18 protein-coding genes are annotated in these 57,102 nt (G+C 75.2%); 2 read left to right on the top strand and 16 right to left on the bottom strand.

The window, feature by feature from the left end; translation table 11 throughout:
- Positions 1 to 119 precede the first annotated feature (119 nt).
- The 6 genes from ACZ7IF_RS32890 to ACZ7IF_RS32865 form a co-directional block, all read right to left on the bottom strand.
- Positions 120 to 5,756 carry a type I polyketide synthase gene (locus ACZ7IF_RS32890; protein ID WP_470979119.1) on the bottom strand — a complete coding sequence of 1,879 codons (5,637 nt, stop codon included), beginning with the start codon at positions 5,754 to 5,756 and terminating at the stop codon, positions 120 to 122.
- Between the two features lie 106 nt (positions 5,757 to 5,862).
- Positions 5,863 to 6,915, bottom strand: a complete 1,053-nt coding sequence (zapE, locus tag ACZ7IF_RS32885; protein ID WP_470979088.1) for a cell division protein ZapE — start codon at positions 6,913 to 6,915, stop codon at positions 5,863 to 5,865.
- A gap of 203 nt (positions 6,916 to 7,118) precedes the next feature.
- Positions 7,119 to 7,880, bottom strand: a complete 762-nt coding sequence (locus tag ACZ7IF_RS32880; protein ID WP_470979085.1) for a thioesterase II family protein — start codon at positions 7,878 to 7,880, stop codon at positions 7,119 to 7,121.
- Positions 7,881 to 8,017: 137 nt separating this feature from the next.
- Positions 8,018 to 10,075, bottom strand: a complete 2,058-nt coding sequence (locus ACZ7IF_RS32875; protein WP_470979082.1) for an APC family permease — start codon at positions 10,073 to 10,075, stop codon at positions 8,018 to 8,020.
- 51 nt (positions 10,076 to 10,126) lie between these two features.
- The gene (locus ACZ7IF_RS32870; protein ID WP_470979079.1) at positions 10,127 to 12,895 is read right to left on the bottom strand and encodes a helix-turn-helix transcriptional regulator; all 2,769 of its coding nucleotides are present in this window, start codon (positions 12,893 to 12,895) and stop codon (positions 10,127 to 10,129) included.
- 175 nt (positions 12,896 to 13,070) lie between these two features.
- Positions 13,071 to 14,501: an NAD(P)/FAD-dependent oxidoreductase gene (locus ACZ7IF_RS32865; RefSeq protein ID WP_470979076.1), complete on the bottom strand. Its 1,431-nt coding sequence runs from the start codon at positions 14,499 to 14,501 to the stop codon at positions 13,071 to 13,073.
- A gap of 209 nt (positions 14,502 to 14,710) precedes the next feature.
- Here ACZ7IF_RS32865 and ACZ7IF_RS32860 point away from each other — a divergent pair, with 209 nt between their 5' ends.
- Positions 14,711 to 15,154, top strand: coding sequence for a nuclear transport factor 2 family protein (locus ACZ7IF_RS32860; RefSeq protein WP_470979073.1), 444 nt, complete (start codon positions 14,711 to 14,713; stop codon positions 15,152 to 15,154).
- A gap of 11 nt (positions 15,155 to 15,165) precedes the next feature.
- On the top strand, positions 15,166 to 15,615 hold the full coding sequence (locus ACZ7IF_RS32855; protein WP_467895441.1) for a nuclear transport factor 2 family protein: 450 nt from the start codon (positions 15,166 to 15,168) through the stop codon (positions 15,613 to 15,615).
- 87 nt (positions 15,616 to 15,702) lie between these two features.
- Here the strand turns inward: ACZ7IF_RS32855 and ACZ7IF_RS32850 are convergent, their stop codons facing one another.
- From ACZ7IF_RS32850 to ACZ7IF_RS32805, 10 genes are all read right to left on the bottom strand, one after another.
- A complete protein-coding gene (locus ACZ7IF_RS32850) occupies positions 15,703 to 17,331 on the bottom strand; it encodes an ABC transporter permease (protein ID WP_470979069.1) in 1,629 nt (542 codons plus the stop codon).
- The gene (locus ACZ7IF_RS32845) at positions 17,328 to 18,281 is read right to left on the bottom strand and encodes an ABC transporter ATP-binding protein (protein ID WP_470979066.1); all 954 of its coding nucleotides are present in this window, start codon (positions 18,279 to 18,281) and stop codon (positions 17,328 to 17,330) included. The genes ACZ7IF_RS32850 and ACZ7IF_RS32845 overlap by 4 nt, the downstream gene beginning before the upstream one ends.
- Positions 18,282 to 18,548: 267 nt before the next feature.
- Positions 18,549 to 19,370 carry a class I SAM-dependent methyltransferase gene (locus ACZ7IF_RS32840; protein WP_470979063.1) on the bottom strand — a complete coding sequence of 274 codons (822 nt, stop codon included), beginning with the start codon at positions 19,368 to 19,370 and terminating at the stop codon, positions 18,549 to 18,551.
- 60 nt (positions 19,371 to 19,430) lie between these two features.
- Positions 19,431 to 20,213, bottom strand: coding sequence for a thioesterase II family protein (locus ACZ7IF_RS32835; RefSeq protein WP_470979060.1), 783 nt, complete (start codon positions 20,211 to 20,213; stop codon positions 19,431 to 19,433).
- A gap of 69 nt (positions 20,214 to 20,282) precedes the next feature.
- Positions 20,283 to 20,669, bottom strand: a complete 387-nt coding sequence (locus tag ACZ7IF_RS32830; protein WP_042804885.1) for a nuclear transport factor 2 family protein — start codon at positions 20,667 to 20,669, stop codon at positions 20,283 to 20,285.
- A 163-nt stretch (positions 20,670 to 20,832) separates the two neighbouring features.
- Entirely contained in the window at positions 20,833 to 27,687 is a 6,855-nt protein-coding gene (locus ACZ7IF_RS32825) for a type I polyketide synthase (RefSeq protein WP_470979056.1), read from the bottom strand.
- Positions 27,688 to 27,718: 31 nt separating this feature from the next.
- Positions 27,719 to 38,983 carry a type I polyketide synthase gene (locus ACZ7IF_RS32820; protein WP_470979053.1) on the bottom strand — a complete coding sequence of 3,755 codons (11,265 nt, stop codon included), beginning with the start codon at positions 38,981 to 38,983 and terminating at the stop codon, positions 27,719 to 27,721.
- A gap of 58 nt (positions 38,984 to 39,041) precedes the next feature.
- A complete protein-coding gene (locus ACZ7IF_RS32815; RefSeq protein WP_470979116.1) occupies positions 39,042 to 44,018 on the bottom strand; it encodes a type I polyketide synthase in 4,977 nt (1,658 codons plus the stop codon).
- An 18-nt stretch (positions 44,019 to 44,036) separates the two neighbouring features.
- Positions 44,037 to 48,320 carry a type I polyketide synthase gene (locus ACZ7IF_RS32810; RefSeq protein ID WP_470979113.1) on the bottom strand — a complete coding sequence of 1,428 codons (4,284 nt, stop codon included), beginning with the start codon at positions 48,318 to 48,320 and terminating at the stop codon, positions 44,037 to 44,039.
- Positions 48,321 to 48,434: 114 nt separating this feature from the next.
- A partial coding sequence (locus ACZ7IF_RS32805; RefSeq protein ID WP_470979051.1) for a type I polyketide synthase occupies positions 48,435 to 57,102 on the bottom strand: 8,668 nt, incomplete at its 5' end.

Here is a 57,102-nt window from a genome sequence, read left to right as displayed (position 1 = left end):
GCGGGGTAACGCCCCTTCTCCTCTCCCGCCCCCACGGGGGGAAGACAACCACCACACCCCCCCCCCCCCCCCCCCCCCCCCCCCCCCCCCCCCCCCCCCCCTCCTGCGTTCCGCCCCCGCTATCTGCCGAATTCCGCCTGGATGAAGTCGAATATCTCATCGGCGGAGGCGGTGCCCAGCGCCGCGGCGGCGGTCCCCGTGCCGCCCCCGCCGGCGCTCCCGCCGGGCGGCGTCGTCCCGAAGAGCGCCAGCAGGTCCGCCAGGCGCGCGGACACCTCGGCCCGGACCTCCTCGGAGTCCTGGGAGGCGGTCGCCCGAAGGGTGCCCTCCAGCCGGTCCAGTTCGCCGAACACCGCCGGTCGCGGCTCCTCGGCCGCCAGCAGGCCGTGCAGGTACGCGGCGAGCGCGGCCGGCGTCGGATAGTCGAAGACGAGCGTGGTGGGCAGGCGCAGTCCGGTGGCGGTGCCGAGGCGGTTGCGGAGCTGGACCGCCGTCAGCGAGTCGAGCCCCAGCTCCAGGAAGCCGCGGTCGGCCTCGACCTCCTGCGGCCCCGCGTGACCGAGGACGGTGGCGGCGTGGCCGCGCACCAGGTCGGACAGGATCCGGGTGCGCTCGTTCTCCGGGAGGCCGGCGAGCCGGTGCGCCAGTGAGGCCACGGGCGCCGCCTCGGCGGCGGCCCGGCGCACCGGTGCCGGAACCAGGGCGCGCAGCAGCCGGGGCACGTTCTCGCCGGCCGCCGACTGGGCGCGTACCGCCGCGAGGTCCACCCGCATCGGGACGAGCACCGCCTCGGGCGAGACGAGCGCGGCGTCGAAGAGGCCGAGGCCGTCGGCGGTCGTCAGGGCCTGGGCTCCGGCGCGTTCGATGCGGGCGAGTCCGGCCCCGTCGAGGTGTCCGGTCATGCCGCTGCGTTCGGCCCACAGGCCCCAGGCGAGGGACTGCGCGGGCAGGCCGAGGGAGCGCCGGTACTGGGCGAGGGCATCGACGTAGGCGTTGGCCGCCGCGTAGTTGCCCTGGCCGGGGGCGCCGAACAGGCTGGCGGCGGAGGAGAACAGGACGAACGCCGACAGGCCGAGGCCGGCGGTGAGATCGTGGAGGTTCCAGGCGGCGTCGGCCTTGGGGCGCAGGACCGCGTCGAAGCGTTCCGGGGTGAGGGATTCGACCACGCCGTCGTCCAGGACGCCGGCCGTGTGGACGACCGCGGTCAGCGGGTGCCCGGCCGGGATCGCGGCCAGCAGCCCGGCCAGGGCGTCCCGGTCGGCGACGTCGCAGGCGGCGACGGTCGTGGCGGCGCCCAGCTCGTTCAGTTCCGCCACCAGGTCTTCGGCGCCGCCGGAGCGGCTGGCCAGGAGGAGGTGGCGGACGCCGTGTTCCGTCACCAGGTGGCGGGCCACCGCGCGGCCCAGGGTTCCGGTGCCGCCGGTGACCAGGACGGTGCCGCCGGGGGCGAAGAGCGGCCCGTCGGCCGCGTCCGTGGCCGCGGTCGTGGCCGCCCTGGCCAGGCGCAGGGCGTGCACGGTGCCGCCGCGGACCGCGCTCTGGGGCTCGCCGGACGCCACGGCCCGGGCCAGGTCCTCGTGGTCGGCGGCCCCGGCGGTGCCGGCGCCCCGCTGCTCCAGGTCGATGAGCAGGAACCGCTCCGGGTGCTCCGACTGCGCCGAGCGCACCAGGCCCCACACGGCCGCCTGGACCAGGTCCGGGGCCCCGTCGCCCTCCCCCGTCGCCACCGCGCCCCGGGTGACCACGGCCAGCCGGGAGTCCTCGAAGCGGGCGTCGGCCAGCCACGACCGGAGCAGTGCGAGGGTGGCGGCGGTGGCGGAGCGCACTTCGGCGGCGCCCGCGGCGGGCGAGGCCAGCACGAGCGCCGGGACGGTGGTGAGCTCGGCGAGGTCCCCGATGCGCCGCGCCCCGGAGGCCGGGCCGGGGGTGGCCCGGCCCAGTACCGCCCAGGACCCGTCGGGGGCCGCCGGGAGCGCGGGGACCGGGGTCCAGTCGAGGCGGAACAGGGCGTCGCCGTGCCCGGGGCGGGCCCCGGCGAGCTGCTCCCGGTTCAGGGGCCGCAGCACCAGCGATCCGACGCCGGCCACCGGAAGGCCGGTCTGGTCGGTGAGTTCCAGGGAGACGGCCTCGTTCCCGGCGGGTGCGAGGGCGACCCGCAGCGCCCGGGCGCCGGTGGCGTGCAGGGTCACGTCGTGCCAGGCGAAGGGCATCCGCCCCTGGCCGATCCGACCGTCCCCGCCGTCCGGCGCGCCGAGCGGGATCGCGTGCAGGGCGGAGTCCGACAGGGCCGGGTGCAGTCCGAAGCCGGCCGCGCCGCCCTGCTGTTCCTCGGGCAGGCGGACCTCGGCGAAGACCTCGTCGCCCCGGCGCCACGCGGCGCGCAGGCCCCGGAAGGCGGGCCCGTACCCGAAGCCCGCCGCCGCGAACTCGGCGTAGAGGCCGCTCACGTCGACCGGGGTCGCGCCCTCGGGCGGCCACACCCCGAAGGCGGGGGCCGCGGGGGCGGTGTCCGGGGCGAGGTGCCCGCCGGCGTGGCGGGTCCACGGCTGCCCGGTCCCGGCCGGGTCGGCGCCCGCGCCGTCGGTACGGGCGTACACGGCCACCGGCCGGCGGCCCGCCCCGTCGGCCGCGCCGACGGTGAGCTGGACCTGGACGCCGCCGTGCTCGGGCAGCGGCAGCGGTGCCTCCAGCACCAGTTCCTCCACGCGTGCGCAGCCGAGCTGCCGGCCGGCGTGCAGGGCCAGCTCCAGGAACGCGGTGCCCGGCAGCAGGGCGTGGTCCAGCAGCGCGTGGTCGGCGAGCCAGGGGTGGGAGGTCAGCGACAGGCGGGTGGTGAAGAGGAACCCGTCGGTGTCGGGCAGCGGGACGGCGGCGCCGAGCAGCGGGTGTCCGGCGGAGCCGAGGCCGAGCGCGGTCGCGTCGCCGGCGGGGGCGAACGCCTCCGGCCAGTACCGGCTGCGCTGGAAGGCGTACGTGGGCAGGGCGGCGGGGTGCGGCAGCTGCCCGGCGTACGCCGCGTCCCAGTCCGCCTGCACGCCGTGGACGTGGGCGGCGGCGAGGGAGGTGAGGAAGCGTCCGGTGCCGCCGGCGTCCCGGCGCAGCGTCTCGCCCAGGAAGGCGTCGGTGCCGGTCTGTTCGAGGGTCTCGGCCAGTCCGACGCCCAGCACCGGGTGGGGGCTGATCTCCAGGAAGTGGGCGTAGCCGTCGGCGGCGAGGGCGCGGACGGCCTGCTCCAGCTGGACCGTCTGGCGCATGTTGCGGTACCAGTAGCCGGCGTCGAGTTCCTCGGTGTCCAGGAGGGTGCCGGTCACGGTGGAGTAGTAGGGGACGGCGGATTCGTCCGGGGCGACGGTGGCGAGGGCGTCGAGCATCCGTTCGCGCACCTCCTCGATGCGCGCCGAGTGCCCCGGGGTGTCCACGCCGGGGACCCGCCGGGCCCAGACGCCGTCGGCCGTCAGCTTCTCCAGCAGTTCCTCCAGGGCCGTGCGGTCGCCCGCGACGACCACGGAGGTCGGTCCGTTGACGGCGGCGAGGGAGAGCCGGCCGTCCCAGGCGGGCAGCAGGGCGGCGACCCGCTCGGCCGGCAGGGCGACCGAGGCCATCGCGCTGGTCCCCGACAGCTCCAGCAGGGCCTGACTGCGCAGTGCGACGATCCGGGCCCCGTCGGCCAGGGACAGCGCGCCGGCGACGACGGCCGCGGCGACCTCGCCCTGGCTGTGGCCGACCACGGCGGCCGGTTCGACGCCGCAGGCCCGCCAGAGTTCGGCGAGGGAGAGCATCACCGCGAACAGGGCGGGCTGCAGGACGTCCACGCGTTCCAGGGAGGGCGCGCCGTCGGCCGCCCGCAGGACGTCGGTCAGCGACCAGTCCACGTACGGGGCGAACGCGGCCTCGCACGCTTCGATGCGTTCGGCGAAGGCCGGTGAGCCGTCGAGGAGTTCGAGGGCCATGCCGGTCCACTGCGAGCCCTGGCCGGGGAAGACGAAGACCGGCCGGACGCCGGACGCCCGGGCCACACCGGTGATCAGACCGTCGGGGCGCCGTCCGTCGTCCTCGCCGGTGTCCGGGCCGGCGGCCAGCGCGTCCAGCTGCCGGAGGAAGCCGGGCCGGTCCGCGGCGAGGAGGACCGCTCGGTGTTCGAAGGCCGAGCGGGTGTGCAGGAGGGCGGCGGCCACGGCGTGCGGGTCCGGGGCGGGGTCGGCCCCGATCCGGTCCCGCAGCCGCTCGGCCTGCGCGCGCAGGGCGGGTCCGGTGCGGCCGGAGAGCGGCCAGGGGACGGGCGGGGCGGTGGCGCTCGCGCCGCGGGAGAAGGCGGCGGGGCGGGCGGCGGGCGCGGGTGCGTCCTCGCCGGGGGCCTCGGTGGCGGGGGCCGGGGCGGCCGGGGCGCCCTGCGCCGGGAGCGGGTCGGGGGCCTGTTCCAGGATGGCGTGGGCGTTGGTGCCGCTGATGCCGAAGGAGGACACGGCGGCGCGCCGGGGCCGCCCGGTCGCGGGCCACGGCCGGGCTTCGGCGAGCAGCTCCACCGCGCCGGAGGCCCAGTCGACGTGCGGGGTCGGCTCTTCGGCGTGCAGGGACTTGGGGAGTACGCCGTGGCGCATGGCCATGACCATCTTGATGACCCCGCCGGCTCCGGCGGCGGCCTGGGTGTGGCCGATGTTGGACTTGAGCGAGCCCAGCCACAGGGGCTGGTCGGCCGGCCTGTCCTGGCCGTAGGCCGCCAGCAGCGACTGCGCCTCGATGGGGTCGCCGAGCGAGGTGCCCGTGCCGTGGGCCTCGACCGCGTCGATCTGGTCGGCGGTCAGCCGGGCGTTGGCGAGGGCCTGCCCGATGACCCGTTGCTGCGAGGGGCCGTTGGGGGCGGTGAGGCCGTTGCTGGCGCCGTCCTGGTTGACGGCCGTGCCCCGGATCACCGCGAGCACCTCGTGGCCGTTGCGCCGGGCGTCCGAGAGCCGCTCCAGGAGGAGCATGCCGACGCCTTCCGACCAGCCCGTGCCGTCCGCGTGCGCGGAGAAGGGCTTGCAGCGGCCGTCGGGTGCGAGGGAGCGCTGGCGGCTGAACTCCACGAAGGAGGCGGGCGTGGACATCACCGTCGCGCCGCCGGTCATCGCGAGGGAGCACTCGCCGCGGCGCAGCGACTCGGCGGCCAGGTGCAGGGTCACCAGCGAGGACGAGCAGGCCGTGTCCACGGTGAGGGCGGGGCCCTCGAAGCCGAAGGTGTAGGCGATGCGGCCCGAGGCGATGCTGCCGGCGCTGCCGTTGATGACGTAGCCGGCCAGGTTCTCCCGGCCCTCCAGGAGGTTGGCGTAGTCGTGGTACATCACCGAGAGGAAGACTCCGGTGCGGCTGCCGCGCAGCGAGGCGGCGTCGATCCCGGCGCGTTCGACGACCTCCCAGGCGGTCTCCATCAGGAGGCGCTGCTGGGGGTCCATGGCGAGGGCCTCGCGCTGGTTGATCCCGAAGAACCCGGCGTCGAACTCGGCGACGCGGTCGATGAACCCGCCCTCGCGGGTGTACGTCGTACCGGGCCGCTCGGGGTCCGGGTCGTACAGCGCTTCGAGGTCCCAGCCGCGGTCGGCGGGGAAGGGGGAGATCGCGTCGACTCCCCCGTCGAGCAGCCGCCACAGGTCCTCCGGCGACGTCACGCCGCCGGGGAAGCGGCAGCCCATTCCCACGATGGCGATGGGCTCGTGGCCCGCCTCCTCGGCATCGTGGAGCTGCTGCTTGACGGAGCGCAGTTCGACGGTGGCCCGCTTCAGGTAGTCGCGGAGTTCTTGTTCGGTCGCCATCGGCATAGCCCTTTGTTGTCTGATGTCGGAAACAGCTACGGAGGGAGCCGCGCGTTCCGCACCGTCCGGGCCCCGCTCAGTGCGCGTCGGAGTCGGCCGTGGCGGACAGCAGCGACAGGCGGCTCGCGGTGCGGTTGACGTCGAGCGGCAGGGTCTCGCCCCGCAGTACGTCGTCGAGCGGTGCCTGTCCGACGAGGACGAGGCGTACGTCCCGGTCGCAGAGCACGTCGATCAGGTTGGCGAACCGCTGGGCCGCGTCCCGGTTCTCTCCGGCCAGGCGGGGCAGGCCGGAGAGCACCCAGACGGGGAAGCGGTCCGCCACCGCCAGGTAGTCGCCGGTCGAGTTCGGCTGGTCGCACAGGTCGTGGAAGTCGAACCAGACCAGGTCGCCGCGGACCGCCAGCGCGGGCACCGTGCGGCCGCCGCCGACCTCGACCGGCTGCCGCTCGGCGGCCTCGGGCAGGCTCAGGCCCCGCTCGGCGAGCTGCTCGCCGGTGCCGGGCCAGACGTACGCCCCGCGCTCGAACTCGGAGCGGGCCGCGCCGGATCCGTACTCGGCCCGGTAGTCGCGTCCGCCGCCGAGCTCGACCACGTCCATGGTCTCTTCGAGCATCTTGATCGTGGGCTCGAACATCTCGTGGAAGACCGGGTTGGGGAGCAGTCCGGCCGGAGGGTAGTTCGAGGTGGTGAGCAGGGTGATCTTCTGGTCGAGGATCGACCTGAGCACCCGGCCGATCAGCATCGCGTCACCGGCGTCGTGGACGTGGAACTCGTCGAAGACGAGGAAGCGGCAGTCGCCGAGGAGTTCGGTGACGGCGAGGTCGGTGACCCGGCGGTCGCCCCGGTGGCGGTAGTAGGCGGCGTGGAACTCGCGGAAGAAGTCGTGGAAGTGCAGCCGGCGCTTGTTCCGCAGCGGCACGGCCTCGTAGAAGGTGGTGGTCAGCCAGCTCTTGCCGCGGCCGACCGACCCCCACAGGTACACCCCGCGCGGTGGTGTGGCGCCGCGGCTGAACAGTCCCCGTCGGCGCGTCATGTCCGCGCCGAGTTCACCGAGCCTGAGGGCGGCCTGCCGCTGGGCGCCGTCCAGGACGAATCCGGCCTGCTGGGCGGCGCGTTCGAACTCCCGCATCAACTGATGATCACCAGTTTCCCGTTGGTATCGAATCCTGATGCGCACGAGCGATCAAGAGATGATCATCTTTCCCGACGCGTACGGTCCCCTCCAAGACTGGATCACCGCGGCCCCTCCCATCACCCTTGATCCGGGCGCGGCCACCCCTGTGTCCGGCCCGGGCACCCCTACGCGGCGGGCCCGGCCGGGGTGGTGGCGGATCAGTGGGTGAGGCCGCGCACGGCGCTGCGCAGGGCGGCGGCGACGAAGGCCTGGACCCGGTCCAGGTGCTCCTGGAAGGCGAAGTGGCCGCCGGTCAGCACCAGGCGGTCGAAGGGCCCGGTGGTGATCTCGGCCCACTCGGCGAGCGCGTCGACCGGCACGTAGGGGTCGCTGTCGCCGCCGATCGCGGTGACGGGGCAGCCGAAGGGCGGTGCGGGCCGGTACCGGTAGGCGTCGCAGAGCTCGAAGTCGGCGCGCAGCAGCGGCGAGACGAGGTCCAGGAGTTCGGGGTTGCGGAACACCTCGGCGGGGGTCCCGCCGGTCTTGCGCAGCCACTCGCGGAACTCGTTCTCGGGCAGTTCGTGCAGCGGGCTGCCCTCGGTGCGGGGCCGGCGGCCCGGCATGCCGCTGCCGGACATGAACATGCGGATGGGTTCGGGCAGGCCGGCGCCGACCAGGCGGTGGGTGAGCTCCAGGCCGAGCATCGAGCCCATGCTGTGGCCGAAGACCGCGTACGGCCGGTCCACGAGCGGGACGATCCGCGTCATCAGCGCGTCGAGCAGCGGCTCCACCCGGCGCAGCAGCGGCTCGCCGAACTCGGCACCCCGGCCGGGCAGTTCCACGGCGTGCACGTCGACGTCGGGCGCCAGCGCCCGGGGCCAGACGCGGTTGTAGGCCACGGCGCTGCCGCCGGCCCACGGAAGGCAGAACAGCCGTACGGGTGCGTCCGGGCACTCCACGTCCCAAGGCCGACGGACCACGGTTCCCCCAAGATCGCTCGCTCACACGTGTCGTCGCGCTCGACGTTAGGGCGGCGCACGCGCGGGCCACACCCCTGTCGGGGCCCCTGCCCACCCCTGTCGTACCCGGCCGGCGCCGTGGCCGGCCTGCGGCGGTGTCAGTCCTGCGGCCCCGCAGGGCCGGTGCGGGTGCCGGTGCCCGGTCCGGGGGCCGGGTGGCGGGGCGAGGACTTGCGGACGGATCCCGGCGCGGCGCGGTCCGGGCGTCCTCCGGCCCGTTCGGAGGAGGCCAGCTGCCAGGGGACGCTGGTGACCATGACGCCGGGCTGGAACAGCAGCCGGGCCTTGAGGCGCAGGGCGCTCTGGTTGTGCAGCAGGTTCTCCCACCACCGGCCCACCACGTACTCGGGGATGAACACCGCGACCACGTCGCGCGGGTGGTCGGCGCGGAACCGGTGGACGTACTCCAGGACCGGGCGGGTGATCTCCCGGTACGGGGAGTCGAGCAGCTCCAGCGGTACGGGCATGCCCGAGCGGTCCCATTCCCCGCGCAGCTCGGCGGCCGCGTCCGGGTCGACCGAGACCGAGACGGCCTGGAGGGTGTCGGGGCGCAGGGCGTGGGCGTACTCCACGGCCCGGAGGGTGGGCTTGTGCAGCTGCGAGACGAGGACGAGGACGTGGGTGCGGCCCGGGAGGGCGGCCACCGGCTTGTCGTCGTCGGGTTCCAGTTCCTCCGCCACCCGGTCGTAGTGGCGTCGGATGACCCGCATCAGCGCGTAGAGGCCGGCCATGGCCAGGCACACCAGCCAGGCGCCGCTGACGAACTTGGTCGCGAGGACGACGGCCAGCACCAGGGCGGTGATGCAGGCGCCGACGGCGTTGATGGCGCGCGCCCGGCGCATCGCGGAGCGGCCGCGGGCGTCGACGGCGCCGGGCAGCAGCCGGTTCCAGTGCCGGACCATGCCGATCTGGCTGATGGTGAAGGAGACGAACACGCCGACCGTGTAGAGCGGGATGAGCTGGGTGACGGCCGCGTCGTAGGCGTAGATGAGCAGCGCGGCCGCGGCGGCGAGGATGACGATGCCGTTGCTGAAGGCGAGGCGGTCGCCGCGGGTGTGCAGCTGGCGCGGCATGAAGCGGCTGCGGGCGAGGATCGAGCCGAGCACCGGGAAGCCGTTGAAGGCGGTGTTCGCGGCGAGGACGAGGATGATGCCGGTCATCACCGTGACGAAGTAGAACGCCGGTGAGAAGCCCTCGAAGACGGTCTTGGCGACCTGGGCGATCACCGGGTGGGGGACGCCGGCGTCCTGGCCGGTGACCGGGTCGACGAGGCGGCTGCCGTGCGTCGGGTCGGCGAACTTGGCGCCCGTCCGGTAGGCGAGGGCGGTCACCCCCACGAACATGGTGACGCCGAGGACGCCGAGGAGGACCAGGGTGGTCGCGGCGTTCTCGCCCTTGGGCCGGCGGAAGGCCGGGACGCCGTTGCTGATGGCCTCCACGCCGGTGAGCGCGGTGCAGCCGGAGGAGAAGGCACGCAGGACGAGGAAGGCGAGGGCGAACCCGGCGATGCCGGCGCTCTCTCCCTGGATGGTCAGGTCGGCGGTCTCCGCCCGGAGCTCGTCGCCGCCGAGCAGCCGCACCGCACCCCAGACGATCATGCCGAGCACGGCGAGCATGAAGGCGTACGTGGGGATCGCGAACGCGGCGCCCGACTCCCGGACGCCGCGCAGGTTCATCAGGGAGATCAGGACGACCACCGCGATCGCGGCCTCGACGCGGTGGTCCGCCAGCCAGGGGATGCTCGCGCCGAGGTTCTCCACGGCCGCCGACACCGATACGGCGACGGTCAGCACGTAGTCGCACAGCAGCGCGGCGGCCACGACCAGGCCGGAGCGTTCGCCGAGGTTGGTGTTGGCCACCTCGAAGTCGCCGCCGCCGCTGGTGTAGGCGCGGACGTTCTGCCGGTAGGAGGCGACGACGGTCAGCAGCACCACCACCACGACGCCGGCGATCCACGGGGTGTACTGGTACGCCGCTATCCCCGCCACGCCCAGGGTGAGCATGATCTCCTGCGGCGCGTAGGCCACGGAGGAGAGGGCGTCGCTGGCGAAGATCGGAAGGGCGATCCTCTTGGGCAGCAGTTGGCCGTGCTGCTGCTCGCTGCGCAGCGCGCGTCCCAGCAGAACCCGCTTGGTCAGGTCAGTAATGGTGGACACGTCGGCCGATGCTAGGCAGGGGCGGCGGCCGGCCCCCTCCCCTGCCGGCCCCTACGCGACCCCTACGCCGGGGAAGGCGCTTTCCAGGCTGTCGAACTGCAGGCTCATGGGCAGGTCCTGACGGCGTGAGATGCCGAGCTTGCGGTAGGCACGGGTGAGGTGCTGCTCGACGGTGCTCACGGTGACGTAGAGCTTCGCGGAGATCTCCCGGTTGGTGTAGCCGTACGCGGCGAGTGCGGCGACCCGCCGCTCGGACTCGCTGAGCTGCTCGGTCTCCGGGGTCTCCTCGGTGCTCTGGACGGGCGCGGTGCGCTGCTCGGTGCCGGTCTGGCCCGGCATGATCTGCGCGCACAGCGGCACGGCCCCGCAGTCGGCGGCCAGGTGCCAGGCCCTGCGGGTGACCATGCCGGCCCGGGTGCCCTCGCCGAGCAGCAGCAGGGCGCGGCCGAGGTCGGCGAGGGCCTTGGCCAGTTCCAGCCGGTCGCCGGAGCGGCTGAGTTCGTCGACGGCCCGGGTGAGCAGCTTGGGGCGCTGGCGCAGTTCGGAGGTGGCCGCGCGCAGCCGCAGGGAGACTCCGAGGACGCGGGGGCTGCGGACGCCGGAGGTGGCGAGCTGTTCCACGACGAAGCGCTCGGCCTGGCGGTGTTCGCCGAGCCGCAGCAGGGCCTCGGCGGCGTCGGTGCGCCAGGGGAGCTGGCGCGGCCGGTCCAGGCCCCAGCGCTGGGCGAGCCGGCCGGCGTCGAGGAACTCGCCGAGCGCCGCGCGGTGGCGGTGGGTGGCCAGGTAGTAGTGGCCGCGCGCCCTGAGGTAGTTGAGGGCGTAGACGCTCGAGAAGAGCTCCTCGGGCACGGGCATCTGGAGGCGGCGGGCCACGGCGTCGTAGCGGCCCATCGCGGTGAGGGCGGTGACGAGGGTGGCGACGGGGCCGAAGAGGAAGAGTCCGCCCCGGTCGGCGACGGCGTCCACGGCGGCGGAGGCCTCGCGTTCGGCGCCGGCGAGGTCGCCCAGGCGCAGCAGCGCCTCGGAGTGGACGAGCCCGAACACGGACTGCCAGCCGGGGGAGCCGGCGGGCTGGGTCTCGGCCTGGAGGCGCCGGCACCAGACGACGGCCCGGTCGGGGCGGTCGGCGTGCACCAGGGTGCGGACGGCCTGGACGATGGGGTCGAAGGTGGCGTGGGCCAGCGGGGTGCCCTTGAGGAGGCGTTCGGCGGCCTGTTCGTCGCCGGCGCTGTCGGGGTGGGTCCACAGGGCGGCGGAGGAGCGCAGTTCGGCGGTGCCGGTCCGGGCGGGGCCGCCCGGGTGGTCGCCGGGCGCGCCGGGTCCGGCGGCCGGGGCGGAGGCGCCCGCGGGGGCCGCTGCGGGGGGCAGTGCGAACAGTTCGCGCAGCGGGTCCTCGCGGGTGGTACGGGCGGCCGCGCGCGGGTCCGCCATGCGTTCGAGGGCCTCGGCCGCGTCCTCGATGCGGCCCTGGGCGACGAGCAGCCGGGCGAGCCGGCCGGCCGCGGCGGGGCCGAGGTCACCGCGGCGCAGGGCGGCGAGCGGGCCGTCCAGGTGGCGTTCGGCGGCGGCGGGGTGCTTGCGCCAGGTCACCGCGGCCAGCTGGAGGCCGATCTCCCAGCCGGTCTGCTCGTCGGCGCACAGGGTGCTGGCGAGTTCCAGGCAGGCGGCGGCGTGGTCGCACTGCTCGTCGTCGACGAGGACCTGGAGGGCGGCCTCGCGCAGGACCTGGACGGCCCAGTCACCGCGCGGCGCCTCCTCCGGCCCGGCGCCGGCCTCGGAGGCGGCGAGCAGGTGCGGGGCGACGGTGCCGGCGCGGGCGCCCGACTCGTGGAGCACCTGGGCGGCGCGGGTGCGCAGCAGGGCGAGTTCGTGCCGGGAGACTCCGTCGAGGACGGCGGCGGCCACGGCGGGATGGCGCAGGCGGCCGTCCTCGGTGAGGCCGGAGGCCTCCAGGGCGGCGGCCGCGCGGGCGGCGGCGGCGGAACCGGTGCCGGCGAGCCGGGCCGTCAGTTCGGGGGTGGCGTCGTCGCCGAGGACGGCGAGGGCCACGGCGAGCGTGCGGGAGTCCGCGCCGTCGCGGTGCAGGCAGGTCAGCGCGGCCTGGGTGAAGGGGCCGCGCGGTGCGGGTTCCGGCCACCGGTCGGCGGGGCCCCGTACGGGGCGGGGCCGTTCGTTGAGCAGGGCCCGCAGCAGCAGCGGGTTGCCGCCGGTGGCGCCGTGCAGCCAGGCGGTGTCGGCGGCGGTCGCGGGACGGCCCGTGTGGTCTTCCAGCAGGGCCGCGGTCCCCGGCTCGTCGAGCCGCCCGAGCAGGATCCGGGTGAAGCCGGGGTGGCGCAGGAACTCGGTGCGCGCGAGCGGGCTCTCGGCGTGCTCGTGGAGCGCGTCGGCCAGCACCAGCAGGAGCCGCTCGCCGCGTACGGCGCGGGCGACGTCCAGCAGCCGGTCGAGGGAGGCGGGGTCGGTGTGGTGGAGGTCGTCCACGCACACGACGACCGGGGTCCGGTCCGCGGCGGTGCGCAGCGCCTGGATGAGCTCGCGTCCGCCGAGCGGCTCCCGGCCGGCGGCTTCGGCCGGGAGGATGCCGGCGGGCAGCCCCGCGGTCAGCTGGCGCAGGACTCCGTAGGGGACGTCGCGCTCCTGGGGGGAGCCGGCGGCCCGGAGCACCAGGGCGCCGAGCCGCTCGGCCCTTTCGGCCATGTGCAGGAGCATTTCCGTCTTCCCGCAGCCCACCGCCCCTTCCAGGAGCACGACGCCCGCCGTTGCGGACGTACATGCCGTCAGCGCGCCTTCGAGCTGCGCGCACACGTCTTCCCTGCACATGAGCCTCATGGTCCGCCCCCTCCGCATTGCCTTGCCTCGAACCGCAGCAAACGATGCCTTGGGAACCGCTGGAGCTCACCGGCTCCGTGCCGGTCACTAGTTGCCGGGCAGGAAATGCGGCAGGAACGATCACGCCCTTTTCCGGGGCGACGGGGCCTGGGCGCTCTGCCGTGTGCTAGGTCAGGGCGGGTGTTCCCGTCTCCTCGGCGGCGGCGAGGACGACCCGCTCGGCCGGGGTGAAGGGGGGACCGTCCAGTTCGGTGAACGCGCCGGCCGCTCCCGCCTTGCGCAGGGCGGCGACCAGGTGCGGGGACTCCAGGCTGGCTACGGGCGCGGCGAGCGAGGTGACCTGCATGGCCGCCGCGTTGACGACCGGGTCGTACAGGGCGGCGGTGCCGAGCAGGTCGGCGAACTGCTGGGCGTCCTGCGGGCGCGGGGCGATCCGCGGGTCCTTGGCGTGGTTGCGGGTGCCGGGGTAGCAGATGTCCTGGGTGGTGGCGAGCAGCCACGGGTCGTCGACGACCTTGGCGACCGCGTGCCGGGCGGCGTCGGCCGTGCCGGCGCCCAGGCCGCCGCGGGTCAGGGCGGTGTCCAGCGCGCGGGCACTGAGGGCCGCGCAGCTCATGCCGTGCCCGTAGACGGGGTTGAAGGCGGCGAGGGCGTCGCCGAGCACCAGCAGGCCGTCGGGCCAGGCGGCGAGGCGCTCGTAGTAGCGGCGGCGGTTGACGGTGGAGCGGGATCCCTGGACGGGGCCGAGCGGTTCGGCGTGCTCCAGCAGGTCGGCGATGACCGGGTGGCGCAGGCTGCGCGCGAAGGGGATGAACTCCTCGTCCCCGGTGGGGGGTTCGGCGCCGCGGGTGCCGGCGAGGGTGACCAGCCAGCGGCCGCCCTCGATGGGGACGAGGGCGCCGTTGCGGCCGGGCTCGCCGGTGCCGGGGGCGGCGGCGACGTTCACCATCGGGAAGGTCTCGGCGCCGGCGGGGGCCCGGTAGACGCGGGTGGCGTAGGCGATGCCCGTGTCGACGACGTCCTCCTCGACCTCCGGCAGGCCCAGCTCGGGCAGCCACTTGAGGGTCTGGGAGGGGCGGCCGCCGGTGTCGACGACGAAGTCCGCGGCGAGCTCGCTCTCGTGGCCCTCGGCGTCGCGCAGGCGCACGCCGGTGACGCGGGCGGCGGAACCGGTGAGGCCGGTGACGCCGGTCTGCCGGCGCACCTCGATCCTGGGGTTCTTCAGCGCCTGCTCGCGGACCACCCAGTCGAGCAGCGCCCGGCTGGCGGTGATCATGAACTGGCTGCCGGGGAAGCGGGTCTGCCAGCCGTACGGGGTGAACCAGACGATGTCGCGCGGCAGGTAGAGGCGGTGGGCGCCCTGGTCGGCCAGTTCCTTGAGGGTGCCGGGCAGCAGGGACTCGATGGCGCGGGCGCCGCCGGACCACAGGAGGTGGGCGTGCCGTGCCTGGGGGACGCCCTTGCGCAGTTCCGGCCCCTCGGGGAACACGTCCCGTTCCACCACGGTGACGCGGTCCACGTGCCGCGCGAGCACCGTGGACGCCAGCATTCCGGCCAGGCCGCCACCGATTACCACGGCGCGTGTTTCTGCGGTCATGAGTGCGTGACCCTTCCATCCGTCAGACGCCTTGCGCACCGTCGAATTCGAATTCCCGGGAGCCGGTGCAGGCATTCCCGATCCCCGCGACGCTAGCACTCGCCCACAATGCCCTGAACCCCTACGAACCCCTATCAAACAAGGCGCCTATGGCGGGATCCGTGCGGCCGCCGCCACGATGGTCTGGCCTGCCGAAAGGAGAAGAATCCATGCTGGACGAGGCGGCGCTGAAAGACCTGATCCTGGAACACACGCGCCGGGTCAACGCGGGGGACGTCGAGGGGCTGCTGAAGCTGTACTCGCCGGACGTCCGCTTCGAGGACCCCGTGGGCGCCGGGGTGCAGCAGGGCCACGCGGCGCTGCGCGCGCACGCGACGGGTGCGGTGGCCAGCAACACGGTGGAGGTGCCGGGACCGCCGGTGGCGGCCCAGGACGGGCGCCACGCCGCTGTTCCGGTAACCGCCACGATGGACTACCTGCCGCTCGGGCCGATCCTGACGCGGCACGGCGTACTGCCGGCCCCGGCCGAACCCGCGCGGCAGCGGATGCTGTTCCGCTTCCTGATGGTGATCCGGGCCGGGGACGACGGGCTGATCGAGGACATGAAGGCCTACTGGGGGGCGAGCGACGTCTCCCTCGCCGACGCGGCTTAGGGGAGGAAGAGATGCTGGACGAGGCGGCTCGCAAGGAACTGGCGCTGGAGCACTGCCGTCGCATGAGCAGCGGCAACGTGGACCACATGCTGGAGCTGTACACGAAGGACGTGCGCTTCGAGGATCCGGTCGGTTCGGTTCCGATGATCGGGCACGACGAATTGCGCGTGCATTTCCAGAGGGCCGCGGAAGCGAAAACGGTGGATGTCGCCGGCGTTCCGGTGGCCGCGCAGGACGGCCTGCACGTGGCCATTCCGGTCTCGGTTTACATGAATTACCTTCCACTGGGCCCCGCACTGACGAAGCACGGATATCTGGACAAGCCCGCGGACCCGTTCCGCAAGCGCATCAAATTCGCGCTCACCAGCATCTTCCGGACCGGCTCGCACGGTCTGATCGAAGCGGTGTGGGTGTACTGGGGGAAGTCGGACCTGTCGCTGCTCGACCCCGGCCAGGAGTGACGCAGCGGCCCGCCCGCACGCGGAGGCCGTCCGCACCGGAGATCCCGGTGCGGACGGCCTCTGTGTGCGCCGGGTCGCGGCCCGGGCTCAGGCGGCCAGGTCGCGCCGTCCGAACAGGGCGGTGCCCGCCCACAGGAGCAGCACCGCCACGGCGGTCAGCAGCACCAGCGGCAGCGCCTCGGCATCCACCGCGGGCAGGGCCGGCAGGTGGCTGAACGGCGAGATGTCGCGCACCGCCTGGGGCAGCTTCAGCAGGGCCCCGAGCTGCCCGACGACCAGGCAGAGGGCGAGCGCCCCCCACGCGGCGCCGGAGGAGGCCGCCGGCGCCAGGCCGAACACCAGCACGACGACGCCTGCGAGCACCAGGACCGCGGGGGCCTGGACCAGCGCCGCCCCGGTCAGGTCCGCCACGCCCGCGCCGACGTCGCCCGCGGCGGCCCCGTAGGTGAGGCCCGCGGCCAGTCCGGCGACGAGCAGCAGGATGAGCGAGCCCACGACCGCGACGGCCACGTGGCCGGCCACCCAGCGGCCCCGCCCGATGGCGGTGGCCAGCAGGGACTCCAGCCGCCCGGAGGTCTCCTCGGCCCGCAGCCGCAGCAGCGCCTGCACGACGAAGCCCGCCGTGATCGCGCCGACCATGACCATCATCGAGGCGAAGAAGGTGTCCACGGGGGCGCCGCCCCCGCCGCCGATCTTGCCGAGGGTCTCGGTGAGGTCGGCGTTGTCCTTCAGGGCGTCCCCGGCCGACTTGCCCATGCCGCCGATCACCGCGCCGAGCACGGCGATGCCCACGGCCCAGCCGATCAGCGAGCCGCGGTGCAGGCGCCTGGCCAGCCCGTACGGGCCGAGCAGGCCGGGTGCGGCGGCGGCCGGACCCGGACGGTCCTCGAACAGGCCGGCGCCGAGGTCACGGCGCGCGGACAGGCGCAGCGCGACGGACGCCGCGGCGGCCGCGAACAGCAGCGGGACCACGAGGACCCACCAGTTGTCCTCGCCGAACGGGCTGGTCCGCTGGGCCCAGCCGATGGGCGACAGCCAGGACAGCCAGGAGCTTTCCACGACCGTGCCCGACGCCCGTACCTCTCCGCCGGCGTCGGCGATGCCGCGGATCAGGAAGGCGACGGCGATCACCGCACCGGCCAGCGAGTTGGCGCCCCGTGAGGTGCCGGACAGCTGGGCCGTGACGGCGGCCACGCCCGCGAAGGCGAGTCCGGTCGCGGCGACGGCCGCGGCGGCCACGAGCGAGCTGCCGATGGGCAGCCCGGCCAGCGGCAGCACGATGCCGAGGAAGATGAACAGGCCCACGTTGGCCTGGAGGGCCAGCAGCAGGGCCGCGGCGAGGCCCGCCTGCCGGCCCACGGGGGCCGCCCCGACGAGTTCGGCGCGGCCGCTCTCCTCGTTCTGGCGCGTGTGCCGCACGACGGCGAAGGTGCTCATCAGGCCGGCCAGGACGCACAGGAACGTCAGGACCTGCACCATGGCGAGCGCGCCCTCGCTGGTGCCGACGGGCGCGCCGCGGGTGAGCAGCAGGGCCGGGTTGTCGGTGAGCAGCTTGACCGCGTCGGTCCGGGCGGCCTCGTCGGCGTAGGTCTTGCCGACGCTGCCCGCCGCGCTGTAGGCGAGTGCCGCGGTGCCGTAGAGCCACACGGACAGCTGGATGCGGTCCCTGCGCAGCGCGAGTTTGAGCAGTGGCTGGGTGTTCGCGTACTCGCTCATCGCGCGCCCGCTCCTGCCTTGGCGCGCCGCCCGGTCTTCTGCTCGCCGATCTCCTCCACGTGGTCGCCGTAGTGGCGCAGGAAGAGCTCTTCGAGGGTGGGCGGGGTGCTGGTGAGCGCGCGAACGCCGAAGGAGGCCACGTGCGAGAGCACGGTGTCGAGGTTGCCGTTGTCCACGTCGAAGCGGACGTGATTGCCTTCGGCCTGCACGTTGTGGACGCCCGCGAGCGCCTCGACGCCGGTGACGGTGCGCTCCGACTCGACGGAGAGGGCGGTACGGGTGAGGTGGCGCAGCTCCGTGAGGGTGCCCGTCTCGACCGTGTGGCCCTTGCGGATGATGCTGACGCGGTCGCACAGGGCCTCGACCTCGCCGAGGATGTGGCTGGAGAGCAGGACGGTGCGGCCCTGCCGCTTGACCTCCTTGACGCTGTCCTGGAAGACGGCCTCCATCAGCGGGTCGAGACCGCTGGTGGGCTCGTCGAGGATGAGGAGTTCGGCGTCGGAGGCGAAGGCGGCCACGAGGGCGACCTTCTGCCGGTTGCCCTTGGAGTAGGTGCGGCACTTCTTGGTCGGGTCGAGCTGGAAGCGTTCGATCAGCTCGGTCCGGCGGGCCTGGTCGATGCCTCCGCGCAGGGCGCCGAGGGTGTCGATGGCCTCCCCGCCGGAGAGGTTGCGCCACAGGCTCACGTCGCCGGGGACGTAGGCCAGCCTGCGGTGGATCTCCACCGCGTCGGCCCAGGGGTCCTTCCCGAGCAGGGAGGCCTGTCCGCCGTCCAGCCTCAGCAGGCCCAGCAGGGCCCGGATGGTGGTGGACTTGCCGGCCCCGTTGGGGCCGAGGAAGCCGTGCACCTCGCCCGTGCGGACCGTCAGGTCGAGTCCGTCGAGTGCCCGGAACTTCCCGAAGTTCTTGGTCAGTCCTGTTGCGGCGATTGCGTTCTCGCTCAGCGCCACCGCACACCACCTTTCACGATGTCGTGTTCATCGGAGTCGTCGTCCGTGCGACTCCCGAAGACGACGGCACCGCGGCCAGGTTGCGGCCCGGACCAGCATTCCGCCGATCCCCTTTCCGGAGCAATGTCAGGGCGTGCCCATGGCCGGATTCAGGGGTGCGTAAGGGTTCCGGATAGGGGTTGCCCCGCGGACCCGGCGGGCGGCGGGCACGCGGAAGGGGCCCGGGAGCCGATCGGCTCCCGGGCCCCTCTCGGGCCTAATTGATCGTCAGAAGGTGTAGCGCAGAACGCGGTTGTACTTCCGCAACACCGGTATCACGTTCATGGCCTTGCACATCATCCGCGAGGTCCACGGCATGTGCGACACGTACGGCGAGTCGGTGAAGGTCCACTCCAGTTTGTGCTCGATCCGCGGGTCCCACTGCTCCAGCGTCTTCGGGTCCTCCAGGCCCCAGATGAAGCGCTGGCCGGTCGCCTTGACCGTCCAGTGCTTGTTCATCGCCTTCACCGAGAACGGCGTGTAGGCGTCGAACAGCAGCTCGCCCTCGGGGAACCGGCCGACGATCCGGGTGACGAGGTCGCGCACCTGCTCCTCGGTGAAGTACACCAGGACGCCCTCGGCGACGACGAGCACCGGCCGGTCGGCGGGGATCCCGTCCAGCCAGTCCGGGTCGAGGGCCGAGGCGCCGATGACGTGGTGGTGGTCCCGCTCCGGGAACAGGTCGCGGTAGATCTGCGCGATCTCCGGCAGGTCCAGGTCGTACCACTCGACGTCGTCGGAGGGCTCGATGCGGAAGACGCGGCCGTCGAGGCCGGCGCCGAGGTGGAGCACGACGGAGCGCGGGTTGCGGCTCAGGAAGTCCTGCACCCAGCGGTCCACCTCCTTGCCGCGGATGGCGAGGGAGATCGCGTCGTCGTCGCGCATCTTGAGCTGGACCTTCAGCTCGTCGTAGTCCTCGATGGACTCGACCGCCTGGACCGCGAGGCGGTCGCCCAGGATCGGGCGCCCCGACTTGGCGTCATGGGCCCGTGAGTAGAGGGCGACGAGGAGGTTTCTCGTGGCCGCGCTGAACTGCACCTTGGTCTGCATGGGGACACCCATCTCGGTTCGTCGGTCGATCGGTACGGCCGCGGCCGGCGCGCGCGGGCGTCAGCGCCCCGCCGGCACCGCGGTGAAGGCCGCGAGGTCCTCGATGACCGCCCGGGTCACACCGGCCTGCTGCGGGGTCAGGTAGAAGTGCCCGCCGGGGAAGCTGCGCAGGCTGAACTCGCCGCTGGTCAGCTCCCGCCACTCCATCGCCTCGGCGACGCTCACGCGCGGGTCCGACTCGCCCGTGAGGACGCTGACCGGGCACTTCAGGGCCGGTCCCGGCCCGTCGGGGCGGTAGCGGTAGGTCTCGATGGCCTTGTAGTCGCTGCGGATCGCCGGCAGGACCATGCGCAGCAGCTCCTCGTCGGCCAGCAGGCCCGCGTCGGTGCCGCTGAGGGCCCGGATCTCGGCGATCAGCGCGTCGTCGCCGCGCGTGTGGACGTTCTCCTCGCGCCGGACGGTCGGCGAGCGCCGGCCGGACGCGATCAGGCCGGCCAGCGGGACGCCCTCGCGCTCGAACCTGCGAGCGAGCTCGAAGGAGAGCACCGCGCCCATGCTGTGCCCGAACAGCACCAGCGGCTTGTCGGTCCAGGGCAGCAGGGCCCGGTGGATCTGCTCCACCAGCGCGGCCACGTCGTCCAGGGGCGGTTCGGCCCGGCGGTCCTGGCGGCCGGGGTACTGCACGGCCAGTACCTCGGCGTGCCCGGCCAGCTCCTTGGAGAAGGGGAAGAAGAAGGACGCGCTGCCACCGGCGTGCGGCAGCAGCACCAGGCGGTGGTGGGCTTCCGGCGTGGGGTGGAAGCGCCGGATCCACAGGTCGCTGTGCTCGTCGGGGGTGCTCATCTCCGTACCTCTCCTCGGTCGTGGTCGCCTGTCGGGTGCGCCGGGGCTCCGGCGGCGCGGTGGGGTGGCTCAGACGCCGATGTCGCTCATGCCCCAGAACACGCGCATGTCCTCGATCAGGCCGTCGGCGTTGATGGTGAAGACGTCCACCGCGTTGATGTTGGTGCGGGTGCGGTTCGGGTCGAGGATGTTGGTCATCGTGGCGGCGACCGGAACGGCGACCTGCTTGCCGTCCTGGCCGACGGAGGCGTGGCCGGGGGCGACGGTGACCTCGGCGGCGATGTTGCTGTGGAAGTACTCGCGCTGGGCGGCGCGGCCGACCCGGGGCTCACGGCCGACCGGGTCCTCGATCCGGGCGTCCTCGGTGAAGTGGGTGAGGATGGCGTCGATGTCGCCCTCGTTCACCTTGCGGAAGTACTCCGCGACGATCTCCTTGCGCTTCTGCTCGTCCAGCATGGGGGGTCCTCCACGGTCGTGATCGATGTAGGTACGCGGGCGTGACCGTAGACGCGTGGCTTAAAGCCGCGCTTAAGACGCCGGGCGGGCGGGTCCGGACACGCGTCCACCCCCGGTCGTCAGGGCCGGGGGTGGACGGGTATCAGGGGTGTGCGCGGGTGCCTCAGCCGAAGATCCAGAACCGTTCGCGCTGGAAGGGGTAGGTCGGCAGGTCCACGCCGTGGGCTCCGCTGCCCTCGAACACCGCAGCCCAGTCGACCGGCTCGCCGGCGCTGTGGAAGGCCGCGGCCAGGGCCAGCGGCTCACCGGCCGCCGGGTCCGGGGAAGGGGCGGGGGCCGGGGCGGCGGCCAGGGCCTCGGCGAGGCCCTCGGTCCAGTCCTCGCCGAGCGGTTCGCCGGAGCCGGCGTCCAGGAGGGCGATTTCCGGCCGTGCGGCCCCCGTCACCCGGGGCCGTCCTCCGTCCGCGAGGACGGCCAGCGCCTCGACGGCCTGCTCCAGGGTGAGCGCGCCCGCCACGTGCGCGGCGGCGAGCCGGCCGGGGCCGGACACCAGCAGCGCCTGCGGGGCCAGGCCCCAGCTCTCGTACAGCCGGAACAGGGCCACCTCCTCGGCGAAGGCCTCGGCCACCGCCGGGAAGGGTGCTGCCAGCCGGACGTCGAGGTGCGCGCGTACGGCGTCCCAGGCGTCGGCGAAGACGGGCCGGGCGGCGTAGAGGGCGTCCGCGAGGCCGCGTACGGCCCCGGTGAACGCGATCCGCGCGGTGCCTTCCGTGACGGCGCGGGGGTGTTCCTCGCCCCGCTCCACGGCGGCCAGCGCCGCGCGGAGCTCCTCGCGGCCGGCGGCGAGCAGCACCGCGCGGTGTTCGAAGGCGGCCCGGCCGGTGGCCAGGGTGAAGCCGACGTCGGCGGGGTCGAGGGCGGGGTCCTCGGCGAGTGCGGCGCCGACGCGTGCCGCCTGGGCCCGGAGCGCCTGCGGGGTGCGGCCGGACAGCGGGACCGCGACGGTGCCCGGGGCGGTACGGGCCGGGCCGGCGGGGGCCGGCTCCGGGGCGGGCGGCGCTTCGAGGATCAGGTGGACCTGGGTGCCGCTGGCGCCGAGCGAGGAGACGCCGGCCCGGCGCGGGCGGCCGGTCTCCGGCCACGGGGTGGGCTCGGTGACCAGGCGGACGGCGCCCGCCGACCAGTCCACGCGGCTCGTGGGCTCCTTGACGTTCAGCATCTGCGGGAGCAGCGCGTGGCGCAGGGACAGCACCGTCTTGATGACGCCGGTGACGCCGGAGGCGGACTGCGGGTGGCCGATGTTGGACTTGACGGTCGACAGCAGCAGCGGCCGGTCGGCGGGGCGGTCCTGGCCGTACGTCGCCAGCAGGGCCTCCGCCTCGATGGCGTCGCCGAGCGGGGTTCCGGTGCCGTGGCCCTCGACCGCGTCCACATCCCGGGCGCTCAGGCCGGCGTCGGCCAGGGCCTGCCGGATGAGGCGCTGCTGGGAGATGCCGCTGGGGGCGGTGAGGCCGTTGCCGGCGCCGTGGTGGTTGACGGCGGAGCCCCGTACGACGGCCAGCACCGGGTGGCCCAGGCGCCGCGCCCGGGAGAGGCGTTCGACGAGCACCATGCCGGCGCCCTCGCCCCAGCCGGTGCCGTCGGCGTCCTCGGAGAACGGCTTGCAGCGGCCGTCGGCGGCGGCGCCGCCCATGTGGTGCCAGGCGACCGGGGCGGACAGGACGGTGACGCCGCCCGCGAGGGACATCGCGCACTCGCCGCGCCGGACCGACTGCACGGCCAGGTGCAGGGCGACGCCGGACGAGGAGCAGCCGGTGTCGACGGTGAGGGTCGGGCCGTGGATGTCGAGGGCGTAGGCGACCCGCCCGGAGGCGATGGCCGGAGCGATGCCGCTGCCGAAGTGCGGTTCGCTCTCCTCGGGGATCCGCTCCGTCGGCAGGAATCCCTGGTAGCCGACGCCGATGTAGAGGCCGATCTGCTCGTCGGTGAGGCCGCGGGGGTCGACGCCGGCACGCTCGAACGCCTCCCAGGCGGTTTCGAGCAGGATCCGCTGCTGGGGGTCCATGACCAGGGCCTCGGCCTCGGTGATCCCGAAGAAGGAGGCGTCGAACTCTCCGATGCCGCGCAGCAGTCCGGCCTGGCTGAGGGTCTTGACGGCCTGGAAGCCGTCCTCGCCGCCGCCCTCGGCCGCGCCTTCGCCGGGGAGGTCCGCGATCCGCCAGCCGCGGTCGCGCGGCAGGTCCCCGACGAGGTCCTCGCCCTCGGAGACCGCCTGCCACAGCTGTTCGGGGGTCTCTATGCCGCCGGGGAGGCGGCAGCTCATGCCGACGATGACGACCGGGTCGTCGTCCTCGGCGGCACCGTGTCCGGTGGCGGGCGCGGCCGTCTCCTGCTCGCCGGTGCCCAGGAGTTCGGCGCCGAGGAAGCGGGCGAGGGCGACCGGGCTCGGGTGGTCGTAGACCAGGGTCGCCGGCAGGGTCAGTCCGGTCGCGGCGGTGAGCCGGTTGCGCAGTTCGACGACGGTGAGCGAGTCGAAGCCGAGTTCCTTGAAGGCCCGGCCCGCTTCGACGGCCTCGCCCGAGGCGTGGCCGAGCACGGCGGCCGCCTGGGCCCGTACGAGGTCGGTCAGCAGGGTGGTGCGCTCGCCCGGGGAGGCCGCGCGCAGGCTGCGGACCAGGTCGGAGGAGGACTCGTCCACGGGCTGGGGCGCGGCGGGCGCGGCCTGCGGCACGAGGTCGGTGAGCAGGGCGCTGGGGCGCTCGGAGGTGAAGCCGGGCGCGAAGCGGGACCAGTCGACGTCGGCGACGGCGACGAAGGCCTCGTCGTGTTCGACGGCCTGGACCATGGCGTTCAGGGCGGCCTGCGGATCCATTTCGAGGACGCCGCGGCGGCGCATGTACTCCTGCGCCCCCTCCAGTTCCATCATGCCGCCGCCGCCCCAGGCGCCCCAGGCGAGGGAGGTGGCGGTCAGGCCGCGGGCCCTGCGCCGTTCGGCGAGCGCGTCGAGGTAGGCGTTGGCGGAGGCGTAGGCGGTGTGCCGGGCGGCGCCCCACACTCCGGAGTTGGAGGAGAAGAGGACGAAGGCGTCGAGGGCGGTGCCGTCGAGGAGGGCGTCGAGGTGGTCGGCTCCGGCCACCTTGGCGGCCGACAGCTGTTCGAACTCCGCGGCCGTGGTCTCGGAGCCGAGGGTGTACTGCGGCACGCCGACGGCGTGGACGACGGCGGTCAGGGGCTGACCGGCGGGGATCGCGTCGAGGACCGCCTTGAGCTGGTCGCGGTCGGAGACGTCGCAGGCGGCGAGCGTCACGTCCGCGCCCAGGGCCCGGAGTTCGGCGGCGAGTTCCGCCGCCCCGGGTGCGTCGGCGCCGCGCCGGCTGGTGAGGACGAGGCGGGCGGCGCCGGTGGCGGCGAGGCGGCGGGCGACTCGGGCGCCGACGCCTCCGGTGCCGCCGGTGACCAGGACGGTCCCGGACGGCTCCCAGCGGCGGACCGGCTCGCGGTCGCCGAGCGGGGCGCGCACCAGGCGGCGGCCGAGGACGCCGCTGGTGCGCACGGCGACCTGGTCCTCGTCGCCGTAGCCGCCGGCCAGGACCTTGGCGAGCCGGTCGAGCGCGCGCTGGTCCAGGGCCGGCGGCAGGTCGACGAGGCCGCCCCAGCTGCCGGGCTGTTCGAGGGCGATGACCCGGCCGAGGCCCCAGACGCGGGCCTGTGCCGGTACGGCGGGGGCGTCGGCGCGGCCGGCGGCGACGGCTCCCTGGGTGGCGGCCCAGTGCCGGGCGGTGATCCCGGCGTCGGCCAGGGCCTGGACGAGGACGTGGGTGCCGGTGGCGCCGGCCGCCCCGTCGAGGCCGAGGAGGGAGAGGACGCCGCCGAGGCCGGGCAGGGCGGCGGTGGCCTCGCCGAGCCGGACCGTGAGGGCCGGGCGGTCGGCGGTGGCGGGGTCGGTCTCGAGGACGACGGTCTCGACGCCGTGTGCCGCGAGGCCGGCGGCGACCGTACCGGCCACGCCGGTGGCGGCGGGCGGGGTGACGATCAGCCAGGTGCCGGCCGGGGCGGACGTGGCGGGGGCCGCGGTCAGCGGGGTCCAGGCGGCCTTGTAGCGCCAGGAGTCGAGGGTGGAGCGGGCCTGCTGTCCGCGCCGCCAGGTGGCGAGGGCGGGCAGCAGCTCACCGAGGGCCCGGCGCTCTTCGAGGGCGAGGGTGCCGGCCAGGGCCTCCAGGTCCTCGGCCTCGACGGCCGCCCAGAACCGGGCCTCGGTCTCGTCGGCGGTGGCGGGGCCGGTGGTGGGCGTCTCGGGCCGGACGGGGGCGGGCTTGAGCCAGTAACTCTGGCGCTGGAAGGCGTACGTGGGCAGGGCGACGGTGGCGGCGTCCCGGCCGGTGAGGACGGAGGTCCAGTCGACGTCGACGCCGCGGGTCCAGGCGGTGGCGAGGGAGGTGGTGAACCGGGCCAGACCGCCCTCGCCACGGCGCAGCGTGCCCGTCGCCAGGATCTCCGCGCCCGCCGCTTCGGCCGTCTCCACCAGCCCGTACGTGAGGACCGGGTGCGCGCTCGACTCCACGAAGGCCCGGAAGCCGTCGGCGAGGAGGGAACGGACGACCGGCTCGAAGGAGACGGGCTGCCGGCAGTTCTCGTACCAGTAGGCGGCCGTCAGCTCGGAGCCCTCCAGGACCTCGCCGGTGACGGTGGAATACAGCGGGACCGAACCCGTCCGGGGCTCCACGAAGCCCAGCAGGTCCAGGACCCGCTCCCGGAGGCGGTCGACCTGCGCGCAGTGGGAGGCCACCGTCGACGGCACGATCTTCGCCCGCACCCCCTCGGCCTCCAGGGTGGCGACGAGTTCCTCCAGCGGGGCCACCTCACCGGCCACCGTCACCGCGCGCGGACCGTTGATCCCGGCGATGGACAGGACGTCCCCGTACGGGGCGATGCGCGACTCGGCCTCGGCGCGCGACAGGGAGACGGAGGCGACGGCGCCGTTGCCGACGAGCTCGTCGGCGAACAGCTGCGAGCGGAGCACGACGACCCGGGCCGCGTCCTCCAGCGACAGCGCACCCGACACGGCCGCGGCCGCGATCTCACCCTGCGAGTGACCCACGACCGCGTCCGGCACCACACCCGCCGCCCGCCACAGCTCGGCCAGGGAGACCATCACCGCGAACAGGACCGGCTGGAGCACCTCGATCCGGGTCAGGCCGTCCCCGTCCCCGCGCAGCACCTCCTCCACCGACCAGTCGACATGCGCCTCCACGGCCGCCGCGACCTCCGCGAACCGGGCCGCGAACACCGGCGACGAGTCCAGGAGTTCGACACCCATCCCGGCCCACTGCGAACCCTGGCCCGGGAAGACGAACACCGTCTTGCCGCCCGCGTCCGCCACACCCGCCGCGACGGGCGCGTCGAGCGCGGAGAGGAGCTCCTCGCGGGTGGAACCGAGCACCACGGCCCGGTGGTCGAAGGCCGAGCGGGTGGCGGCCAGCGAGAGCGCCACGTCCTCGGGCCGCGGCGCGGCATCGGACCGGACGAACCGCCGCAGGCGGGCGGTCTGCGCGGTCAGCGCCGCCGCCCCCTTGCCGGACAGCACCCACGGGAGCGGTCCGCCGGTGCCCACGCCCGGGGCGGCGGCCGGCTCCTCCTGCCGCCCGGGGGCGGCGGGGGCCTCGGGGGCCGCTTCCAGGATGGCGTGCGCGTTGGTGCCGCTGAGGCCGAAGGAGGACACGGCGGCCCGGCGCGGGTGGTCGGTCTCGGGCCAGGACCGGGACTCCAGCAGGAGTTCGACGTCGCCGGCCGCCCAGTCGATGTGCGGGGAGGGCGCGTCCACGTGCAGGGTCTTGGGGAGCACCCCGTGGCGCAGCGACATGACGGTCTTGATGATGCCGCCGACGCCGGCCGCCGCCTGGGTGTGCCCGATGTTGGACTTGATCGAGCCGAGCCACAGCGGCCGGCCCTCGGGCCGGCCGCGCCCGTAGGTGGCGAGCAGGGCGTTGGCCTCGATGGGGTCTCCGAGGGTGGTGCCCGTGCCGTGCGCCTCGACCGCGTCGACCTGGTCGGGGGTGAGCCGGGCGTTGGCGAGCGCGGCCCGGATGACACGCTGCTGGGCCTTGCCGCTGGGGGCGGTGAGGCCGTTGCTGGCGCCGTCCTGGTTGATGGCGGAGCCCCGGATGACGGCGAGCACCTCGTGGCCGTTGCGGCGCGCGTCGGAGAGCTTCTCCAGCAGGACCAGGCCGACGCCCTCGGAGAAGGAGGTCCCGTCGGCGCCGGCCGCGAACGCCTTGCAGCGGCCGCTGAACGCCATGACCCCCTGGGCGCTGAAGCCCACGAACAGGCCGGGGGACGCCATCACGGTGACCCCGCCGGCCAGGGCGAGCGAGCACTCGCCCTGGCGCAGCGCCTGGGCCGCGAGGTGCACGGCGACCAGGGAGGAGGAGCACGCGGTGTCGATGGTGACCGCGGGGCCCTCGAAGCCGTACGTGTAGGAGAGCCGGCCGGAGATCACACTGGCCACGGAGCCGGTGACGAGGTGCCCCTCGGCGCCCTCGGCCTCGTCGCCGAGGCTCTGGGCGTACGAGGGCTGGGAGGCGCCGATGTAGACGCCGGTCTGGGTGCCCTTGAGCCGGACCGGGTCGATGCCGGCCCGCTCCAGCGCCTCCCACGAGGCCTCCAGCAGCAGCCGCTGCTGCGGGTCCATGGCGAGGGCCTCGCGCGGCGAGATCCCGAAGAACGCGGCGTCGAACTCGTCGACGTCGGGGACGAACGCTGCTTCGCGCACCGTTCCCGTGTCGCCGAGGTCCCAGCCGCGGTTGTCGGGAAAGCCGGAGACGGCGTCCCCCTCCTTGGCGACGAACTCCCAGAGGTCTTCGGGGGATTCGATGCCGCCGGGGAAGCGGCAGCTCATGGCGACGACCGCGATGGGCTCGTGCGCGGCGTCCACCAGGTGCTGGTTCTGCCGGCGCAGCCGTTCCGTCTCCGTCAGCGACGCCCGCAGCGCTTCGACGACCTTTTCCGAGGGGGTGCTCATGGATGTGATCTCCGGATCTCGTCTTCGCGTATCAGTGGTTGTCGCCGTCCAGGGCCAGGGACACGAGATCGTCGAGGTCCATCGTGGCGATCGAGTCCTCCCGTGCCCCGGTGTGGTCGGACGTGGGCGGTTCGGCCGCCGGGCTGCCGGCCAGCCGCAGCAGCGTGTCGAGGACGCCCGCTTCGCTCAGCCGGGCCAGCGGGAGGGTGGCCAGGGCCCGCCGCAGGTGTGCCTCGTCGACCGGTGCGCCCGTGCCCGTCGCGCCCGCCCCGGTGTCCGTCTCCGCGGTCTCCGGGGCGAGTTCGTCCCGCAGGTGGTCCGCGAGTTCGACCGGGGTGGGGTGGTCGAAGACGATGGTCGCGGGCAGCCGCAGTCCGGTGGCCGCGCCGAGCCGGTTGCGCAGTTCGACGGCGGTCAGCGAGTCGAAGCCGAGCTCCTTGAAGGCCCGGTCGGCCTCGATGGAGCCGGGATTGGCGTGGCCGAGGACGGCCGCCACGTTGGTCCGTACGAGGTCCAGCAGCACGCCCAGGCGGCGCTCGGCGGAGAGCCCGGCGAGCTTGCGGGTGAGCGCGGAGCCGTCCGGTTCCGCCGTGTCGGCGGTTCCCGCGGCCCGGCGCACCGGGGTGCGGACCAGGGAGCGGTACAGCGCGGGCAGGCCCGCCCCGCCGGCGGAGTCGCGCAGCGCGGCCGGGTCGAGCCGGACGGGGACGCTCAGTGCCTCGTCCTGGTCCACGGCCGCGTCGAACAGGGCGAGGCCCTGCTCCGCGGTGAGCGGGGTGACGCCGCCGCGGCTGAACCGGGCCAGGTCGGTGTCGTCGAGGCCGGCCGTGAGCTCGCTGGTCTGGTGCCACATGCCCCAGGCGAGGGAGGTGGCGGGCAGGCCCTGGGCCCGGCGGTGGTGGGCGAGCGCGTCCAGGTAGGTGTTGGCGGCGGCGTAGTTGGCCTGGCCTGAGTTCCCGGTCACGCCCGCGGCCGAGGAGTAGAGCACGAACCGGCGCAGGTCCAGATCGCGGGTGAGCTCGTGGAGGTTCCACGCGGCGTCCACCTTGGGCCGCATGGCGCGCTCCATGCGTGCCGGGGTGAGCGAGGCGAAGACGCCGTCGTCGACGACCCCGGCCGCGTGCACCACGCCGGTCAGCGGCCGGTCGGCCGGGACGGCCGCGAGGAGGGCGGCCAGCGCGTCGCGGTCGGCGGCGTCGCACGCCACCACCTCGGCCGTGCCGCCCAACTCGGCTATCTCCGCGACCAGTTCGGCCGCACCGGGGGCGTCCTGGCCACGCCGTCCGGCGAGCAGCAGGTGCCGTACGCCGTGCGTGGTGACCAGGTGCTTGGCGAGGAGCGCGCCCAGGGTGCCCGTGCCGCCGGTGACCAGGACCGTGCCATCGGGGTCCCAGCCCTGCGGGACCGTCAGGACGATCTTGCCGGTGTGCTTGGCCTGGCTCATGAAGCGGAAGGCCTCCGGCGCACGCCGGATGTCCCAGGTGCGGGTGGGCAGCGGCCGCAGCCCGTCCGTCTCGAACAGGCCCGCCAGTTCGGTGAGCATCGCGGCGGTGCGCTGCGGACCGGCCTCGGCCAGGTCGAAGCGGCGGTAGTGGACGCCCGGGTGGTCCAGGGCGACCCGTCCGGCGTCGCGGACGTCGGTGGCGCCGAGCTCGACGAAGCGGCCGCCGCGCGGCAGCAGCCGCAGCGAGGCGTCGACCAGTTCCCCGGCCAGGCAGTCCAGGACCACGTCCATGCCCTCGCCGCCGGTGGCGGCGCAGAAGCGCTCCTCGAAGGAGGCGTCGCGGGAGGAGGCGATGTGGGCGTCGTCGAGACCGGCCGCGCGCAGCGCGTCCCACTTGCCCTCACTGGCCGTGCCGAACACCTCGGCACCCAGGTGCCGGGCGATCTGCACCGCAGCCGAACCCACACCGCCCGCGGCGGCATGGACCAGGATCCGCTCCCCCGCCTTCAGGCCGGCGAGGTCCACCAGCGCGTAGTACGCGGTGAGGAACGCGGCGGGCACCGAGGCGGCCTTCTCGAAGGACCAGCCCTCGGGGACGCGGGCCACCATCTGGGCGTCGGCGACCGCGAGGGGGCCGAAGGCGTGCGGCACCATGCCCATCACCCGGTCGCCCGGGGCGAGGTGGGTGACGCCCGGGCCGGTCTCGACGACCACGCCGGCCGCCTCGCAGCCCATGAACCCGCCGCCCGGGTACATCCCGAGGGAGACCAGGACGTCGCGGAAGTTGAGCCCGGCGGCGTGCACGGCGATGCGCACCGCCCCCTCGGGCAGCGGTCCGGCCGCCTCCGGCCGGGGCAGCAGGGCCAGGTGGTCGAGGGTTCCGGCGGCGGTGGTGTCCAGGGCCCAGGCGGCGGTGCCGCCCGGTACCGGCAGGGCCGTGCCCGAGCCGGCCCGGACCAGGCGCGGCGCCAGGGCGGTGCCGGCGCGCAGCGCGGTCTGCGGCTCGTCGTGGACGAGGGCCGCGGCGACCGCGCCCCGCAGGGCGGCGGCCGATTCCTCGGTGGTGTCGAGGTCGGCGATCAGGAGCCGGCCGGGGTTCTCGGCCTGGGCCGAGCGGATCAGCCCCCAGGCCGGTGAGTGCGCGAGGCCGGTGGCGTCCTCGCCGGTACGGGTGGCGACCGCGCCGTGGGTGAGGACGACCAGCCGGGATCCGGCGAAGCGTTCCCCGGCCACCCACTCCTGCACGGTGGCGAGCAGGGCGGCCGCCTGGGCGTGGACCTCGGCGAGCGCGCCGTCCGGGCTCGGGCCCGCGTCCGGGTCTCCGTACGGCAGGACCACGGTCTGCGGCAGGGCCGCGCCGTCGGCGGCGGCGAGGGCCGCGAGGTCCTCGTACCGGTCGACGGCAGCGCCCGCGCGCTCCAGGGCGGCCGCGATGCCGGGTGCGGCGGAGCCGATGACGGCCCAGTTCCCGGCGGCGGAGGCGTCGGCGGCGGAGGGCAGTTCCGTCCAGTCGAGGCGGAACAGCCCGTCGGTGCCGCCGTCGCCGCCCTGGCGCAGGGTGGCCGTGTCGACGGGACGCAGTACGAGCGCGTCGACGGTGGCGACCGGTGCGCCGGCCGCGTCGCAGACGTCCACCGCGATGGTGTCGGTGCCCGCCGCGCTGACGCGGACCCGCAGGGTGCCGGCGCCGGCCGCGTGGAGGGCGACGCCGCTCCAGGCGAAGGGCAGCCGGGCCTGGCCGGTCAGCTCGATGAACTCGCCGAGCCGCATGGCGTGCAGCGCGGCGTCGAGCAGTGCGGGGTGCAGGAGGTACCGGGCCGCTTCGCCCTGGTGGCTGTCGGGCAGCGCGACCTCGGCGAAGACGTCCCCGGTCGACTCCTGGCGCCACGCGGCGCGCAGGCCCTGGAAGGCGGGGCCGAACTGGTAGCCGGTCTCGGCGGCGGCGGCGTAGAAGCCCTCGAGGTCGACGGGTTCGGCGGCGGCGGGCGGCCAGGCGGTCAGGTCGTGGCCGGGGGCGCGGACGTCCCGTGCGAGGACACCGCTGGCGTGGCGGGTCCAGGGCAGGTCGGCGGGGGCGTCCTCGGCACGGGAGTGGATGGTGACCGGACGGGTGCCTGCGCCGCCTTCGGGACCGACCAGCACCTGGAGGTGGACACCGCCGCGGGCCGGGAGGACCAGCGGTGCTTCGAGGGTGAGCTCGTCCAGCAGTGCGAACCCGGCTTCGTCTCCGGCGCGGACGGCCAGCTCGACGAAGGCGGTGCCGGGGAGGATGGGCGTGCCGGACACCGCGTGGTCGGCGAGCCAGGACTGGGTGTCGGGGGCGATCCGGCCGGTGAACAGGAGGCCTTCGCCGCCCGCGAGGCTCAGGGCCGCACCGAGCAGGGGGTGCCCGGCGTCCGAGAGCCCGAAGCCGGTGGCGTCGCCGGAGAAGGGCGGCAGCGGATCGGGCCAGAAGGGCTCGTTCTGGAAGGCGTAGGTGGGCAGGTCGACGCGCCCGGCTTCCTGGCCGGCGTGGACGGCCTGCCAGTCGACGGGGGCGCCGTGGGTCCAGGCCTCGGCGAGGGAGGCCAGGAAGCGCTGGGCTCCGCCTTCGTCGCGGCGCAGGGTGCCCTGGGTGACGGCGGAGGTGCCGGCGGCCTCGATGGTCTCCTGCACGCCGATGGTCAGCACCGGGTGGGCACTGGACTCGACGAAGATCTTGTGGCCGCGTTCCAGGAGGGCACCGATGGCGTCCTGGAACCGGACGGTGCGCCGGAGGTTGGTGTACCAGTACTCGGCGTCCAGCTCCGACCCGTCGGCCCACTCCCCCGTCACCGTCGAGAAGAACGGGACCTCGGCCGTACGCGGCTCGATCCCGGCCAGCAGGCCGATGACCTCGTCGCGGATCTCCTCCACCTGGGGTCCGTGGGAGGCGTAGTCCACGTTGATCCGGCGGGCGCGGACGCCCCCGGCCTCGCACGCGGCCATCAGCTCGTCCAGGGCCTCCGGATCACCCGAGACCACCGTCGACTGCGGACCGTTCACCGAAGCGAGCGCGAGGCGCTCACCCCAAGAGGAGATACGTTCCGCCACCGCGTCGGCCGCAGCCGCCACCGACACCATGCCGCCCTTGCCCGCCAGCGCGAGCAGCGCCCTGGCCCGCAGCGCGGACACCTTCGCCGCGTCCTGGAGCGACAACGCGCCCGAGACGGCCGCGGCCGCGATCTCACCCTGCGAGTGCCCGACGACCGCCGCCGGGACCACTCCGACGGCACGCCACAGCTCCGCCAGGGACACCATCACCGCCCACAGCGCCGGCTGGACCACGTCCACCCGGTCGAAGCCCGGCGCACCGTCCTTCTGCCGGAGCACATCCAGCAGCGACCAGTCCGTGTGCGGGGCCAGGGCGCGCTCGCAGTCGTCCAGACGGGCCGCGAACACCGGCGAGGAGTCGTACAGCTCCACCGCCATCCCCGCCCACTGCGAACCCTGACCGGGGAACACGAACACCGGGCGGCCGGTGCCCTTGACGACGGCGCCCTCGGTGACACCGACTCCGGGCGTGCCCTCGGCCAGGGCCGTGAGCCCGGCGAGGAGTCCGTCGCGGTCGTCGGCCTGGACCGCGCCACGGCGTTCCAGGGCGGCCCGGGTGGTGGCCAGCGACCAGGCGACGTCGACGGGGCGCAGCGCCTCGGCACCCTCGGCCGCGGCGAACTCCCGCAGCCGTCCGGCCTGGCCGCGCAGGGCGGCCGTACCGCGCCCGGAGACGATCCAGGGCAGTGCGGCGGCCGGGAAGGCCGGGACGGCGGGTACGCGGGCGGGCTCCTCGGTCTGCGGCGCCTGCTCCAGCACGACGTGGACGTTGGTGCCGCTGCCGCCGAAGGAGGACACGCCGGCGCGGCGCGGGCGGCCCGTCTCGGGCCACGGGCGGGCCTCGGTCAGCAGTTCCACGGCGCCCGAGGCCCAGTCGATCTCGCGGGACGGCTCGGCGACGTGGAGGGTCTTGGGCAGTACGCCGTGGCGCAGCGCCATGACGGTCTTGATGACGCCCGCGACGCCGGAGGCGGCCTGGGAGTGGCCCAGGTTGGACTTCAGGGAGCCCAGCCACAGGGGCTGCTCGGCGGTGTGGGCCTGGCCGTAGGTGGCGAGCAGGGCCTGGGCCTCGATCGGGTCGCCGAGGGTGGTGCCGGTGCCGTGCGCCTCGACGGCGTCGACGTCGGCGGGGTCGAGTCCGGCGTCGGCGAGGGCCGCGCGGATGACGCGCTGCTGGGCGGGGCCGCTGGGGGCGGAGAGGCCGTTGCTGGCGCCGTCCTGGTTGGCGGCCGTACCGCGGATGACGGCGAGGACCTGGTGGCCGTTGGCCTGTGCGTCGGAGAGGCGCTCCAGCATGATCACGCCGACGCCCTCGGACCAGCCGGTGCCGTCGGCGTCCTCGGAGAAGGACTTGCAGCGGCCGGACGGGGAGAGTCCGCCCTGCTGGCTGAAGCCGATGAAGACGCCGGGCGAGCACATGACCATCGCGCCGCCCGCGAGCGCCATGCGGCAGTCCCCGGTGCGCAGGGCCTGCACGGCGAGGTGCAGGGCGGTCAGGGAGGAGGAGCACATGGTGTCGACGGTGACCGCCGGGCCCTCCAGCCCGAAGGTGTAGGCGAGGCGGCCGGAGGCGACGGCGGCGGAGGCGCCGAACAGCATCTGGCCGTCGGAGCCTTCGGGCATCTGCACGTCGTGGCCGTAGCCGGGGTATCCGGCTCCGATGAACACGCCGGTGCTGCTGCCCTTGAGGGTGTCCGGGTCGAGGCCGGCCCGTTCGAAGACCTCCCAGGCGGTCTCCAGGAGGAGGCGCTGCTGCGGGTCCATGGTGAGGGCCTCGCGGGGCGAGATGCCGAAGAAGCCGGGGTCGAAGTGGGTGGCGGTGTCGACGAAGCCGCCCTCGCGGACGTAGCTCGTACCGGCCTTGGCGCGGTCGGGGTCGTAGAAGCCGTCGAGGTTCCAGCCGCGGTCGGTGGGGAAGCCGCCGATGGCGTCGCGGCCTTCGGCGACGAGCTGCCACATGTCCTCGGGCGAGGTGATCCCGCCGGGGTAGCGGCAGCTCATGGAGACGATGGCGATGGGCTCGTCGGAGGCGACGGCCCGCGCGGCGGCGGCGCCGGCCGCGGTGGCGGTGTCCCCGTCGCCGAGGAGTCCGGTGCGCAGCAGGTCGGCGACGGCCTGTGGGGTCGGGTGGTCGAAGACCATCGTCGCGGGCAGGATGAGGCCGGTGGCGGCGGTGAGCCGGTTGCGCAGGTCGACGGAGGTCAGCGAGTCGAAGCCGGTCGCCTTGAAGGCGCGTCCGGGCTCGATCGCGTCGAGGGAGGGGTGGCCCAGGACGGCGGCCGCCTCCCGCCGGACCAGGTCGAGCAGGATGGTGTCCCGCTCGCCTTCGGGGGCCTGCCGCAGGCGCCGGGCGAACTCTCCCGAGGGGCCTTCCCCGTCGGTGTCCTCGTCGGCGCGGGCGGCCCGGGTGGCCTCGCGGGCCTCGGGGATGCCGGTGAGCAGCGGGCTGGGGCGGGTGGCGGTGAAGCCCGGCGCGAAGCGGGACCAGTCGACGTCGGCGACGGCGACGAACGCCTCGTCGTGTTCGACGGCCTGGAGCAGCGCGGACAGGGCGGTCACCGGGTCCATCTCCAGGACGCCGCGGCGGCTCATGTACTCCTGGGCGCCGGCGGTCTCCATGATGCCGCCGCCGCCCCAGGCGCCCCAGGCGACGGAGGTGGCGGTGAGGCCGCGGGCCCGGCGGCGTTCGGCGAGCGCGTCGAGGTGGGCGTTGGCGGCGGCGTAGGCGGTGTGCCCGGCGGCGCCCCACACCCCGGAGTTGGAGGAGAACAGGACGAAGGCGTCCAGGGCGGTGTCGCCGAGGAGTTCGTCGAGGTGGGTGGCGCCGGCGGCCTTGCCGGCGAGGACCCGCTCGAACTCCTCGGGGGTGACGTCCTCCAGGACGGTGGACTGGGGGACGCCGGCGGCGTGCACGACGGCGGTGAGGGGGGTGGCGGCGGGTACCGCGGCCAGCAGCGCGGCGACCGCGTCGCGGTCGGCGACGTCGCAGGCCACGGCTTCGGCCTCGGCGCCCAGGGCACGCAGCTCCGCGAGGAGTTCGGCGGCGCCGGGGGCGTCGGGCCCGCGGCGGCCGGCCAGCACGAGGCGTTCGGCGCCGGCGGCGGCGAGCCAGCGGGCCACGTGCGCGCCGACTCCGCCGGTGCCGCCGGTGACGAGGACGGTGCCGTGCGGGCGCCAGTCGCGGGCCGGTTCGCGGTCCTCGAGGGCGGCGCGGACGAGGCGGCGGCCGAAGGTGCCGGAGCCGCGGACGGCGATCTGGTCCTCCTCTCCGGCACCTCCGGCGAGGATCTGGACGAGCCTGGTCAGGGCGCGTTCGTCGGCGGCCTGCGGCAGGTCGACGAGTCCGCCCCAGCTGCGGGGCTGTTCCAGTGCGACGACCCGGCCCAGGCCCCAGACCTGCGCCTGGGCGGGGTCGGCGGCGTCGTCGGAGCGGCCGGTGGAGACGGCGCCGCGGGTCACGGTCCAGAGCCCGGCGCCGGTCACGGCGGCGTCGGTGAGGGCCTGGACCAGGACGAGGCTGTGCAGGGCGCCGTCGGCGCCGAGGCCGGCGAGGGAGAGGACTCCCGTGATCTCGGAGGCGGCGACGGCGGTGCGGATCAGTTCGGCGAGCGCGGTCCGGTCGGTGCCGGTGACGCGTACGGTCACGGTCGAGGCGCCGTGCCGGGCGAGGGTGGCGGCGCAGTCGGCGGCCAGGGACTCGTGGGCGGGGTCGGCGGGCAGCACGACCAGCCAGGTGCCGGTCAGCGGCGCCGGGGCGGGCTCCGGGAGGCGGTCCCAGGAGACGCGGTAGCGCCAGGCGTCGACGGTGGAGCGTTCGCGGCGGCGGCGCCGCCAGGAGGACAGGGCGGGCAGCAGCTCGCCCAGGGAGCGGCGCTCCTCCAGGTCGAGGGTGCCGGCGAGGGTTTCGAGGTCCTCGCGTTCGACGGCGTCCCAGAAGCGCGCCTCGGTTTCGTCGGCGGGCAGCGTCCCGCCCGCGGGCTCGGCGGTGCCGGCCGCCTCCAGCCAGTAGCGCTGCTGCTGGAAGGCGTAGGTGGGCAGTTCCACGGTGCGGGGGCCGTGCGGGGCGACGAGCGTCGCCCAGTCGACGTCGGCGCCGTGGACCCAGGCTTCGGCGAGGGAGGTGAGGATGCGGCGCGAGCCGCCCTCGTCGCGGCGCAGGGAGCCGAGGGTGACGGCGGCGGCGGCCGTGGTGTCGATGGTCTCCTGGACGCCGATGGTGAGGACGGGGTGGGCGCTGGCCTCGACGAAGATGCCGTGGCCCTCGGCGAGGAGGGCGCGGACGCCGTCCTCGAAGCGGACGGTGGTGCGCAGGTTGGTGTACCAGTACTCGGCGTCGAGTTCCGTGCCGTCGACGAAGCCCGCGGTGACGGTGGAGAAGAAGGGGATCTCGGCGGTGCGCGGCTCGATCCCGGCCAGCAGGCCGATGACCTCGTCGCGGATCGACTCGACCTGCGCGGAGTGCGAGGCGTAGTCCACGTTGATGCGGCGGGCGCGGACGCCGTCGGCCTCGCACGCCGCCATCAGCTCGTCCAGGGCCTCCGGATCACCGGAGACCACCGTGGAGCGGGGGCCGTTGACCGAGGCGAGGGAGAGCCGCTCGCCCCAGGCGCGGATGCGTTCGGCGACGGCGTCGGCGGTGTCGGCGACGGACACCATGCCGCCCTTGCCGGCCAGGGCCACGATCGCCTTCGCCCGCAGCGCGGACACCTTCGCCGCGTCCTGGAGCGACAGCGCGCCCGAGACGGCGGCGGCGGCGATCTCGCCCTGCGAGTGGCCGACGACGGCCGCCGGGACGACACCGGCGGCACGCCACAGCTCGGCCAGGGAGACCATCACGGCCCACAGCGCCGGCTGGACCACGTCCACCCGGTCGAAGCCGGGAGCGCCGTCCTGCTGCCGGAGCACGTCCAGCAGCGACCAGTCGGTGTGGGGGGCCAGTGCCTCGGCGCACTCGTCGAGGCGGGCGGCGAACACCGGCGACGCCTCGTACAGTTCCTCGGCCATGCCCGCCCACTGGGAGCCCTGGCCGGGGAAGACGAGGACGGTCCCGGAGCCGGGCAGGGTGGCGCCCCGGACGACGGTGGTGGCGCCGGGTGCGGCGTCGGCGAGGGTGGCGAGGCCTTCCTGGAAGCCGTTGTCGCCGACGGCGACGACCACGGCGCGCTGCTCCAGGGCGGCGCGGGTGGTGGCGAGGGAGTGGGCGACGTCGGCGGGGCCCGGCGCGCTCTCGCGGGCGGCGAAGGCGCGCAGCCGGTCCGCCTGGGCGCGCAGGGCGCCCGGGGTGTGGCCGGAGAGGGCCCACGGGATCAGCGGGGTGGACAGGACGGTGGCCGGGGCGGCGGCGCTCCCGTCGCCGGCGTGGCCGGCGTCGGCGTCGGCGTCGGGGCCGTCGTGGGCGTCCTGTTCGAGGATGACGTGCGCGTTGGTGCCGCCGACGCCGAAGGCGGAGACGCCCGCGCGGCGCGGGCCGCCGTCGCGGGAGGTCCACTCGACGGGTTCGCGCAGCAGCCGTACGGAGCCTGCCGACCAGTCGACCTGGCTGGTGGGCGCGTCGACGTGGAGGGTGCGGGGCAGCAGGCCGTGGCGCATGGCCATGACCATCTTCATCACGCCGGCCATGCCGGCGGCGGCCTGGGTGTGGCCGATGTTGGACTTGACGGAGCCGAGCCACAGCGGCCGGTCGGCGGGCCGGTTCTTGCCGTAGGCGGCCAGCAGGGCCTGCGCCTCGATGGGGTCGCCGAGGGTGGTGCCGGTGCCGTGGGCCTCGACGGCGTCGATCTGCTGGGCGCCGAGGCGGGCGTTGGCGAGGGCCTGCTTGATGACGCGGATCTGGGAGGGGCCGTTGGGGGCGGTCAGGCCGTTGCTGGCGCCGTCCTGGTTGACTGCCGAACCGCGGATGACGGCGAGGACCTCGTGGCCGTTGCGGCGGGCGTCCGAGAGCCGCTCCAGCAGCAGGACGCCGATGCCCTCGGCGAATCCGGTGCCGTCGGCGGAGTCGGCGAAGGCCTTGCAGCGGCCGTCGGCGGCCAGGCCGCGCTGGCGGCTGAACTCGACGAACAGACCGGGGGTGGACATGACGGTGACGCCGGCGGCCAGGGCGAGGGAGCACTCGTCCTGGCGCAGGGCCTGCACGGCCAGGTGCAGGGCGACGAGCGAGGAGGAGCAGGCGGTGTCGACGGTGACCGCCGGACCCTCCAGCCCGAAGGCGTAGGCGAGGCGCCCGGAGACCACGGCGGCCGCGCTGCCCGTGCCGAGGTAGCCCTCGACGTCGTCGGGGACGGAGTCGAGGTCGGTGGCGTAGCTGGAGGCGGAGGCGCCGACGAACACGCCGGTGCGGCTGCCCTTGAGCGACGTCGGGTCGTACCCGGCGCGCTCCAGGACCTCCCAGGAGGCCTCCAGCAGCAGCCGCTGCTGCGGGTCCATGGCGAGGGCCTCGCGCGGCGAGATGCCGAACAGCTGCGCGTCGAAGCGCGGGACGTCCTGGAGGAAGCCGCCCTGCTTGGTGTACGAGGTGCCGATCCGGTCGGGGTCGGGGTCGTAGAGGGCGTCCAGGTCCCAGCCGCGGTCCTCGGGGAAGCCGCCGATGCCGTCGCGGCCGTCGGCGACGAGGTCCCACAGCTGTTCGGGGGTGGCGACCTGTCCGGGGAAGCGGCAGGCCATGCGGACGATGGCCACGGGCTCGGGCTCTTCGAGCTCCTTGACGCGCCGGCGCGCGTTGCGCAGGTCGGCGGTGGCCCGCTTCAGATATTCGCGGAGCTTGTCTTCATTGTTCGTGCTCAACGTCACTCACCTACCGGGAACGGGAAGCCAACACGGCGCGGTCGTTGCGGGCGCGGGGTCACTGCGTCTCCAACTCGTCGTCGAGCAGGTCGAAGAGCTCGCTGTCCGAGGCCGCGTCGAGGTCGGCGTCGGAGGCGGGCGCCGCGTCCGCTGCGGTGGCGTTCCAGGCGGCGAGCAGCGCGTGGAGCCTGCTGCCGATCCGGCCGCGGTCTTCGGGGGTGGCCTGCGCGGCCCCGGCCAGGACGGCGCCGAGCCGGTCGATCTCGTCGAGCAGCGGGTCCAGGCCGTCGGTGTCGCCGAGGAGTTCGGTGCGCAGCAGGGCGGCGAGCTCGACGGGCGTCGGGTGGTCGAAGACCAGGGTGGAGGGCAGGCTCAGGCCGGTGGCGGCGCCGAGCCGGTTGCGCAGTTCGACCGCGCTGAGGGAGTCGAAGCCCAGCTCGCGGAAGGCCCGCTGGGGGCCGACGGCGGCCAGGGCCTCCGGGCCGGCGGTGCCGTGGCCCAGTACGGAGGCGGCCTGCTTGCGGACCAGGTCGAGCAGGACGCGGTCCTGCTCGGCCGGCGGGAGGCCGGTGAGCCGGTGCAGCAGGGCGTCGGCGGCGCCGTCGGCGTCCTCGGCCTCGGCGGCGGCGGTGGCCTCGGCCCGGGCGAGGAGCTTCGCCGCCTCGGGGACCATCTCGAACAGGGGGCTGTTGCGCTCGGTGTTGGTGCCCAGCGAGAAGCTGTCCCAGCGGATGTCGATGACGACCGGGCTGGTCTCCTCGTGGTCGAGGGACTGCTGGAGCGCGGCGGTGGCGAGCTCCGGGGGGAGCTCCCAGACGCCCTGGAGGCGGGCGCGTTCGCCGACGCCGTTGTCGGCCATGCCGCTGCCCTCCCAGGTGCCCCACACGACGGCGGTGGCGGGCAGGCCGAGGGCGCGGCGCTGCTCGGCGAGGGCGTCGAGGAAGGTGTTGCCGGGGGTGTAGTTGCCCAGGCCCGCGGAGCCGTAGGCGGCGCCGAAGGAGGAGAACAGGACGAAGGCCGTGAGCTCCTTGTCCCGGGTCAGTTCCTGGAGGTTGAGGGCGCCGCGCGCCTTGACGGCGAGGACGCGCTCCATGCGGTCGGGGGTGAGCGAGTCGATCATGCCGTCGTCGAGGACGGCGGCGGTGTGGAACACCGAGGTCAGCGGGGCGTCGGCGGGCAGCGCCCCGATGACGGCGGCGAGTGCGGCGGCGTCGCACACGTCGGCCGCGGCGATGGTCACCTTGGCGCCGAGCCCGGTGAGTTCGGCTTCCAGGGCGTCGGCGCCGGGGGCGCCGGGTCCGCTGCGGCTGATCAGCAGCAGGTGTTCGGCGCCCGCGCGGGCGAGCCAGCGGGCGGTCTGCGCGCCGAGGCCGCCGGTGCCGCCGGTGATGAGGGCGGTGCCGGACGGCTGCCAGGTGCGGGCCGGTTCGGCGTCGCCGAGCGGCGCCCGGACCAGCCTGCGGACCAGGACGTTCCAGGACCGTACGGCGAGCTGGTCCTCGTCGCCGGGCTCCGTGAGGACGCCGGCGAGCCGCTTCCAGGCCTCCTCGTCGGGCTGCTGCGGCAGGTCGACGATGCCGCCCCACAGCCGCGGGTGCTCCTGGACCAGGACGCGGGCCAGGCCCCACACGGCGGCCTGGACGGGGCTGGTGAGCGGGTCGGAGTCGCCGACGGAGACGGCGCCCTGGGTGAGGGACCACACCGGGGCGTCGAACTCGGCGAGTTCGCGGACCTGGAGGACCGCCTGGACGAGGGTGACCGTGCCGGCCAGGCCGAGCGGGAGCTCCGGGTGGTCGGGGTGGGGCCGCTCGTCGAGGGACAGCAGGGACAGGATCCCGGTGACGCGGTCCTCGCCCTCGGCGGTGAGCTCCTGGTGGAGCTGCTGGGCGAGGGTGTACCGGTCGCTCGCCCAGACGTCGACGGGGATGCGGACGGTGCGGGCGCCCTGGGCGGCGAGGCGGTCGGCGGCGGCCGCGGCGACCGTGTCGTCGCCGCCCTCGGACTCCACGATCAGCCAGGTGCCGGTGAGCTGCGGTGCGGCGGTCTCGGCGACCGTCCACACGGTGCGGTAGCGCCAGGAGTCGATCGCGGACTTCTCGCGGCGGGTGCGGCGCCAGGCGGCCAGGGCGGGCAGCGCCTCGCCGAGGGGCTGGTCCGCGCCGACCCCGAGGGGGGCCAGGTCGCCGCTGTCCACGGCCGCCCAGAAGGCGGCGTCGACCTCGTCGCCGCCGTGCGCGACGGGGCCGGGGGCCGGCGGGTCCGAGGGCGCGGCGTCGAGCCAGTACGGGCGGTGCTGGAAGGCGTAGGTGGGCAGCTCGACGCGCTGGGCGCCCTCGGGGAAGACGGTGGGCCAGGCGACGGTGGCGCCGTGGGTCCAGGCCTCGGCGAGGGAGGTGAGGAAGCGCTGCGGGCCGCCCTCGTCGCGGCGCAGGGTGGCGAGGGTGACGGCGGCGGAGGCGGCCGGGGCCTCGGCGGCGTCGATGGTCTCCTGGACGCCGATGGTGAGGACGGGGTGGGCGCTGGCCTCGACGAACAGGCCGTGCCCGGCGGCCAGGAGGCTGCGGACGCCGTCCTCGAAGCGGACGGTGGTGCGCAGGTTGGTGTACCAGTACTCGGCGTCGAGTTCCGTGCCGTCGACGAAGCCCGCGGTGACGGTGGAGAAGAAGGGGATCTCGGCGGTGCGCGGCTCGATCCCGGCCAGCAGGCCGATGACCTCGTCGCGGATCGACTCGACCTGCGCGGAGTGCGAGGCGTAGTCGACGTTGATGCGGCGGGCGCGGACGCCGTCGGCCTCGCACGCCGCCATCAGCTCGTCCAGGGCCTCCGGATCACCGGAGACCACCGTGGAGCGGGGGCCGTTGACGGAGGCCAGCGCAAGCCGCTCGCCCCAGGCGGAGATGCGTTCCGTCACCGCGTCGGCGACGTCCGCCACCGAAACCATGCCGCCCTTGCCGGCCAGGGCCACGATCGCCTTCGCCCGCAGCGCGGACACCTTCGCCGCGTCCTGGAGCGACAGCGCGCCCGAGACGGCCGCGGCCGCGATCTCGCCCTGCGAGTGGCCCAGCACGGCGGCCGGGCGCACCCCGTGGGAGCGCCACAGCTCGGCGAGGGAGACCATCACGGCCCACAGGGCGGGCTGCACGACGTCGACCCGGTCGAAGCCGGGGACGCCGTCCTTCTGCCGCAGGACGTCCAGCAGCGGCCAGTCGGTGTGGGGGGCCAGTGCCTCGGCGCACTCGTCGAGGCGGGCGGCGAACACCGGGGAGGAGTCGTACAGTTCCACGGCCATGCCCGCCCACTGGGAGCCCTGGCCGGGGAAGACGAAGACGGGGCGGTCCGCGCCCGCGGCGGCGGTGACCCCGGTGGTGTCGCCCTCGGCGAGCTCGGCGAGCCCGGCGAGGAACTCCTCGTGCTTGGCGGCGGTGACCGCGCCGCGCACCGGGTGGGCGGTGCGGGTGGTGGCCAGCGAGAAGCCGGTGGAGGCGGGCGCGGCGCCGTCCCTGACGTGGGCCAGGAGGCGGGCGGCCTGCTCGCGCAGGGCGGCCTGGGTGCGGCCGGAGAGGATCCACGGCACGGGCGCGCCGCCGCCGTCCTCGGGGGACGGCGCCGCCGGCAGGTCGGCCGGGGCGGCCTCTTCGAGGATGACGTGGGCGTTGGTACCGCTCACGCCGAAGGAGGACACGCCGGCCCGGCGGGGCTCCTCGCCACGGCGCGTCCAGTCGCGGGACTCGTTCAGCAGCCGGACGCCGCCGGAGGACCAGTCGATGTGCGGCGACGGCTCGTCGGCGTGCAGGGTCTTGGGGAGCACGCCGTGGCGCAGCGCCTGCACCATCTTGATGACGCCGGCGAGGCCGGCGACGGGGCCGCCGTGCCCGATGTTGGACTTCGACGAGCCGAGCCACAGCGGCCGGTCGGCGGAGTGCTCCTGCCCGTAGGTGGCGAGCAGGGCCTGGGCCTCGATCGGGTCGCCGAGGGAGGTGCCGGTGCCGTGCGCCTCGACCGCGTCCACGTCCTGCGGGCTGAGCCGGGCGTTGGCGAGGGCGCGGCGGATGACCTCCTGCTGCGCGGGCTCGCTGGGGGCGGTGAGACCGTTGCTGGCACCGTCCTGGTTGAGGGCGGAGCCGCGGATGACGGCGAGGACCTGGTGGCCGTTGCGGCGCGCGTCGGAGAGGCGCTCCACGAGCAGCACTCCGGCGCCCTCGGACCAGGTGGTGCCGTCGGCGCCGGCACCGAAGGCCTTGCAGCGGCCGTCGGCGGCCAGCGCGCGCTGGCGGCTGAACTCCACGAACGCGGCGGGGCTGGCCATGACGGCCACGCCCGCGGCCAGGGCGAGCGAGCACTCGCCCTGGCGCAGGGCCTGCACGGCCAGGTGCAGGGCGACCAGGCCGGAGGAGCAGGCGGTGTCGACGGTGACGGCGGGGCCGGCCAGCCCGAAGGCGTAGGCGACCCGGCCGGACAGGACGCTCGACATGGTGCCGGTGCCGATGTAGCCCTCCACGCCGTCCGGCAGGGCGTCCAGCCGGGAGGCGTAGTCGGAGGCGACGGCGCCGACGAAGACGCCCGTCTCGGTGCCCTTCAGCGACAGCGGGTCGTAGCCCGCGCGCTCCAGGGTCTCCCAGGCGGTCTCCAGGAACAGCCGCTGCTGCGGGTCCATGGCGGCCGCCTCGCGCGGCGAGATGCCGAAGAGCTCCGGGTCGAAGAGGGTGGCTCCCTGGAGGAAGCCGCCCTCGCGGACGTACGTCTTGCCGGGGGCGTCGGGGTCGGGGTCGTACAGGTCGGTGTCCCAGCCGCGGTCGGCCGGGAAGGGGCCGATCGCGTCGGTACCGGACGCCACGAGGTTCCAGAAGCCCTCGGGGTCGGTGACCCCGCCCGGGAACCGGCAGGCCATCGAAACGATGGCGATCGGCTCGTACCCGGCGTCCTCCGCGTCGCGCAGCTGCTGCTTGGTACGGCTCAGATCGGCTGTGACGCGCTTGAGGTATTCGCGGAGCTTCTCTTCGTTGCTCGTCGACATGCTCGGTACTCCTAAGTGGATATGGGACAGAGGAGCAGGTCAGGAAGCTCCCAGTTCCTTGTCGATCAGTGCGAAGATCTCGTCGTCCGTCACCGACGCGAGGGCGTCGTCGTCGAGGACGTCCGCCTCCGTTTCGGTTCCGCGCCACTTCCACAGCAGCGCTTCGAGCCGCTTGGCGACGGTGTCGCGGGCGGTGCCGTCCGGGTCGGCGTCCGCCAGTACGGCTTCCAGGGCGGCGAGTTCACGCAGCCCGGGCGCTTGCGCGCCGCGGGCGGTGCCCAGCTGGCCGAGGAGGTGCCGGGCGAGGGCAAGCGGGGTCGGGTGGCTGAAGACGAGGGTCGCGGGCAGGGACAGGCCGGTCGCGGCGGTGAGCCGGTTGCGCAGCTCGACCGCGGTCAGCGAGTCGAACCCGAGCTCCCGGAAGGCCCGTTCCGCCTCGACCGATTCCGTCTCCGGGTGGCCGAGGACCGCGGCCACCCGGGTACGGACGAGGTCGGTGACCGTGCGCTCCTGCTCCTGCGGGGAGAGCGCGGCCAGCCGCTGTGCGAACGATTCGGCCTCCGCCGCGTCCTGCGAGGCGGCCGTCCGGCGTACGGGCGTACGCGTCACGGTGCTCGCCCCGCCGGTGGCTCCGGCGGCGGCCGCGGCGGCGGACAGTTCCCCGGCGGACACCAGCCGCGACGCGAACGACGCGATGGAGGCCACGGGGCGGCCGGTGGCGTCGGCGACCGTGAGGGCCACCTCGTCCGGGCCGGCCGGGGTCAGGTGCACGCGCACGCGCGAGGCTCCCGCGGCGTGCAGGCGCACTCCGCTCCACGCGAACGGCAGCCAGGCCGTTCCGTCCTCCGTCTCCGGCCCGCTCACCGCCAGCGCGTGGAGCGCGGCGTCGAGCAGGGCCGGGTGGAGGCCGAACCGGCCGGCGTCCTCCTGCTGATCCTCGGGCAGCACCACCTCGGCGTACACCCCGACACCGTCGCCCGGGAGCCAGACCTCGGCCAACCCCTGAAAGGCCGGGCCGTACCCGTACCCCGACCCCGACAGCCCCTCATAGAAGCCGTCGAGGTCCACGCGCTCGGCGCCGGCCGGGGGCCAGACGGTGAGCTCGCGGCCGGGCTGCGGGGTCTCGGCGAGGCTGAGCACGCCCTGGGCGTGGCGGGTCCAGGGGCCGTCGGCGGCGTCCTGGCGGCCGTACACGGCGACGGTGCGCCTGGAGCCGGTGTCAGGGGGGCCGACGACGATCTGGAGCAGTACGGGGCCCTCGTCGGGCAGGACGAGCGGGGCTTCCAGGGTCAGTTCGTCGAGGGTGTCGCAGCCGGCCTCGTCGCCGGCGCGGACGGCCAGCTCGACGAACGCGGCGCCGGGCAGCACCCGGGCTCCGGCCACGACGTGGTCGGCGAGCCAGGGGTGGGTGCGCAGCGAGAGGCGGCCGGTGAGGACGGTCTGGCCGCCGTCGGCGAGGCGGACGGCCGCGCCGAGGAGGGGGTGGTCGGCGGCGCCGAGACCGGCGGCGGACACGTCGCCGGCGCCGGCGGCGGTGGCCGTCAGCCAGTAGCGCTCGCGCTGGAAGGCGTAGGTGGGCAGCTCGACGCCGGAGGCGTCCTGGCCGGCGTGGACGGCCTGCCAGTCGACGGGGGCGCCGTGGGTCCAGGCCTCGGCCAGGGAGGCCAGGAAGCGCCGGGGGCCGCCTTCGTCGCGGCGCAGGGTGCCGAGGGTGACGGCGGCCGGCTCCGTGGCGTCGATGGTCTCCTGCACGCCGATGGTCAGCACCGGGTGGGCGCTGGACTCGACGAAGACCTTGTGGCCGCGTTCCAGGAGGCCGGTGACGGCGTCCTGGAAGCGGACGGTGCGGCGGAGGTTGGTGTACCAGTACTCGGCGTCCAGCTCCGACCCGTCGGCCCACTCCCCCGTCACCGTCGAGAAGAACGGGACCTCGGCCGTCCGGGGCTCGATCCCGGCCAGCAGGCCGATGACCTCGTCGCGGATCGACTCCACCTGCGGACCGTGGGAGGCGTAGTCCACGTTGATGCGACGCGCGCGGACACCGTCGGCCTCACAGGCCGCCATCAGCTCGTCCAGGGCCTCCGGATCACCCGAGACCACCGTCGACCGCGGACCGTTCACCGAAGCGAGCGCGAGGCGCTCACCCCAGGCGGATATCCGCTCGCGGACCGCGTCGGCGGTGTCGGCGACGGACACCATGCCGCCCTTGCCCGCCAGGGCCACGATGGCCCGGGCCCGCAGCGCGGACACCTTCGCCGCGTCCTCCAGCGACAACGCGCCCGAGACGGCCGCGGCCGCGATCTCACCCTGCGAGTGCCCGACGACCGCCGCCGGAACGACACCGGCCGCACGCCACAGCTCCGCCAGGGACACCATCACCGCCCACAGAGCGGGCTGCACGACGTCGACCCGGTCGAAACCGGGCGCGCCCTCCTGCTGCCGCAGCACCTCCAGCAGCGACCAGTCCGTGTACGGGGCCAGCGCCGCGGCGCACGCGTCCAGCCGGGCCGCGAACACCGGGGAGGCCCCGTAGAGCTCCACGGCCATGCCCGCCCACTGGGAGCCCTGACCGGGGAACACGAACACCGTCTTGCCGGTGCCCGCCTGCCCCTGGTGGACGCCCGTCGCGGTGTCGCCCCCGGCGAGGGCGGCGAGGGCGCGCCCGGTGTCCTGCGCGGAGGTGAGGGAGGTGATCGCCGCGCGGTGGTCGAAGGCGGCCCGGGTGGTGGCCAGGGCGACGCCGGTGGCGGTGTGCGCGCCGGGGTGCGCTGCGGCGTGCGCGGCGAGCCGTCCGGCCTGGCCGCGCAGGGCGGCGGCGGTGCGGCCGGACAGGAGCCACGGGGTGCCGTCCACGGGGCCCGACAGGACGGCGGGGCGGCCGGGGCCGGTCTCGGCCGGCTCGGCCTCGGTGTCCGTTCCGGGGTCCTCGGGGGTCTGCTCCAGGATGACGTGCGCGTTGGTGCCGCTGATGCCGAACGCGGAGACGCCGGCCCGGCGCGGGCGGCCGGTCTCCGGCCAGGCGCGCGGCTCGGTCAGCAGTTCCACGGCGCCGGAGTCCCAGTCGATCTTCGGGGAGGGCGCGTCGACGTGCAGGGTCTGCGGGAGCAGGCCGCCCCGCATCGCCATGACCATCTTCATCACGCCGGCCGCGCCCGAAGCCGCCGAGGTGTGGCCGATGTTGGACTTCACGGAGCCGAGCCACAGCGGCCGGTCGGCGGGCCGGTTCTGCCCGTACGTGGCGAGCAGGGCCTGCGCCTCGATGGGGTCGCCGAGGGTGGTGCCGGTGCCGTGGGCCTCGACGGCGTCGACGTCGGCGGCGGAGACGCGGGCGTTGGCGAGGGCCTGCTTGATGACCCGCATCTGCGCGGGGCCGTTGGGGGCGGTGAGCCCGTTGCTGGCGCCGTCCTGGTTGACGGCGGTGCCCCGGATCACGGCGAGGACCCGGCGGCCGGCCCGGCGGGCGTCGGAGAGCCGTTCGACGAGGAGCATGCCGACGCCCTCGGCGGGCCCGAAGCCGTCGGCGGCGGCGGCGAAGGCCTTGCAGCGGCCGTCGGCGGCCAGCGCCCGCTGGCGGCTGAACTCCACGAACCCGGCGGGGTTCGACATGACGGTGACACCGCCGGCGAGGGCCATGGAGCATTCGCCGTTGCGCAGGGCCTGGGCGGCCATGTGCAGGGCGACGAGGGAGGAGGAGCAGGCGGTGTCGATGGTGACGGCCGGGCCCTCCAGGCCGAGGGAGTAGGAGAGCCGGCCGGACATGACGCTGGCCAGGTTGCCGGTGCCGAGGTAGCCCTCCAGTTCCTCCGGGGCCTGGAGGATGCCGGTGGTGTAGTCGATGGCGCTGAAGCCCACGAAGGTGCCGGTGAGGCTCCCGGCGAGGGTGGTGGGGTCGATCCCGGCGCGTTCGACGGCCTCCCAGCCGGTCTCCAGCAGGAGCCGCTGCTGGGGGTCCATGGCGAGGGCCTCGCGCGGGGAGATCCCGAAGAAGCCGGCGTCGAACTCGTCGAGGTCGTGCAGGAAGCCGCCTTCCTTCACGTAGTTGGTGCCGGGCTTGTCGGGGTCGGGGTCGTAGAGGGATTCGATGTCCCACCCGCGGTTGACGGGGAAGTCGCCGACGGCGTCGCCGCCGGCCGCGACCAGCTCCCACAGGTCTTCGGGGGAGCTCACCCCGCCGGGGTAGCGGCAGGCCATGCCGGTGATCGCGATCGGTTCGTGGCCGGCCGACTCGGCGGCCTGCAGCCGCTTGCGGGTCTGCTGCAGGTCGGCCGTCGCCCGCTTGAGGTATTCGAGGAGCTTCTCTTCGTTGTTCGCCATGGTCGGTATCTCCGTGGGCCCCGTGGGGCGGATCGCTGGCCGGCGGGTGGGATGGGGGAAGGGGTGCCTCCCCGGACGGACCGTGGTCGTGGCCCGTCCGGGGAGACACCCCTCCCGGATGTGTCAGGAGGTGCCCAGCTCTTTGTCGAGCAGGGCGAACATGTCGTCGGCGGTGGCGCTCTGCAGGCCTTCGCCGGTTGACTCGTCCGGGGTGGCGTCGGTGCCGCCCACGGTCCACAGCAGGGCTTCGAGGCGCTGCTTGAGCTTGGTGCGGGTGTCGCTGTCGGGCGCGGTGGCGGCGAGCGCGCCCTCGAGGCGGTCGAGCTCGTCGAGGACCGAGCCGACGGGTGCCGTCGACTCCGGCAGCAGGGCGCCGCGCAGGTGCCCTGCGAGGGCCGCCGGGTTGGGGTAGTCGAAGACGATGGTGGCGGGGAGCTTGAGGCCGGTGGCGGCGCCGAGCCGGTCGCGCAGTTCGACGGCGGTCAGCGAGTCGAAGCCGAGGCCCTTGAAGGCGCGGCCGGGTTCGATGGCGTCGCCCGAGTCGTGGCCGAGGACGCCGGCCACCTTCTCGCGCACCAGGTCGAGGAGGATCGTCTCGCGGTCGGCGGGGCCGGCCGCGGTGAGCTCCTCGACGAGCCGGGCCGCGGCCCCGGTGGCGGCCGCCGCCGTCTGTGCGGGTTCCTCGGCGGCCTTCAGGGCGGCGCGGGCCTCCGGGACGCCCTGGATGAGCGGGCTGGGGCGGCCGGAGGTGAAGCCGCGGGCGAAGCGCTCCCATTCGACGTCGGCGACGGCGCGGAACACCTCGTCGTGCTCCACGGCCTGGACCATCGCGTTCAGGGCGAGTTCGGGGTCCATCTCGATGACGCCGCGACGGCGCATGTACTCCTCGACGCCCTCGCCCTCCATCATGCCGCCGCCGCCCCAGGCGCCCCAGGCGAGGGAGGTGGCGGTCAGGCCGCGGGCCCTGCGCTGCTGGGCGAACGCGTCGAGCCAGGCGTTGCCGGGGGCGTAGCCGCCGTGGCGGCCGCTGCCCCAGACACCGGAGTTCGAGGAGAACAGGACGAACGCGTCGAGTGCGGTGTCGCCGAGCAGCTCGTCGAGGTGGCGGGCGCCGTCGATCTTGCCTTCGTTGATCTTCCGGTACTCGTCGGTGGTCATCTCGTCGACGAGGGTCGACTGGACGATGCCGACGGCGTGGACGACGGCGGTCAGGGGCTGCCCGGCCGGGATCGCGTCGAGGACCGCCTTGAGCTGTTCGCGGTCGGACACGTCGCAGGCCGGGATGGTGACCTCGGCGCCCAGGGCCCGGAGTTCGGCGGCGAGTTCCGCCGCCCCGGGTGCGTCGGCGCCGCGCCGGCTGGTGAGGACGAGGCGGGCGGCGCCGGTGGCGGCGAGGCGGCGGGCGACTCGGGCGCCGACGCCTCCGGTGCCGCCGGTGACCAGGACGGTCCCGGACGGCTCCCAGCGGCGGACCGGCTCGCGGTCGCCGAGCGGGGCGCGCACCAGCCGGCGGCCGAAGGCTCCGCCGGAGCGCACCGCGACCTGGTCCTCGTCGCCGAGGCCGGTGAGGACCCGGGCGAGCCGGGCCGAGGCCCGCTCGTCCAGCTCCGCCGGCAGGTCGACGAGGCCGCCCCAGGTACGGGGCTGTTCGAGGCCGACGACCCGGCCGAGGCCCCACACCTGGGCCTGGACGGGGTCGGCGGGCGCGTCCGCCGGACCGGTGGCGACGGCGCCGTGGGTGAGCGCCCACAGGGGTGCGCTCACTCCGGCGTCGTTCAGCGCCTGGACGAGGACGAGGGTGCCGGTGGCCACGGCGTCCCGGTCGGCCGCGTCGCCGAGCAGGGAGACCACGCCGGTGAGCGGGTCGCCGGGCAGCAGCGCGGCCCAGGCCGTGCGGTCGGCTCCGGCCGGGTCGAGGGCGAGCCGGTGGACGTCGGCGCCGTGCGCGGCGAGCGCGGCGACGATGGCCGCGGTGCGCTCGGGGTCGGCCGCCCGCAGGGGCTCCACGACGAGCCAGCGTCCGGTGAGCCGGTCGGTGGCGTCCTCGGGCAGCAGGGTCCAGTCGACGTCGTAGCGCCAGGAGTCGACGGTGGAGCGCTCGCGGCGGCCGCGCCGCCAGGTGGCGAGCTCGGGCAGCAGCTCGCGCAGCGGGCGGTCGCCGTCGAGGCCGACGGTCTCGGCCAGGGAGTCGAGGTCGCCGGCTTCCACGGCCGACCAGAACGCGCCCTCGGTCTCCTCGGCCGCGCCCTGCGGGGCGTCGGCCTCGGCGGGGCCGGAGGCCAGCCAGTAGCGCTGCTGCTGGAAGGCGTACGTGGGGAGTTCGACGGCGCGGGCGCCGCGTCCGGCGAGGACGGAGGTCCAGTCGACGTCGACGCCGCGGGTCCAGGCGGTGGCGAGGGAGGTGTAGAAGCGGGCCAGGCCGCCCTCCTCGCGGCGCAGGGTGCCCAGGGCCAGGGCCTCGGACCCGGCGTCCTCCGCGGTCTCCATGACCCCGTACACGAGGACGGGGTGGGCGCTGGACTCGACGAACACACGGTGTCCGTCGGCGATCAGGGAGCGGACGACGGGCTCGAAGGAGACGGGCTGCCGGCAGTTCTCGTACCAGTAGGCGGCGGTCAGCTCGGAGCCGTCCAGGACCTCGCCGGTGACGGTGGAGTACAGCGGGACGGAGCCGGCGCGCGGCCGGACGAACGAGAGGAGTCCGATCACCTGGTCCTTGAGGCGGTCGACCTGGGCGCAGTGGGAGGCCACCGTCGAGGGGATGACCTTGGCCCGCACCCCCTCGGCCTCCAGGGCGGCGACGAGTTCCTCCAGCGGGGCGACCTCGCCGGCGACGGTGACCGTACCCGGACCGTTGATCCCGGCGATCGAGAGCGCGTCCCCGTACCGGGCGATACGCTCCCGGACCGCGTCCGCGCCCAGCGACACCGAGGCGACCGCGCCCCGGCCCACCAGCTCGTCGGCGAACAGCTGCGAGCGGAGCACGACGACCTTGGCGCCGTCCTCCAGCGACAGCGCACCCGAGACGACCGCGGCCGCGATCTCACCCTGCGAGTGGCCGACGACCGCGTCGGGCACCACGCCCGCCGCCCGCCACAGCTCGGCCAGGGAGACCATCACCGCGAACAGGACCGGCTGGAGCACCTCGATCCGGGTCAGGCCGTCCCCGTCCCCGCGCAGCACCTCCTCCACCGACCAGTCGACATGCGCCTCCACGGCCGCCGCGACCTCCGCGAACCGGGCCGCGAACACCGGCGACGAGTCCAGGAGTTCGACACCCATCCCGGCCCACTGCGAACCCTGGCCCGGGAAGACGAACACCGTCTTGCCCTCGGTGTCGGCGGCGCCGGTGACGGTGCGTCCGGCGGGCGCGCCGTCCGCGAGGGCGGCGAGTCCGGCGAGGGCCTCCTCGCGGCTGCCGAGGACGACGGCGGCCCGGTGCTCCAGGCGTGCCCGGGTGGTGGCCAGGGACAGGGCGACGTCGGACAGGGACAGGTCGACGTCGGCGGCGAGGTGGTCGTACAGCCGCCGCGCCTGTGCCTGGAGGGCTGCGGGGTTCTTGCCGGTGAGGGTCCAGGGGACGGTGGCGGCGAGGACCCCGGCCACCGCCGGGCGCGCGGTGTCCTCGGGCGCCCGGTCGCGGTCCGGGGAGGCGGCCTGCGGGGCCTGCTCCAGGATGACGTGCGCGTTGGTGCCGCTGAGGCCGAAGGAGGAGACGCCGACCCGGCGCGGGTGGCCGGTCTCGGGCCAGGCCCGCTGCTCGGTGAGCAGCTCGACGGCCCCGGTGGACCATTCGACGTGCGGGGAGGGCTCGTCGACGTGCAGGGTCCTGGCGAGGACGCCGTGCCGCAGGGCCATCACGGACTTGATGACGCCGGCGATGCCGGACGCGGCCTGGGTGTGGCCGATGTTGGACTTGAGGGAGCCGAGCCACAGCGGCCGGTCCGCGTCGCGGCCCTGGCCGTAGGTGGCGAGCAGGGCGTGCGCCTCGATGGGGTCGCCGAGCTTGGTGCCGGTGCCGTGGGCCTCGACGGCGTCGACGTCCTGGGCGGAGAGCTTGGCGGAGGCCAGGGCCTGGCGGATGACGCGCTGCTGGGCGGGGCCGCTGGGGGCGGTGAGGCCGTTGGAGGCGCCGTCCTGGTTGGTGGCGGAGCCCCGGACCACGGCGAGGACGCGGTGGCCGTTGCGGCGGGCGTCGGAGAGCTTCTCCAGGAGGAGCACGCCGAGGCCCTCGGAGAAGGCGGTGCCGTCGGCCGCGCCCGCGAAGGCCTTGGCGCGGCCGTCGGCGGCGAGCGCCCGCTGGCGGCCGAACTCGACGAACTCGGCGGGGGTCGACATGACGGCGACGCCGCCGGCCAGCGCCATCGAGCACTCGCCCTGGCGCAGGGACTGCGCGGCCAGGTGCAGGGCGACCAGCGAGGAGGAGCAGGCGGTGTCGACGGTGACGGCCGGGCCTTCGAGGCCGAAGCTGTAGGCGACGCGGCCGGAGATGACGCTGTTGGAGAGGCCGGTGCCGAAGTAGCCCTCGACGCCTTCGGGGATCTCGCGCAGCTCGGTGGCGTACCCGGACGGGACGGCGCCGACGAAGACGCCGGTGCGGGTGCCCTTGAGGGTGGCGGGGTCGATGCCGGCCCGTTCGAAGACCTGCCAGGCGCCTTCCAGGACGAGGCGCTGCTGCGGGTCCATGGCGAGGGCCTCGCGCGGGGAGATCCCGAAGAGTTCGGCGTCGAAGCGGCCCGCGTCGTGCAGGAACCCGCCCTCCTTGACGTACGTGCGGCCGGGCGTGCCGGGCTCCGGGTCGTAGAGGGCGTCCAGGTCCCAGCCGCGGTCGGCGGGGAAGGCGCCGATGGCGTCGCCCTCGGCGGCGACCAGCCGCCACAGCGCTTCGGGCGAGTCCACGCCGTCGGGGAAGCGGCAGGCCATGCCCACGATCACGACCGGGTCGCCGTCGGCGGCCGGGGCGGTGAGGGGGGCGTTGTCCTCGTCCCGCCGCTCCGTCCCGGCGTCGCCGACGAGCGCGGTGCGCAGCTGACGGGCGAGGGAGGCGGGGGTGGGGTGGTCGAAGACGATGGTCGCGGGCAGCCGCAGTCCGGTGGCCCCGCCGAGGCGGTTGCGCAGCTCGACGGCGGTCAGCGAGTCGAAGCCGAGCTCCTTGAAGGCCCTTTCGGCGCCGACGGCTTCGGCGGCGGAGTGCCCGAGGACGGCGGCCGCGTGGGTGCGGACCAGGTCGAGCAGGGTCCGCAGCTGGTCGTCGGGGCTCAGTGCGGTCAGCCGGCGGGCGAGTGCCGAGCCGCCGGCGCCGTCGGCGCTCTCCACGGTGCGGCGGGCGGACACGCGGACCAGGCCGCGGGCGAGCGCGGGCAGGGTGTGGGTGGTGGCCATGGTGCGCAGGGCGGCCTGGTCCAGGCGTACGGGGACCAGCAGGGGTGCGCCGCCGGCCGTGCCGGCGTCGAGGAGCGCGAGGCCCTCGGCCGGGGAGAAGGCGACCATGCCGGAGCGGGCCATGCGGGCCACGTCCTCCTCGGAGAGGTGGCCGGTCATGCCGCTGGCCTCGCCCCACAGGCCCCAGGCGAGCGAGGTGGCGGGCAGGCCCCGGGCGCAGCGGTGCTGGGCGAGGGCGTCGAGGAAGGCGTTGGCGGCCGCGTAGTTGCCCTGGGCGGGGCCGCCGATGACGCCGGCGGCGGAGGAGAACAGGACGAAGGCGGTGAGGTCCAGGTCGCGGGTGAGCTCGTGGAGGAGCGCGGCGGCGTCCGCCTTGGGCCGCAGGACGGCGCCGAGCCGGTCGGCGTCGAGGGAGGCGATCACGCCGTCGTCGAGGACTCCGGCGGTGTGGACGACTCCGCGCAGCGGCCGGTCGGCCGGGACGGCCGCGAGGAGGGCGGTGAGCGCGTCGCGGTCGGCGGCGTCGCACGCCACCACCTCGGCCGTGCCGCCCAACTCGGCTATCTCCGCGACGAGTTCGGCCGCGCCGGGGGCGTCCGGGCCGCGCCGGCCCGCCAGCAGCAGGTGCCGTACGCCGTGCGTGGTGACCAGGTGCTTGGCGACCAGTGCGCCCAGGGTGCCCGTGCCGCCGGTGACCAGGACCGTACCGGCCGGGTCCCAGCCCTGCGGAACCGTCAGCACGATCTTGCCGGTGTGCTTGGCCTGGCTCATGAACCGGAAGGCCTCGGGGGCCCGCCGGATGTCCCAGGCGCGGACGGGGAGGGGCCGGAGCGTGTCCGTCTCGAAGAGCCGGCCCAGTTCGGTGAGCATCTCCGCGATCCGGTCGGGTCCGGCCTCGGCGAGGTCGAAGGCCCGGTAGGCGACCCCGCTGTGGTCCCGTTCGACGTCCTGCGGGTCGCGGACGTCGGTCTTGCCCATCTCGACGAAGCGGCCGCCGCGCGGCAGCAGCCGCAGCGAGGCGTCGGTGAGTTCGCCGGCGAGGGAGTTCAGGACGACGTCGACGCCCTCGCCGCCGGTGGCGGCGCAGATGCGCTCCTCGAAGGAGGCGTCACGGGAGGAGGCGATGTGGGCGTCGTCGAGACCGGCCGCGCGCAGCGCGTCCCACTTGCCCTCACTGGCCGTGCCGAACACCTCGGCGCCGAGGTGCCGGGCGATCCGTACGGCGGCCGATCCGACACCGCCCGCGGCGGCGTGGATCAGGATCCGCTCGCCGGCCTTCAGGCCGGCGAGGTCCACCAGCGCGTAGTAGGCGGTGAGGAAGGCGGTCGGCGCGGACGCGGCCTCCTCGAAGGTCCAGCCGTCGGGGATGCGGGTGACGACGCGCCGGTCGGTCACCGTGTGCGGGCCGAAGGCACCGGGGAACGGGCCCATCACGCGGTCGCCGACGGCGAGTCCGGTGACGCCGGGGCCGGTCTCGGTGACGGTGCCGGCGCCCTCGTTGCCCATGGTCGCGTCGCCCGGGTACATGCCGAGCGCGATCATCACGTCGCGGAAGTTCAGGCCCGCGGCGCGGACCGCGACACGGACCTCGCCCTCGGCGAGCGGCCGCGTCCCGGCGGGCACCAGGGCCAGGTGGTCGAGGGTGCCGCCGGAGGAGGCGAGCTGCCAGCCGTCGGCGTTCCGCGGGGGCGTCAGGGTGCCGCCGGGGGCGGTCCCGCGCACCAGGCGCGGCGCGAGCACCGCCGTGTCGCGTACGGCGGCCTGCGGGTCGTCGGCACGCCGTGCGGCGGCCACGGCCGTGGGGAGGGCCGCGGCGGCGTCCTCGGGCGTGGCGCAGGCCGCGTCGAGGTCGACGAGCAGCAGCCGGCCCGGGTTCTCGGCCTGGGCGGAGCGGACCAGGCCCCACAGCGGGGCGTGGACCAGGTCGGTGACGTCCTCGCCGGGGCGTACGGAGACGGCCCCGCGGGTGACGACGGCCAGCCGCGCTCCCTCCAACCGCTCGTCGGCGAGCCACTCCTGGAGGAGGGTCAGGACGCGGGCGGTCTCCGCGCGCACCGCGTCGGCGAGCGCGCCGGCCGGGGAGTCCGCGTCCGGGGCGGGGGCGCCGCCGACGGGCAGGACGACGACCTCGGGGGCGGGCAGTCCGGCGGCGACGGCGTCGCCGAGGGTGGCCACGTCGTCGAAGACCTGCGGGAACGCGCCGAGCCGCTGGAAGGCGGCCTCGACGCCGAGGCGGTCCTCGCCGAGCACGCACCAGTCGTGCGGCGCGGCGTCCTGCGGGAGGCCGTCGGTGTCCACGGCCGTCCAGTCCAGCCGGAACAGGGAGTCGTCGGTGGCCGGCCCGGCGTCGAGGGACGCGGCGGTGACGGCCCGGGACACCAGGGCGCCGACGGTGGCGACGGGGCGGCCCGTGGCGTCGGCGATCTCCAGGCCGACGCCGTCCTCCCCGGCCGGGGAGATCCGCACGCGCAGCGCGGTCGCGCCGACCGCGTGCAGGGTGACCCCGTTCCAGGAGAACGGCAGGCGTACGCCGTCGGCCTCGCCGCGGGCGGCCGGCACCAGGCCGGCGTGCAGGGCGGCGTCGAGGAGGGCGGGGTGCAGGCCGAACCGGGCGGCGTCGTCGTGCTGCTCGTGGGCGAGGGCGACCTCGGCGTAGATCTCGTCGCCGTCGCTCTGCTTCCACACGGCGGTCAGGCCCTGGAAGGCGGGCCCGTACTGGTAGCCGGTGCCGGCCAGGGCCTCGTAGAAGCCGTCGAGGGAGACGGGTTCGGCGCCGGGCGGCGGCCAGGCGGAGAGGTCGAAGGCCGCTTCGCGGCGGGCGTCGAGCAGCAGGCCGGTGGCGTGGCGGGTCCACGGGGTGCCCTCGGGGGCGTCCTCGGGGAGGGAGTAGAGGGTCACGGGCCTGCGGCCGTCGGATTCGGGGCCGCCGACGACGAGCTGGAGGCGGGCCGCGCTCTCGGGCGGCAGGACGAGCGGGGCTTCCAGGGTCAGTTCGTCGAGGGTGTCGCAGCCGGCCTCGTCGCCGGCGCGGACGGCCAGCTCGACGAACGCGGTGCCGGGGAGGATGACGGTGCCGTTCACGGCGTGGTCGGCGAGCCAGGGGTGGGTGCGCAGCGAGAGGCGGCCGGTGAGGACCGCCTGGTCCCCGTCGGCGAGGCGGACGGCCGCGCCGAGGAGGGGGTGGTCGGCGGCGCCGAGACCGGCGGCGGACACGTCGCCGGAACCGGAGCCGGCCACCTCCAGCCAGTAGCGCTCGCGCTGGAAGGCGTACGTGGGCAGGTCGACGCGCGCGGAGTCCCGGGCGCCGTGGACGGTCTGCCAGTCGACGGGGGCGCCGTGGGTCCAGGCCTCGGCGAGGGAGGCCAGGAAGCGCTGCGGCCCGCCCTCTTCGCGGCGCAGGGTGCCCTGG

This window comes from Streptomyces sp. NPDC037421 (genome assembly GCF_055602105.1).
The sequence above is the reverse complement of the archived record's forward strand: the minus strand, read 5'-3'. Positions and strand labels throughout refer to the sequence as shown.

Bases quoted from the DNA above. Each gene is read 5' to 3' on its own strand.
- ACZ7IF_RS32865 (WP_470979076.1), bottom strand. From the start codon at position 14,501: ATGACCGCAGAAACACGCGCCGTGGTAATCGGTGGCGGCCTGGCCGGA.
- ACZ7IF_RS32870 (WP_470979079.1), bottom strand. From the start codon at position 12,895: ATGTGCAGGGAAGACGTGTGCGCGCAGCTCGAAGGCGCGCTGACGGCA.
- zapE (WP_470979088.1), bottom strand. From the start codon at position 6,915: ATGCGGGAGTTCGAACGCGCCGCCCAGCAGGCCGGATTCGTCCTGGAC.
- ACZ7IF_RS32835 (WP_470979060.1), bottom strand. From the start codon at position 20,213: ATGAGCACCCCCGACGAGCACAGCGACCTGTGGATCCGGCGCTTCCAC.
- ACZ7IF_RS32840 (WP_470979063.1), bottom strand. From the start codon at position 19,370: ATGCAGACCAAGGTGCAGTTCAGCGCGGCCACGAGAAACCTCCTCGTC.
- ACZ7IF_RS32860 (WP_470979073.1), top strand. From the start codon at position 14,711: ATGCTGGACGAGGCGGCGCTGAAAGACCTGATCCTGGAACACACGCGC.
- ACZ7IF_RS32825 (WP_470979056.1), bottom strand. From the start codon at position 27,687: ATGAGCACCCCCTCGGAAAAGGTCGTCGAAGCGCTGCGGGCGTCGCTG.
- ACZ7IF_RS32830 (WP_042804885.1), bottom strand. From the start codon at position 20,669: ATGCTGGACGAGCAGAAGCGCAAGGAGATCGTCGCGGAGTACTTCCGC.
- ACZ7IF_RS32855 (WP_467895441.1), top strand. From the start codon at position 15,166: ATGCTGGACGAGGCGGCTCGCAAGGAACTGGCGCTGGAGCACTGCCGT.
- ACZ7IF_RS32850 (WP_470979069.1), bottom strand. From the start codon at position 17,331: ATGAGCGAGTACGCGAACACCCAGCCACTGCTCAAACTCGCGCTGCGC.